This window comes from Wenyingzhuangia sp. IMCC45574 (assembly GCF_054182685.1).
Genome location: NZ_CM135169.1, coordinates 3,111,598 through 3,169,268 on the forward strand (window position 1 = coordinate 3,111,598; position 57,671 = coordinate 3,169,268).

The following is a 57,671-nucleotide window of genomic DNA, read 5'->3' on the forward strand; positions in this document are numbered from 1 at the left end:
TGAAAAATAAAGGTTTGGAAGAAAACGACTTTAGCAAACTACCTTCGCCTATAGGACAAACGGGTTTAGGAGCTTTTATTGGTGTTGTTTCTGCAATATTTGGAATTGGTGGTGGTACATTAACCGTACCTTTTCTAAGTAATTACGGTCTAAAAATTCAGAATGCAGTGGGGACATCTGCAGCCTGTGGCTTGCCTATTGCCAGTGCAGGAGCTATTGGATTTCTTGTTTTTGGACAATTTTTGGATGCCAGTGTAAAAGAAGCATTACCCAGTGGTGTATTAGGCTTTGTACACGTGTATGCTTTTGTTTGTGTAAGTTTTGCAAGCTTTTTTACTGCACGTGTTGGAGCAATACTTGCACATAAGTTACCGGCAGTAACACTAAAAAAATCATTCGCCATATTATTGCTAATTGTGGGGGTAAGGTTGGTGTTAGATGCTTGAGGTTTTTACAAACTAAGGAGATTCGTTTTAACGGGAGCTACATCAGTATAGAAGCAAAGTACAACAACGATACTCTTTACAGAGGATTTAAAAACTAAGAAAAACAGAGCGTTCTTTAAAAAGGACGCTCTGTTTTTTTAGAAGGAGTAAATACTTTGGCTTTGTTACTTGTTTATGATTTAGATTAAAACTTGGTTTTTGCTATCTGCGTGTATGCTATTAACTTTGCAAACGTCTAAAAAGGTGAATTTGCATTAAGGCACTATTAAAAATCACGAATAAAACTAGGGAGGTTTATGAAAAAAGAGATAGAGAACATTCCTTTTTCACGCTTTGCGAAACAAGATATTCCATTTGAATTAATTTCAATTGAAGAATTGTACACACGAGTTGCAGAAAGTAATTTCGATTTGTCTAAGCCTCATCGAATCGATTTTCATGCATTGATTATTGTCTTAGAGGGGAGCAGTACACATACTATAGATTTTAAAGAAGAGGCTTTGTTGCCAGGAACCATTTTACCCATAAAAAAAGGACAAGTACACTCATTCCATATAAAACAGAAGGTAGCTGGCTATGTAATAGGTTTTAAAGATAATTTTATTACGCAAAATATAAATGATAAAAACTTGTTTCATTTTCTTCAAATTTTTCACACCATAAACATTCAGATAGGCCAAGAGAATAGCAATGCAATACTACCTGTTTTAGTACAAATAGAAGGGTTAATGGAAGATGAAAATAAGAACTTAAAAGCAGAAATTATCCATTCGTCTTTTATGACTTTATTGTTTCAAATTAAGAGACTTGCTTGTAATAAGCATACCTTTTTTGAAACCGAAAGATTAAAGAATTTCTATTTGTTTAAGGAACTAATTATAGAGAATTATAGCAAGTTTCATAACGCCAAAGAGTATGCTAAAAAGTTAAACGTTTCGTACAATTACCTCAATCAAATTTGTAAAGAAATAACCAATAAGACTGCTAAAAACTTTATAGATGACTGGCTGTTATTAGAAATTAAAAGGAATATTTCTGAAAATAAATACACCTCCCAAGAGATTGCTTTTAAAATGGGTTTTAAAGAACCATCTAACTTTATTCGTTTTTTTAAAAAGCATACTAAAATAACACCACTCCAATTTCAGGAGACTTTAAAATAATAGCTCGATTAGAGATTGACTATCTTAAAAATTAGATTGATAATTCATATAGCACCACTGGATTTGATATTTGTACCCAGTATTAATTAAAATCTAAAAAAATGAGTCAATTAAACAAAAAGACAGCTGTAATAACAGGAGGGAATAGTGGTATTGGATATGCTACCGCTAAGAAATTTAAAGAAGAAGGAGCCAACGTTATCATTATAGGTCGTTCCTTAGAAAAGGTGAATTTGGCTGCGGAGGAACTTGGAGTTTTGGGGATTACAGCCGATGTGTCTGATCTTTCGGCTATTGATAAAGCAGTAACTAAAATAGAAAACGAATTTGAGAAAATTGACATTCTGTTTGTAAATGCAGGTGTGTTTTCTCCTGTTCCTGTAGGGCAAATTTCCGAGGAAATATTTGACAACCTAATGGATATAAACTTTAAAGGAGCAGTGTTTACCATAGAGAAATTCTTGCCAATTGTAAATGATGGAGGAAGTATTGTTAATCTATCGTCTATTAACGCATATACAGGAATGCCAAATACGGCTGTTTACAGTGCCTCTAAAGCGGCTTTAAATGCATATGCTAGAACTGCAGCTACAGAGTTAGCTCCAAGAAAAATTAGAATTAACACGGTAAACCCAGGGCCAATAGCCACACCTATTTTTGCTAAAACAGGAATGTCCGAGGAACAATTAAAAGGATTGGGAGATTTAATGCAAAATAGAATTCCTTTAAAACGATACGGGCAGCCAGAAGAAATTGCAGAAATGGTAGCTTTTCTTGCTTCTGAAAAAGCTTCGTTTATTACAGGTGTCGAGTATAATGTAGACGGTGGGGCGAATATCAATCCATTGTTAACGGCCTAATTGCACTATCTCTTATCAAGAATTTATATTGAAAAGCACAAAACAAAAAGTTTTGTGCTTTTTTGTTATTTTAGAATTTAATAGCAATGTACTTTAGCGAAATATCTTCATTTTTAAAATCAATTCTTTTGGAAAATTTATACCAGCATTTAAATTCATTTATTTCAATAGAACAGCAAGAGTTTGATGAAGTAGCACTTTATTTTCAACAGATAGAATTAAAGAAAAAAGAAACGTTAACGTCTTTTAAAAAAGCATCGGACCATCTTTTCTTTGTGCTTAAAGGATGCCTTAATATGTATTTTGTAAATGAAAAAGGAGAAAAGCAATCGGTACAATTTGCCATCGAAAATTGGTGGATCAATGATCCTGTAAACTTTTACCGTAACAGCGAAAGTACGTTTTGTATTCAGGCAGTAGAGAATAGTAAAATACTATGTATTACACGCAAAGACCACGAAGCATTGTTAGAGAAATTCCCAAAATTAGAGCGTTATTTTAGAAAGATATACCAAATAGCCTATGGTGCATCACTATACCGTATCAAATACTTATATCAATCTTCAAAAGCTGAGCGTTATTTTCATTTCATCAAACATCATCCTCAATTTTCGAAACGAGTTCCACAATATTTAATAGCCTCTTTTTTAGGATTAACTCCAGAGTATGTGAGTGAGATTAGAGCCAAAGGTGCTTCTTAAACCTGTTTAAGAAGATTGGTTTTTAGTACACATAACTTTGTTTCTTATAAATTATATTAAAAAATGGAACAAAGAATAGACATGTACCAATCAGAGCCTAAAGCATACCAAGGAATGTTTGCTTTAGAGGATTATTTAAACAATTCACCGCTTAGTAAAAAACAAATTTCATTAATTAAAATGAGAGCTTCGCAACTAAATGGTTGTGGTTATTGTATCAATATGCATATGAACGAAGCGTTAAAAGCAAATGAAACACAGCAACGTTTGCATTTACTGAATGCTTGGAGTGAGTCGGGGCTTTTTTCTAAAGAAGAAAAAGCAATACTAGCCATGACCGAAGAAATTACAATGATTGCTGAAAAAGGACTTAGTGAGGCTACGTATCAAGAAGCTTTAACGTTTTTTGATGAGAAAACAATCATTGCAATTATAATGGCCATAACGACCATTAATGCATGGAATAGAATTGCAATAAGTACAAGAATGGGAGTTCAATAAAAGCGGTCTCATTGCTTTTAAGGTTTCCAAAATAGCTTAAAACACTATAAACAAGAGCTCTTTAAAGAGCTCTTGTTTTTTATAAGGAGATTACTTTTAAACTTTGCAAGTAGGTATGAGTTTAGTACATTTAAACGGAATCTTTTAAAGAATGCTTTATTCGTAAAAAGAACTTTGCCAAAGAAAAGTGAGATGTTACAAAACCAAAAAAAATGAAACAGTTAGTATTAAAAAGTTCTCTTGTGTTAAATGCAGTGTTATTGGCATGTATTGTGTTTTTTGCTTTTTTTAACAAAGCCCCAGAAACTACTAAAGCTAAAAATGAGAGCCAAGTTGTTAACATAGTGCATTTTGGAGATTCTAGAGTAGCAGAAGGCGATTGGAATAAAATTTTAGGTAGAGAAGATGTTAAGAACAGTGGGTTTAGAGGTTTTACCTCCTCTCACTTACGATGGATTGTGAAAGAAAGTGTTTTAGATTATCAACCTAAAATATGTATACTAGAAGTAGGGGTAAACGATTTGGGAGCAGGGATTCCAATGCAACGTATTCAGTTAAATTATAAAAAGTTGGTTGCTACTTTAAAAGAACATAAAATAGTACCCATTATACAGTCTGTGGTGTACCAAGAAAACAATCCTAAAAGCACAAAGAGGATTCAGAGGCTAAATGCTTTTTTACATACATTCTGTAAAGAAAACACCATACATTTTTTAGATATAAACGCCACACTTTCTAACGCCAAAGGGTTAAAGAAAGAATATTCTAGAGACGGTACTCATTTTACAAGCAAAGGCTACCAGGTATGGGGAGAACAAATTTTACAAGTACTAAAAAAGGTAGAGTAAGAAGAATTTCTACCCAAATAAATAAAAACCTTCTAAATTTTAGAGGGTTTTTCTGCTTAACATTGTTTTATCTATAGTTGCGTTTAAACGCACTGTTGGAGCATATGCTTTTTTACTATCTTTCTGAAGTTAAATAATGAAAATGAGCGAATTACTTACTACAATTAAAATTTTTGACAATTCCCCAGAAATGCATGTTTATAAAAATAGACTAGAACAAGAGGGAATAGATTGTTATCCTTTTGATGAAGAAATGGTTACCATAGACCCCTTTTTAACCAATGCCATAGGAGGAATTAAACTAAAGGTAAACAAGGCAGATGTATTACAAGCAAAAAGTATTATAGCGAGCATAGACAACCAACCTATTACAGACGATAAGGATGAGGTACTTTGTTGTCCTAGTTGCGGTTCTGCAGATTTAATTTCAGATTTTAGATCGATGAAGGGGACAAAGGGAATACTTTCCTTAATTATTTCTATTGTGTTTTTTGTATACCCAATTTATTACAAGTACGTATACAAATGCAAGAGTTGTAATCACGAGTTTAAACGTAAACGTAAAAAAGATTAAAAATGGAAAAAGTAAAAGCTTGGAGTTTGATTATAGGTTGTTCTTTTTTGCTCCTTATTTTTTTGTTAGTTTGCATAGCTATTACTCCAGGAATAATAGAAGGTCGTGCTGGGGAAATGACTACAAAAGAAATAATTAGTTCAACCTTAGGAACTATTATTGTTATGGGGCTCTCTGTAGTGGGCTTACTATTTGGGATTAAAAAAATTAGACCTAAAGAAAAAGCTTTGTCACAAGCGTATACCAAAAGTTTTGAAATGCAGGTGTCTGGCAAGGTACCATTTAAGGATTACAGAAACCTAATCTTTAGGTTAAGATACAATAGACCCTTGTATTATTTTTTGTTTGGAGTATTAACACTTAATTTATTGGCTTTGTACGTAAATTCCAATGGAGCGTATAATGGATTAGGTAGCTTTAATATATATACCTATGCTATGTTGGTATTGTTTTTATCACCTGTAGCTACTTATATAAGTACTAAGAAAAATTACAGAACCAGTGCTTTTTTAAACGAAGAGATTCAATACAGCTTAAGCAATTCGTGTATACAGGTAACAGGAAAAACAGTAGAAGCAACTTTGTATTGGAACCATTTTCATAAGATAAAAGAGACCCAAAGATTTTTCTTATTGTACCAATCCAATTCGGTAGTAACTTTATTAGACAAGCAGTTGTTTTCTCAGGAAGAACTACAAGATTTGTCTTTGTTTGTGAGTTCTATTACATAAACGCTCAGTTTGATTGGTAAAAGAATCCAGTTGAGAAAACAAATGGTTTTTCTGTACAAATTGGTTTCAATCCATATGTAACACAACTAAAAACATTTGTGTAAGCTCTCTTTAATAACTATAAATACTTTTGGAGGAGAGATATAAAATATACCAATGAAAAAATACAATACGCTTTTAGTGGGGCTGTTTATGGTTTGCGCTGCATTTACACAGGCTCAAAAAAACAAACAACCCAATGTTATTATTATCCTATCAGACGATCAAGGTTGGGGAGATGTTGGCTTTAATGGAGCAAAGGATATTCCAACACCACATTTAAATGCTTTGGCAAAAGACGGAGTTGTGTTTCGTCAAGGATATTCTTCGCATCCTTATTGTAGCCCAAGTAGAGCTGGTTTGTTAACCGGTAGGTATCAACAAAAATTTGGACACGAAAACAATCCAGAAAACACAAAGCAAGGAGAAGAAACCGTAGTAGGTTTGCCATTAAACGAATTAATGATTTCTGAGTTGTTACAGCAGAATAACTACCAAACTTGTGCTATTGGTAAATGGCACTTGGGAAATGCTAAAAAGTTTTTACCAAATCAAAGAGGGTTTAACGATTGGTTTGGGTTTAGCGGTGGTGGATTTAACTACTGGGGAAAAACAACACCAAAGAATAAGGAATTAGGAGTAATGAGAGATGGAAAGTTGGTGCCCGAAAATACCTTAACCTATTTAACAGACGATTTTTCTAACGAAGCGGTGAATTATATAGATACGTATAGTAAAAACGAGCATCCTTTCTTTATGTATTTGGCTTACAATGCACCACATGCACCTATTCAGGCTACCAAAGAGTATACAGATATGGTGCAACATATTGAATATGGAGACCGAGCAGCTTATGCAGCCATGGTAGCAGGTATGGATGCTGGAATTGGAAAAGTAATTGCCAAGTTAAAAGAAACTGGAGCGTATGAAAATACCTTGATTTTCTTTTATTCGGACAACGGAGGGCACTCACACGGAGCTAGTAGCTACCCATATAGAGGGCACAAAGGAATGTTGTTTGAAGGAGGGATTCGTGAACCTTTTTGTATTTCGTGGCCCGCAAAAATTAAAGGAGGCAGAGTTTATAAAGAGCCTATTATTGCGTTAGATATATTTCCAACAATTGCAGCAGCAGCAAATGTAAAAACTCCAAAAAGTAAAAAAATAGATGGTGTTAATTTACTGCCTATTTTAACTAAAAGGAACAAAACACTAAAAGAGAGGGCTATGTATTGGCAATACTCAGGTGGAGAAGGTTATGCGGTTAGAGACAAGAATTACAAGTTAATTGTGTCGTATTACAAAAAAGAAACATTGTTGTTTGATATTGAAAAAGACGAATATGAGCAGCACAATATTGTAAAAGAACATCCAGAGGTCGTGGCTAAGTTAAAAGCTAAATATAAAGAATGGGCTAAGGACAATAAAACTCCATTATGGGAAGACAAGCATTTGTTTAATTGTGACAGAGAAGAGAAAAAGAGAGCCGCTTTTATTAAAAAAGCTACAGCAGGAGATAAAAGAAAATAATGAAAAGTTGTTGTATGTTACAAAACCTTAGTGAAAGTTAAGGTTTTTGTTTTTTAGAACCATTTGTGTTTAGCTTGTAAACATATCTGTAAAAGATAGAAACATATAAGGACCTTGTTTTTAAAAGAAACTACGTATTTAGTAGATGTCTTTTAAATATGTTATTATGAAAAAAGTTAGCTTCTTATTGTTATTGTCTGTGTTGTCTATAAAAGCTCAAAAAAAGCCAAATATTGTTTTTTTACTAAGCGATGATCAGACAAGTATTGCTACCGGTTGTTATGGCAATTCTCAGGTGGTAACTCCCAATATGGATAATTTAGCAAGAGAAGGTGTGCTGTTTAAAAACCATTACAATACCACCTCTATTTGTATGGCTAGTAGAGCTATTATTATGACGGGTATGTACGAATATAAAACAGGATGCAATTTTTTACACGGACCACTACGTCCGGAAAAGTTTCAAAAGTCGTATCCAGTACTGTTAAGAAATGCAGGGTATTATACTGGTTTTGCAGGGAAGTTTGGTTTTGGTGTAGCTAATGGTAGCGATTGGAACGATCGTTTGGAGGAGGTAATGCCTAAAGATGAGTTTGATGTTTGGGGAGGTGGTGTTGGACAAACACAATACGAAACTGCAAAAAACAAAGCCATTGCTAAATATGCTAAAAAATATCCGCACAGCTCTAGAGCCTATGCGGCATGGGCTCACGATTTTATAAAAAGTGCTAAGAAATCGGGAAAACCGTTTTGTATGTCTATTAGTTACAAAGCACCCCACTTGCCTTTTACTCCAGACAAGTATTTTGATTATGTGTATCAAAATAAAACCTATCAAAAGCCTAAAAACTACGGAGCTAAATATGCAAAGCATTTATCACCACAGTCTAAAACAGGAAGACAGTATCAAGGTTATGAGTTTTGGAGAGAATCAGAAGAAAGTTACCAAACGGCAATTAAAAAATACAATCAGCTAATACATGGAGTAGATTATTCGTTAGGGATGATTCGTAAGTCTTTAGAAGAATTGGGAGTAGCAGACAATACCATTATTATTTTTACAAGTGATAATGGGTACAGTTGTGGAGCACATGGTTTTGCAGGAAAAGTATTGCCCTATGAAGAAGCCTCTAAATCTCCGTTAATTATCTACGATCCAAGACAAAAAGAGCAAGGAAAAGTAGTGGAGGCTGTAACCGGAAATATAGATATTGCTCCTACCATTTTAGAGTATGCAGGATTGTCTCCACAAAAGCAAATGGATGGAGTAAACCTTTGTAAAATGATTGTCAATCCTAAGAAATATAGCAAGAGAGCTATTGCTTTAACCAATATGTGGGGGAATGATGAGATTCAGGAAATGGCAGTAGTAACTAAGGATTGGAAATATATTTATTGGCAGTACGAAAACGATGCAATGAAACCGACAGAAGAATTGTTCTACATAGGTAAAGATCGTTTAGAGTTAGAAAATCAGTTACAGAATAAGAGTTATAACAAGCAGTTAAAAAAAATGAGAAAGGTCTACGATGCGCAATATCGTCACTTAGTAACCAATGTAATTGATTATAACAAGTACGAAAAATACATCACCTTGTTTGATAGAGTGGCCACAAAAAAAGAAAAAACGCCGTTGTATACCGATGACTATGGAAAAAGTAGGAAGTCTAATAAAAAGAAAGGTAAAAAAAAGGGTAAATAAGACATAAGTACAAGGTATAGAAACATTTGTAGAAAATGTTCTAAGGGGTTAGTAGTAGTTTTGTGTACGAACACGTAATGTTTAAAAACCAAAAATAGAGATCATGTTAAAAAGGTTATTTGCCGTTGTTGTAATCACGGTTTTAGTTTCTTGTACTGCTAAAACACACTGGAATGTTGTAGAGTATGGTGCCGTAGCCGACGGAGAAACGGTTAATACAGAAGCAATTCAGAAAGCGATAGATGAGTGTAGTAAAGCAGGAGGAGGTACTGTTGTTTTAGAGGGAGGTGTATTTGTGTCTGGAACGCTTTTGGTAAAAAACAATGTAAACCTACAGGTAAAAGAAGGAACAACTCTTTTAGCGAGTTTAAACCCAAATGATTTTCCTCCAGTAGACCCTTTTATAGATGCTACAGGACAATATAGAGGTCAGTGTTTTATTGGGTTGGTAAATGTAGAGAATGCGGCAATTACTGGTAAAGGAACTATAGACGGGCAAGGAGAGCTTTTTACAGCTAAAAAAATAAAGCAACGCGTTAAAAAATTAGGTATAAAATTAATTGAACCAGATTTAACAGGATTGGTAGCTAAGAGCAAAGGATATGTAAATAACAATATTCGTATTACCAACAGACCATTTTTAGTTCGTGTGGTAAAATCTAAAAACATAACGCTAAAGGATATTCACTTAACAAGACCGGCTGCATGGACGTTGCACTTGTTTCAAACACACCATTTTGAGGTAGATGGAATCGATATTTACAGTCATGCAAATCGTAACAACGATGCCATTGATATTGATTCGAGTACGCACGGAGTAATTAAAAATTGTACGATAGATTCTGGAGACGATGCCATTTGTTTTAAGTCTACAAGTCCCGCTCCATCTTCTGATGTGTTGGTAAAAGATTGTAAACTTAAAAGTAATTGGGGAGCTATTAAGTTTGGAACTGAATCTATGGGAGATTTTAAAAATATAACCATTCAAGATTGTTTTATTCACGATACTACTGGAGGTGGTATAAAAATGTTAAGTGTAGATGGAGCAAACATAGACAATGTCTTAATAGAAAACATTAGAATGGAGAATGTAGAAATGCCAATTTTTATAAGGTTGGGAGAACGTAGGTTGGTGTATAGAAATGCAGCAAGAAAACCGGTTGGAAGCATAAACAATGTAACAATTCGTAATGTTAAAGCTGTAGTGAGAAGCCTAGAGAACTGTAGAATTAAACCTACAACAGGATTCTTTTTTACAGGAACTCCAAATCATAAAATAGGGCATGTTACTTTAGAAAATATAAATATTACATTGCCAGGAGGAGGAACTAAAGAAGATGCAAGCATCGTAGTTCCAGAAAACGAAACGCAATATCCTGAGTTTACCAAATTAGGAGCAACACCTGCTTATGGAATGTTTGCAAGACATATAGAAAAATTAGAAACAAAGAATATTGTATTTAATTTATCGTCTAAGGAAGAAAGAAAAGAGGTGGTTTTAGAAGATGTAAACTAAGCTTTTCGGAATCCTTTCCGATAAAATTTAAAAATAAGTTTTAGAGGCTCTTAAAAGAGGGACGAGTTATAAAGGGAGTAAGTGATTCTAGAGAAATCCCTTGTAAGATGCTGAAAGTAAAGGGTTTTTTAGAAAAATAAGTAGTTGTAGATATATAAGGAATTCAGAAAGTACAAAATAGTACTTTGTATGGATTCCTTTTGTTATTTAAACGGATTGTGAGTAAGTTGGTCTAAACTCCAAATTTTCTAGCCTTTACAAATGAAACGTACCATTCTAACTTTTTTATTGATATGTGGTCAATTGCTATCTGCACAAGACCAACCCAATGTGATTTTAATACTAACAGACGATCAAGGAATTGGAGATTTGGGATGTCATGGAAATCCGTGGATTAAAACACCTAGTATTGATAAATTTTACAAAGAGTCTGTGCGGTTAACAGATTTTCATGTAAGTCCGTTGTGTGCTCCAACACGTAGTGCTATTATAACAGGACAATACCCAATAAATAATGGGGTTTGGGCAACTTATAAGGGAAGAGATGCATTGTCTGAAAACACGACAACACTAGCAGCTGTTTTTAAGGAGAACGGATACAAAACAGGAATGTTTGGTAAATGGCATTTGGGAGATAATTATCCTGTACGTCCTACGGATGTAGGATTTGATGTTGTGGTACAACACAAGGCGGGTGGTGTAGGAGAGTTATCGGACTACTGGGGAAATAATTATTTTGATGATGTGTATTATGTAAACAATCAGCCGAAACAATTTAAAGGATATTGTACCGATGTTTGGTTTCAGGAGACCATGAAATTTATAGAGGAAACAAAAGAGCAACCGTTCTTTATTTATTTACCTACCAATGCTCCACACAGTCCGTTGTATGTAGATAAAAAATACTCAGATCCCTACAAACACTTAGTAGGTAAAGAAATATACAGTGCAGAATTCTATGGAATGATTACCAATATTGATGAGAATTTTGGAAAGCTAGAGAAGTTCTTAAAAAAGAAAAAGTTGGCAGACAATACCATCCTGATTTTTATGACAGACAATGGAACGGGGAATGGGGTAAGCAAAGATTTTAAGTTGGGCTATAATATGGGCTTTGATGGTAAAAAAGGTTCTAAAAAAGAGGGAGGACATAGAGTTCCGTTTTTTATCCGTTGGAAAGATGGAAAAATTAAAGGAGGAAAAGATATTGATGTAGCAAGTTCACACGTAGATATATTTCCAACTTTGCTACATCTTTGTGGTATAGAGGCATCGGCTAAAATAAAACAAGACGGGGTTGATTTGTCTGCACTGTTACGTAAGAAAGAAAAAGACCTAAAAGAGAGAAGTATTTTTATTCATCACAGACAAGATTGGAGACCACCGCAAGATGTAGATAAGACTTGTATTGTAAAGAATCAATGGAGGTTGGTAAATGGAAAGGAACTGTACGACGTTTCTAAAGATAGAAATCAACAAAATAATGTAGCGGCTCAATATCCTAAATTGGTGAAACAGTTGCTACAAGAAAATGATGCTTTTTTAAAGGTCACAAAACAAAATTCAGCCTATTACGAAATGCCTGTTAGTAGCATTGGTAATGCTGCTCAGAAAGAAGTAAAGTTTACCATTCAGCACGCTATTGGAGAAGGAAAAGGAATTTGGAAGAGTGAACAGGTAGCAGCCGGAATGAAAAATGTGAATAATACCCATGCAATTAAGGTGGAGAAAGCAGGGAAATACAAAATTTCTTGTAGAAGATGGCCTAAGGAATGTCCGGGAGCTATTTGGGGAGTTCCTGCAAAGAACCCTAAAAACTGGTTCAACTATAAAACAATTCGTCCAGAAAAGGTAAGGATTCAGATTTCAAATCAAATGCTTGAAAAGAAAATTACAGAGAATGCTGTTGAGGTTGCTTTTGAGGTAAACTTAGAGCAAGGGAAAACATTCTTAGTAAACGATTTTATAGAAGGTAAACAAAAATACGGTGTGTATTATACATACATCACTTACATAGGAGACTAAATTAAAAGACATGTTACAACGAACTAAAATAATCATCAGCCTAAGTGTATTCTTATTGTTGTTGGTAAAGTTACAAGCGCAAACAAAGCCAAATATTATCTGGATTTTTACGGATGATCATTCTTATCAAACCATAGGAGCCTATGGAGGGCGATTGCAGAAATTGAATCCAACTCCAAACCTAGATAAGTTGGCTGCAGAAGGAATGCGTTTTGAGAAATGTTATGTAGAGAATTCTATTTGTGCACCTAGTAGAGCTACTTTGTTAACAGGGAAAATGAGCCACATTCATGGAAAATATAACAACAAAACAAAGGTAGCATTTGATCATGACCAGCAGCAGTTTCAGAAAGTATTGCAAAAGAATGGATATCAAACAGCAATGATTGGTAAAATTCACATAGATGGAAATATGCAAGGATTCGACTATTGGGATGTCTTGGTAAGGCAAGGAGAATATAAGAATCCCGATTTCTTATCTGCTAATGGAGTTAAAAACGAAAAAGGATATGTAACAGACATTGTTACCGATAAAGCATTGGGCTGGTTAAACAAGGACAGAAATAAAGAGAAGCCATTTATGTTAATGGTGCACCAAAAAGCACCACACAGACCTTGGGTGCCTAAAAGAGAATACATGAATATGTATGAGGACGTGACTATACCAGAGCCAGACAATTTGTTTGATGATTATAGTACAAGAACTACTGCTGCAAGAGGGCAAGCGTTGTCTGTAAAAAATGACTTTAGACCCGATTCAGATTTAAAAATTAAGCCACTTACCTTTAGACCTGATCGTTTTAAAAAGATTGGTGTGGATGATCGTTTTGCGGAACGTATTGAAAAATACAAAGATTTAGAATTAAATGAAAAGGACTTAATACGATTAAATTATCAGTTGTACATGAAAGACTACTTGCGTTGTATTTGGTCTGTGGATGAAAATATTGGTCGTTTAATGGATTACTTAAAAGAGACAGGATTGGATAAGAATACCATTGTAATGTATTCATCGGATCAAGGATTCTACATGGGAGAACACGGTTGGTTTGACAAACGTTTTATGTACGAGGAATCGTTTAGAACTCCCTTAATTGTAAAATGGCCGGGTGTAACTAAGCCAGGGTCTGTTAATTACGATTTGGTGCAGAATATAGATTTTGCAGAAACGTTTTTAGATATTGCTGATGCTCCAATTCCAGCAGACATGCAAGGAAAGAGTATTGTGCCAATACTAAAAGATAAAACACCTAAAGATTGGAGAAAGTCATTGTACTATCACTATTACGAATATCCTGGACCACATTCAGTTCGCCGTCATGAAGGAGTTTCTACCAAGCGTTATAAGTTGATTCGTTTTTATGGAAAAGATGTGAAAAATGGAGAAGAATGGGAGTTGTACGATCTAAAAAAGGATCCATCAGAAATGAACAATTTGTATCAGACTAAAAAGAATAAGTCTCTTGTTAAGAAGTTAAAGCAAGAATTGCAAAATTTACGAAAGCAGTATAAAGTGACTAAAGAAATGGAATAGTAATCCTAAGAAGATTAAAATTAGAAACCTCCCAATGGGAGGTTTTTTTTATTGAGTAATTCTAAACTTAAGAATTACATATTGGTGATAGTTTAAGGTGTAAAGGAAGATATTTTTAGTGTTGGTCTTTCCCTAGTTTTCTTTAGAACAACTTATTAAAAACTGGGTGAGTAAAGGGAGGTAAAAAGGTGTCTTTTTATGGTTTTTGTTTTACAATTTCAAGCTCTATAAGTTTGCTGTTAATTTCTCTTCTTTGTATGCCGTTAACTTCAAAAAGAGCGTTAAAATAACTATTCTCATTAGGGAGTTTTCTAAAAAAAGAAGATAGCCATTCAGGGTTGGTAAAGTTGTTTACGGTTCCTGTAACACCAATATCATTATTAGAAACAAAATACAACGCTTTTTTTCCATTTTCTAATTCAAAATAAGATACAATTGCGTAATCTTTTGAAGATTTCGTGTCAAAAGTAGCACTGTATAGCTTTTGATTGTCTTTTTTAGAAACAACAAAACCATTCTCTTTGTATGAAAAAACATGACTGTTTTTTAGAAAAATAGAACTGGATACGTTCATGGTTTTAAACTGACCTATGTAGAAAATATTATTGTCTTTAAGTTCATCAGCAGTTAATTTGCTTTCTAATCTTACATTAAAATCACTATTGTTTTTTAGAAACCATGCGGTAAGTGTTTTTATAGAAAAAGGAGCCATTTTAGAAAACAGAGTGTAGTTGGTTAATTTTAGAGTGTCTTGAGGGTTTTCCTTTGTATACTTAAAAAAATCTGCTTCACTATTTATGTATTGGTTTATGGTAGGGATGAATTCGTTATCTACTTTTTTATAAACGAATGTATGATCTGCAACTACGCATATATTATTACTGCTATTAAAAAAAGTATGCCAACAATAATTGGTTTCTTTCGTTCTAAAGAGGAAGCAAATTAGAGTGATTAATAGGAGGCTAAGGGTAGTAAGGCTAATAATTTTTTTAATACCTAATTGTTTTGTAGGGGCTGTTACTTGTTTAGATTCAGTTGTTATACGTTCAAAAGTTAAATTGTATTGACCTTTGTGGATTGTAAATATTAAAGAGTCTTTTAGTCCTTCTTGTTGGTAATATTCGTCTAGTTTTTTACGTAAATTATACATGTAAACACGAACCTTACTATCGTTTTTATCAGGCTCATAATTGTTTTCAAAAAGTTCAATTCCAATTGTGTATTCGGTTACATCTTCTTTTTCAATTGCTTTTAGAGTAAGGAATTTTAGGAGACGGACATTTCTGGGAGACTTTTCAAAGTTTCTGTTCTCACATATTTTATTTAGGTACTTAAGAATTAATTCCGAATTTGGTAAATGACTCATATTCCAAAAATATAAAAAGGAAAGTTTAAACTCTAGTAAGATGGTTGTTTATCTAGTGGTTAAATAGAATTAACTTGTTTAAACAACGGTTAAATAACAATTTAAAATGTTAAGATTAAAAGTAGGTTTAAGATAAATCTTAGATTGTAATGCTAAACAGTAAGTTTAAATAGGATGAGTAGATTTGTGATTATAGTATTTTTTTTAACATGTTATAGCAGCAGGGTGTCTGCTCAAATTAATTTATTAGGAGACAATGCTCCAAAAGAGAATATTTTAGACGGAGATTTTAATAAGGTATTGGGGGGGTGGAGAGCTGCAAAACAATCTCCTTATTGGAAAACAAGAGTTGTAAAAGGAGTTGGGAAAATGGGAGTAACAGAAGGGAAGCTGTTTAGCAATGTAGAAGAGGGAATTGCTGAGTCTGTAATTTTAAATGCAAATTCAGCATATCTGGTTCCTAAGAAGGGGGATGTTTTGGATTGGAGTTTTGGAGCAGATTTGGAGTATATAAGTAAGGGGAGAATAACGGTAAGTTTGGTTTTTGGTACTTATGAAAGAGTGTTGGCTAAAAAGATTAAACTAAGAGGGTCAGATAAAATAGTTGAGCACTTTAGAGGTACATATACCATTACTAACGAAGATGTAAAACAGGGTTTGCCATTTGTAAGAGTCACTTTTTATTCTAGTAGAGATATTAAATTGTTTTTGGATTATATTAATGTGAGTGTTAGAAATACAGCCAGTTTTAAGCCTAAAATAAAAGGAGAAGTTGTGCAAAAAGGAATAAAAATTAGTTGGAAAGCAAATGGGCAATATTTAAAACATACTATTTATAGGTGCCAAAATGGGCAAAAAGGATACGTGAAAATAGGAGAAACTCAAGAGAATTATTTTTTAGATAATCAGTTGATTCATGGAGTTGATTATACTTATGTAGTAACAGGTGTGGGTAAAACAGGGAGTGAGTCTGTAGGTTCTAATAAAATAAGACTAACTAAGAAAGATACTGTAGCTCCAGCAGCACCTACCAATTTAAAAGCAGTATCATACGATGCTGAAGTAATGATTTCTTGGGATAAAAGTAAAGATAGGGATGTTGAGTATTATACCGTGTTTAGAGGAGATAATAAGGGAGGAAAAGTACAAGAAATTGCTCATAAATTAACTAGAAACAGATTCTTAGATTTTACTCCAACTAAAGAAGTGGAGAATGTTTATATGGTTTATGCATATGATTATAGTGGGAATAGGAGTCAAGTGTCTGAGTCCATAAAAACAAAAGTGAAAATGGTTAAGGGAGCTTCTTTTAGCGATTTAATTTTACCAATGCCAATTCATAAAAAAATAAGAACAAAATTATGGGGAGGGGAGAATGTTTTGCCACGAGATTCTGATAATGGAATAGAAGATAGAGCTTGGTCTTATTGGGGAGGAAGACCCGTTAAAGGTAAAGACGGAAAGTATCATATGAATGTAACTAGGTGGCCAGCGAATGATATTAAAGGTCATTGGGAGTGGCCACACTCTACTGTAGCATATACTGTGTCTGATAAACCAACAGGACCGTATAAAGTTAAAAGAGATTTAGTATATAAATTTCAAAAAGGATTAGGACACAATCCGGATGTTATTTTATTGAATAATGGAAGGTATTTGTTGTATTCTCTAGTAAATTGGAAAGCAACTTTATTTATTTCGGATACTATGAGTGGACCATGGGAAAGATTAGGAGTTATGAAAATTGATGAAAATACATCTTTAGAGAGTCCAAAGCTTTTTTATCGTTTTTATAGGAATTTATCAGGTGTGCAAATGGATGATGGTCGTTTTCTTTTTGTAACCAAAGCAGGAGGTATGATGGTGAGTAAAGGAACCAATCCTCTAGGTCCTTATAAAGTAATTACAGGTCCTTTACAAGGAAGTAAAGTCATTCCAGAACAATATAGAAACTCTAATTTTGAAGATCCAGTATTATGGAAAGATGAGGTGCAGTATCATATGATGATTAATGCCTTTTTAGATTATAGAGCAATTTACTTAAGATCATCTGATGGAATACACTGGAAATTTAATTCAGGAACGGCTTATACTCCTAACAATACAACTTATACCGATGGAACAAAAACATCTTGGTATAAATTGGAAAGGCCGCATGTATTAACAGACAAGTATGGAAGGGCTACACATTTGTCATTGGCAGCCATAGATGTGCCTAAAAAAGATGATTTAGCGAATGATAATCACAGTTCAAAGAATTTAATCATACCTCTAGTTGTTTCTAAACGGATTAAAATGCTAAACAGAAATAGGGTAGATAGAACTACCAAAGAGATTAAAGTATTGATTCAATCAGAAGAGGGGTTTAATGCTCAAAAAGATATAGCTATAAAAAGTTTAAGGTTTGGGGCTACAGAAGTAGTAGATTACGGAAGAGGTTCAAAAGTTATTAGATCTGTAAACAAGGGAAAAGATTTGTTGGTTGTTTTTGATGGTGTTGGAAACGGAATAACCAAAGATAACTTTGTTTGTAAGATGATTGGAAAAGATCGCAAAGGGAAGTTGATTATTGGTTATTCTAAGTTGTTTAAAAGTTTAAAATAGAAAGTACAGAACACTCCATCTAAGCATAGATAAATACTAGCAAAACACATTTATGGTGTAAACAAAATCATATGTATTTAGCATAACAAGAGCTCAGGAGTTAGTTTTGTGGTTATTGTAATTTAATCAGGAAAATCTAAAATGAAGAAAATCGTTTTATTCATGTGTTTCTTTTTGCTTTGTGCATTAGGAATTACATCAGCAAATGCTCAAGACATCAATTTTAATGAGTCGTGGACGTTTTTTAATGCAGAAGCTCCAGGAGCAGAACAGCCAAGTTTTGATGACTCTAAATGGAGGAAGTTAAATTTGCCACACGATTGGGCTATTGAAGGTCCTTTTAATGGAAAATACAATGCACGTTGTGGAGGTTTGCCTTTTCATGGAACAGGTTGGTATAGGAAAACGTTTAAAGTACCAGCTACTTCTAAAGGTAAAGTTGTAAGAGTTGAGTTTGAAGGAGCCATGTACGATGCTTATGTTTGGGTAAATGGGCAATTGGTTGGAAATAGGCCGTACGGATATATTGGGTTTGAATTTGATATTACAAAGTATTTAAAATATGGAGATAAAGAGAATGTAATTGCGGTTCGTTTGCGTCCTCAAGATTTATCATCTAGATGGTACCCTGGAGCAGGAATTTATCGTTCTGTTTGGTTAAAGATAGATGAGCCCGTACATGTTGGTCAGTGGGGAACTTATATAACTACACCAACAGTAACTAAAAAGTTAGCAGTGGTACAAAACGAAACGACTGTGGTGAACAAAAGCAGTAAAGATGTTACTGTGGTTGTTAAGCACGAATACTTTTCTCCAGAAGGGAAGAGTGTTGCTAAAAACGAAGATAAAATTACTGTAAAAGCAAATTCTTCTGCAGAGTCTGGGGTTTGGTGTAATATTAAAAATCCAAAGAGATGGGATATTTATCAGCCTAACTTATACAAGGCTGTTACCACTATTGAACAGAACGGAAAGGTAGTAGATACATACGAAACTAAAATAGGTTTGCGTTCTATTGCCTATACTACAGAGGGATTCTTCTTAAATGGAAAAAAGGTTCGTTTTAACGGAGTTTGTTTGCATCACGATAATGGAGCTTTAGGTTCTGCCATATACAAAAGAGCAGATGAGCGCAAGTTGCAAATAATGAAAGATATGGGGGTGAATGCCATTCGTACTAGCCATAATCCACCTTCTAGAGAGTTTTTAGAGGTTTGTGATGAGCTTGGGTTGGTGGTTTTAGACGAAGCTTTTGATACTTGGAATGTGGAAAAAGTTCCTAATGGTTACAATGTGTTCTTTAAAGATTGGGCAGAAAGAGATTTAAAAGATATGATTCAAAGAGATCGTAATCATCCATCTATTATTATGTGGAGTACAGGAAACGAAATCAAAGAACAATCTGACAAAAAGAATGGTTGGAAAGTAGCTAAAATGTTACACGAGTACTGTAAAGAAATGGATCCTACAAGACCTTCTACTTTAGGGATGAATAATTTTGAGGCTCCATATAAATTTAATTTTGCAGCACAAGCAGATATTTCTGGAATAAACTATAAACCTACAAAGTATGGGTATATTCACGAAACTTATCCGCAATTACCGTTGTATGGATCAGAAACTTCTAGTTGTACAAGTAGTAGAGGGGTGTACCATTTACCAATAGAAAAATATACAACTCATAAGTCTTTACATGTAACAAGCTACGATTTAATTGGGCCACCATGGGCATATCCACCAGATGTAGAATTCCATTACCAAGAACAAAATCCAAATGTTATGGGGGAATTTATTTGGACAGGATTTGATTATTTAGGAGAGCCAACACCGTATGGAGGAAAAGACAATTCAACCAACGGATATTGGAACGGGCACTGGCCATCTCACAGTTCGTATTTTGGTGCGGTAGATTTATGTGGTTTTCCTAAAGATAGGTTTTACTTATACCAGAGTCAATGGACTACCAAGCCAATGATTCACTTATTGCCACACTGGAATTGGAAAGGTATGGAGGGACAAAATATTCCTGTGTACTGTTATACCAATTGTGATTCTGCAGAACTGTTTGTTAATGGAAAGTCTATGGGGAAAAAGGTAAAAGGAAAAGATTTAACAGAGTTAATTGTAAAGTTCATTCGTTACGAAGGAGATACTTTTCAGTCTAAATACCGTTTGTCTTGGAATGTTCCATACCAAGCAGGAAATATAAAAGTAGTAGGGTATAAAGATGGAAAAGCGGTACAGGAAGAACAGATTTTTACAGCAGGAAAACCAGCAAAAATTAGCTTGTCTGTAGATAGAAAAGAGATTGATGCAGATGGAAGGGATTTGGCTTATGTTACGGTTAGAATAGAAGATAAAAATGGAAACTTATGTCCGAATGCTGATAATTTGGTGAATTTTACGGTAAGAGGAGCAGGAGATTTAGTTGGAGTAGATAACGGAAATCAAATTAGTTTGGAGTCTTTCCAAGCAGACCACAGGAAGGCTTTTAGCGGAATGTGTTTGGCTATTTTAAGATCCACAAAAAAAGGAGGTGAAATTAAATTAACAGCAAAGTCTAAATACTTAAAATCTGCGAAAGTAGTAGTTACAACAAAATAGTTTTTGATTGATTTACATTTTTTTAGATCAAAAGCCAACTGAACTTTTCAGTTGGCTTTTTTATTTACTTTCTCTTGTGTATTATGATTTTTCTAGGTTTTTAAAAGGATACTAGACGAAGGATTACACATATGTATTCTACTATTTTACATATGAGATGCTGGTTTGGATACTTATTGACTTATTTAGCTTTAGTCGAATTGAGAAATCAATTGGATTAAAAAATAAACCAAACCAAACCAAATTCATGAAAACGATTGTTAAATACTTACTGGCTTTTTTGCTCTCCATAGCTGGCTGGTCTCAAACCACGGTGTTTCAAAGTGGCTTTGAGAATGCTGTTACGGCTGAGTGGGATGCTGCTACTAGTGGGACAGGTCTGTCCATATTTGAACGAAATACCCTGTCTAAAAGAAGTGATACAAATGGTTTTCAAATTCAGTTCAATGCAACTGGACAAAAAGGGAATTTATGGACTCCAAAGAATATTGAATGGAAGGTAGGGAAGACCTATAAAATATCCTTCTATTACAAAGCAATTGATGCTTTAGATAACAACGAAACGAACATAAAAGTATTTGACAATTCTGGAAATAAAATAGGGCATTTTAACTTTAACCTAAGTAGTGCCGACTGGGTGGAATATGTTGTTGATTTTACTCCTGAAATAAATGGAACAGGAGGCTATGTTTTGTTTTCTGTAAGACCAAATGATCTTGGAGCAGGAGAAGTTTACTTGGATGATGTACGCATTGAAGAATCTGCTGATACCTCAGCTTTTTTTAACGATTTAAAAACAAAAGATGTGGCATCTGTAGATACTATTCCTTGGGTACAATTTGGACCCGGAATGAGTGGGAACAATAAAATATTTTACCCGCACCCTACAGATTCTAATACCCATTTTATAAGTCCAAATATGGGAAACTCGTATCGTTCTACGGATAAAGGGTTTACTTATGAAACAGTAATGAATCCAGATGCTAGATCTTACAAAACAGGTCATAGAGGTCCTGTTTCTTATTATTCGTTAGATTTTTCTAGGCAAGACGAAGATTTTGGTTTTTCAACAGGTAGTGTAAAAGGAGGTTTGTATATCACATCAAACAAAGGAAAAACATGGACTCGTATGGAGTCGGCTCAAGCTCAGGTAGGGAATAACTACTTGTCTGTTGTTTCTGTAGATCCTTCTAATGATAATATTTGGTATTTAGGGGCAGGTAGAATGAGACATTACGGTCGAGTTCTATACCCACAAGCAAATCCAAAAGGGACTTATTTAGATCCTAATGCCAAAGGAAGATTATGGAAAACAACCAATAAAGGTCAAACGTGGAGCTTGTCTAACAATGGTATAAATTCCAATGCAGAGTTTAGTGATGTTGTTGTAGATCCGCTAGATAGTTCTATAGTATATGCTGCTACAAACTATGGTTTTTATAAAAGTACAGACAGCGGTGCAACATGGACTTTAAAATCAGACGGAATAGATCATGACATGATCATATCTATGGATATGCATTTTGATAAAGATACCAAACAAGTTACGCTATTTGCGCTAAGTAATATTATCTGGAGGGCTAAAACTACTGCAGGTGGTAATTCTGTGGAACATGACAAGGGTGGAGTCGTTAAGAGTACGGATAGAGGAGAAACATGGACTAGCCTTAATGGAGATGTTCATATAGATTTAAGCAAATTTAATCACGATAGTGATGTGAAGAAAAGTTACTATCAAACGGTAGCTCATTATTTTGGATTGAATAGTTGGATAGATGCAGAGATTGCATATCCTGTGTTGCCTACTAAAATTTCAACTCGTTTTAATACAATTACTGTAGACCCTAACGATGTGAATAACTTGTATTTGGTAAATGAGTATTCCAATGCATCGGATAACAACTTTAAACCTGGGCAAATTTGGAGAACTAAAAATGGAGGAGGGCATTGGTATGTTGCTTTTAGGAATGGAAAAAACTGGAACAATGGTAGAGACGATGCTTATTGGGTAACCGAGAGAAATAACCCTATGGGGACCAACATAACTCTTAAGTACAAGGCAGATTGGAAGAATAGAGATGGATATGAACGTAAAGGATGTAATTATGTGAAATTTAGTGCCGATGGATCTGTTTTGTATACACAGTTAGCAAAAATAGGATTGGTTTCTTATGATAAAGGAGATAAATGGGAAGATATTGATGATGAAGAAGCGGATGAGTCGGGATCTAATTTAGATGGTTGGGTAGGAGCAGGAAATAGTAACGTTCCTGGGCATGGATTTTACCAGTCCCCTTTATGGCCAGGAAGGGTGTTTTGTCCATCGGGAGAGAATAGTTTGTGGATTACCAACGATGAGGGTGAAAAGGTTAGAGCAGGAGCTCAGGGTGCTGCAGTAATGCAATTGGTATACAACAGTAGCGGAATAAGGCAAGAACATTCAGTAAGTGCTATTGCAGTGCATCCAACAGATAAAAATACTTGGTTTGCTACTTTCTTTAGACAAGCAGGAAGAGGAAAACTATACAAAACTACAGATGCAGGAGCTAATTGGTTTCAACATGGAGTGGCTATTCCAGAACCATGGGCACCAGCCCCTCCAGGAAGTGGAGATCAGGCAGTGCATCAAGTGGGTTTAATGATTGATAAAAACAATCCGGATAATATGTACTTCTGTGTGCCTCAGTCATCTAAAGATATAGAGTGGGTTGGAGATAGTGCACAGAGTTGGGGAGTACATAAATCTACGGATGGAGGTGTAACCTGGGGAGAAATCAATAATGGATTGCCAGCTTCTTTAGATGTTGCTAGAATTACATTCGATCCGAATGATACCAATACTCTTTATGCTGCGGTTATGGATAACAACGGAGGCTTATACAAATCTACTGATAAAGGAGAAAATTGGTCGGAAGTACCTTCTACTACTTCAATTTCTGGTACTTCTGGAGTTAATGATATTCATTTTGATGTAAATGGAAATGCATACATCGCAGTAGGATATAAAAATGTAGATACAGATAAAGGAGGTCTTTGGGTAAGTAAAGATAACATGGTTTCTTGGACTAAAATATTTGATTATCCATGGGTAAACAGAGTGGAGGTGGCTAAGTACGATTCAGATGTAATTCTAATCTCTACCTTACCAAATGCCAAAGTTGATTTTAGAAACGGAGGTACCTACTTGTCAAAAGATGGAGGAGTTACTTGGGTAAAGTTCAATAAAGGAAACGGTCAGTCTGAAAGAGTAAATGATATTGCCATTGATTATACAGTTCCAGGAAAATACTATGCTTCTACACGCGGTAGTGGTTGGTATATGGCAAAGGAACAAAATCCAGGAGGAACAAGTATTTCTGTAGACGATATTGCTATAAAAAGTACCTCTGTAACATGTCCAAGTAACGAAGATGGTCGCATTGAGGTTACTGCGAATAAAACATTTGAGTATTCGGCAGTTTTATCAGGTAACGGAATAACAGAGGATACAAAGAGTTTTACGAATGACCTAGAGTTTTTAAACTTGGCTGGTGGTACTTATAGTTTGTGTATTACTCCTAAAGATAGAGACCAAAGATGTTTTGAGGTAGTCATCTCAGAACCAGAAACAATAGCTGTTGCAGCTACAGTAGACAAAGCAAATCATACACTCTCATTGGAGTTGCAGGGTAGCGATACGTACTCTGTTCAATTGAATAATCAGCATGTAACAGTTTCTCAGAAGCATGTGGAGTTCCCATTACAGTCTGGGCTGAATGCTGTTAGAGTAAAAGGGGCAAAAGACTGTCAAGGAGAATTTTCTGATGAAATTATGCTTGGAGGATTGAATGTAAATCCAAACCCAACAAGTGGAATATTAAACGTATACGGCTTAAAATTAGGAGACACTGTAAGGGTGTTTAATGTACAAGGAGTACAAGTTTTAAGTGGAAATAATTATAGCAACCAAATCGATCTTTCTGAGTTAACCAACGGAATGTACATCTTATCTGTTCAGAATGAACTTAATAGTAACACACAGAAAATAATTAAGAAGTAAGATGAAGAAAAGAATCGTAGCATTTTTAGCATTGGCTGTTGGAGTTTCTACTCTAATAAATGCCCAAACCAAAAAGCCAAACGTAATTGTGGTTTTAGCAGATGATGTTGGTGTAGGCGATATATCGCATTATAGAAGGTTGCACAAAGGAAAAGTAATTGTAGAAACTCCTAATATAGATAAGTTAACAGATCGTGGAGTGTTTTTTACACAAGCGCATGCCCCTGCAGCGTTGTGTGCAACTTCTCGTTATTCTATTATGACGGGGAATAACAATTATCGTAGTCCTTTACCTTGGGGTGTTTGGTCTGGGTATGCACAGTCGGTGATTTCTAAAGAACAGCCTACTTTGGGTAGAGTAATGCAGAATGCAGGTTATGCTACAGGTTTCTTTGGTAAGTGGCACTTAGGGACAAGTTTTGCTAAAAAGAGCGATCCTAATAAGATGTTTGCTGCAACTAGAGGTAAGTTGAGTTTGAATATTGATATTACCAAAATAAAAGATTTTGGCCCTATGCAAAGTGGATTTGACTATTCGGTGACGTTGCCTTCTGGTATTCAGAACGAACCGTATGCTATCTATGAAAATGATAACTGGTTGCCATTAAAAAAGAACTCAGAAATTGCTTTGATTGATAAGGTGTATATGGAGTCTATAGGAGCAACTTTGGAAAAAAAATCGGGCTTAGGAGATTCTAATTGGATGCCAAGTGCTATTGGACCCATTTTAGCAAATAGAGCAGTAAAATATATTGCTAAGAATGCAAAAAAAGACAAGCCTTTCTTTATGTATTACTGTTCACAAGCGGTACATACTCCACACATGGCGGCCGAAGAGTTAGATGGAGTAAAAGTAGCTGGAACTACACCTTCTAAGCATTTAGATATGATTAAAGAGTTAGATCTTCAGGTGGGAATGATGGTGAAGGAGTTAAGAAAACAAGGAGTATACAATAATACGGTGATCATTTTTACATCGGATAATGGAGGCTTGCATGTAGATGGAGATACTTGGAATGCTCGTCATGAACCAAGTGATATTTACAGAGGTTGTAAGAACGATCCTTACGAAGGTGGGCATAGAGTTCCCTTTGTTGTTTCTTGGCCAGATAAAATTAAACAGTCAAAAGAGCAGAAAGAGTTGGTAATAGGGATGGATATTATGGCAACGATTGCTGCTGCTGGAGAGTATAAGATTCCTAATAATCAAGCATTAGATTCGTACAACTTGTTGCCTTTGATTTTAGGTAAAGAAAAGAAGTCTTCTAGAAAACATATCATGATTCAGGGAGGTTCGCATAGAGAAGTAATGATTGTTGAAGGAGATTGGAAATTAATTATTCAGGTGAATAAAAAAGACAAAAGTAATAAAGACAGAAAGCCAATTGCGTTGTTTAATTTAAAAACCAATGATACTGAAGATGAGCGATACAATTTCGTGAATCAAAAAAAGTATCAAAAAAAGTTACAGTCGTTAATGGCAAAGTATCACCAAACCAGAGATGGATTGGTGATGACAGGAAAGCACTTTTAATTAAAGAATAAAAAGATATAAAGAATGAAAAATAAAATTATAACATTCGCTTTATTATTGGGGACAGTTTTCTCAATAAATGCTCAAAAAAAGCCAAATGTAATTGTAGTCTTAGCTGATGATATAGGTACAGGAGATATTTCTGCTTATAGGAGATTGCATTCGGATAATATTATTCTAGAAACACCCAATATAGATAAAATAGCAAAAAAAGGGGTGGTGTTTACCAATGCACATGCCCCTGCTGCTTTGTGTGCTACTTCTCGTTACGGAATTATGACGGGGAATGGATGTCATCAAAGTCCATTGCCTTGGGGAGTTTGGAGTTCTTATGCTCCTTCTGCTTTTAAGCCAGATCAACTTACTTTGGGAAGATTGATGAAAAATGCTGCGTATACTACCGGATTCTTTGGGAAGTGGCATTTAGGAATGAGTTTTAGAGACAAGAAAAACCCTACTAAAATATACAAAGAGGTTAGGGGTAAGAAAATAGAATTAGGAGTAGATATTTCTGAAATAGTAGCAGGAGGTCCTAATTACAATGGTTTTGATTACAGTTTTACATTGCCAGCTGGGGTTCAGGATGTTCCTTATGCTGTATATGAAAACAGTAAGTGGATGCCTTTAGAAAAGAATTCAAAAATTGATGTGATTACCAACGCTAAAATGGCCAAACTACATGTAAAGCTAGATAAAGACGAAGGTTATGGAGATTCTAATTGGGATCCTCACCATATAGGGCCGTTGTTAGTGAGTAAGGGGGTGAATTTTATTAAGAAGAATGCGAATAAAGACAAGCCATTTTTTATGTATTACTGTTCTCAGGCAGTGCACAAACCACATACACCTTGTAAGGAATTAAATGGTGTTAAGATTGCAGGAACCACACCTTCTAAGCATATGGATATGATTAAAGAATTGGATGTGCAAATGGGAATGCTGGTGGATCAATTGAAAAAAGAAGGGGTTTACGAGAATACGGTTTTCATTTTTACTTCTGACAATGGAGGCTTGTTAGTTGATAAAAACACAAGAAATTCAGGTCATAAAGTAAGTGATATTTACAGAGGTGCTAAAAATCAACCTTATGAAGGAGGGCATAGAGTTCCGTTTATTGTGTCTTGGCCAAAAGAGTTAAAGAAAGCAAAAATTAATAAGCCAGTTCTAGGTTTAGATATTATGGCAACACTAGCTGCAATTACAGATTATAAAATCAAAAAAGGTCAGGCAGTAGATTCGTACAACTTATTACCAGTGCTTAAGAATCCAAAAAGTAACGATATCCATTCGTTCTTAATTGTACAAGGAGGTTCTGGTAAACAGGGGATTATTATAGATGGAGATTGGAAACTAATTGTAGATTTTGATAAAAAAGACAAAACATGGAAAACGAGAACTCCAAGAGCATTATTCAATTTAAAAGAAAATATTCAAGAGAAAGAGTCAGGTAATTATGTTAACAAGCCTAAATATCAAAATAAAGTAAAGGAGTTGTTTGATAAATACAATCATTACAGAGATAGTAAGGAACCAACCGGAAAACACATTTAAAAAGAAAACTATATAATAATAAGTGAATATGTTAAGTACAAGTATTAAAAAAGGGTTATTGGCTGTTGCTGCTTTAGGTGCGGTAGCTTTTAACAATGCAGAGGCTCAAAAAAAGAAGTTCAAAGCGAACTGGGAGTCTTTAGACAAAGCAGATGAAGAACCAAAGTGGTTTCAGGATGCAAAGTTTGGGATTTACACCCACTGGGGTCCAGTATCTGAAGCGTTTAATGGAGCAAATCCTAAAAGACGTTATAGAGGTTGGCACGGAATGAAGATGTATGAAGATGGTAAAAAAATACCAACTAAAAACGGAAAGCCAGGGAATAACTTTTTACATCATACAGAAAAGTATGGAGATCCTGCAGAGTTTGGTTACAAAACTGTAATCGAAAACTTTAAACCAACAGGGTTTGATGCAAAAGAATGGGCTGAGTTGTTTGAGGCTTCGGGAGCTAAATTTGCTGGACCTGTAGCAATGCACCACGATAACTTTGCAATGTGGAATGCAAAATCTACAAGATGGAATTCTATGAATTACGGAGGAATTGATCCGTCTGCTGCTTTAAAGAAAGAAATAGAAGCTAGAGGAATGAAGTTTATGGGGTCTTTTCACCATGCTTTTACATGGATGTACTATGCACCAGCTCATAAATATGGAGGTGTAGATCCAAAAGACTACGATTTATACACAAGTCCGCATGCATTAGATAGCACAACTCCAGACAAGCGTTTTTACAAAGAATGGTGGGCTAAATTAAAAGAGTTTATCGATGTTTATCAGCCAGACTTAATTTGGTTTGACTGGTGGTTGGAAGAAATGGATGAGGAGACAAGACAGAAGTTCTTAGCGTATTACTACAACCAAGGAGAAAAGTGGGGTAAAAAAGTAGCGGTGTGTTATAAAGAGACTACTTTTCCAGAAAACGTAGCTATTAGAGATTATGAAAGAGGTCGTCCTAATCAGCCAAAGAAAGAAGCTTGGTTAACAGATACTTCTCCAGGAGCATGGTTTTATAGACCAGGGGCTAAATTTAAAACAGCAAATGAATTGATTGATATTTTAGCTGACATCGTTTCTAAAAATGGGGCAATGTTATTAAACGTTCCGCCAAACCCAGATGGTAAAATTCCACAAGAAATGAAGGATTTATTATTAAACATGGGGTCTTGGTTAAAAATTAACGGAGATGCTATTTATGGAACAAGACCATGGACTGTTTTTGGTGAAGGACCTACACGTTTACCTCAAGGAGGGCATAAGGTAGAAGAGAAAATGAAGATTGAGTATGGAAGTACAGATATTCGTTTTACTAAAAAGTCTGACAAAGAGGTGTATGCAATTGTATTAGATAAGCCAGAAGTATCTACTGTGATTAAAACGATGAGTACTCAGTTAGGAGTATTAAACTCTGAGATTGAAAAAATTGAGTTATTAGGAAGTGATGAGAAGGTAGTATGGAAGAGAGACGAGAGTGGTTTGGTAATTCAGGCTCCTAAAGTTTGTCCATCGGATTATGCGGTTGCTTATAAGATTACTTTAGAGGGATATAAAGAGAATGATATAGGTGGAAACGTACAAGCTCATGTTGACTAATATGAGTTACTAGTTTTTTAGATTTTTTTTAAAATGCTGCTGACGGCTTAATTGCTTTCAGCAGCATTTTTTGTTTTCCAAAGGTTTAATGTGAAAAACGAATTAGTAAAATGATATTTATAATAGTGTTTATTGGTGAATTGTTAGTAAACCTTTGTTTTTATTGGGTTTATGAGGATTGTGTTTTTGGTTTGTTGAGTATTTATTAATCATAATTGTCTTGGTTTAACACATATGATTCATGAAATTGAACGTTTAAAGCCCAATTTTGAACCTATTAACTAACTAAAAACTTAAACATAAATGTATCGTGGATTAAGATCAATGCTTTTAGAAAGCAAAATAAAATCTATAAGCAGGCATTTGTTTGTAGCAGTTCTCTTCTTATTGATAGGGGCTTTTTCAGCAAATGCTCAGAAAAAAATTTCAGGTTTGGTTACAGATAATCAGGACCAACCTCTCTTGGGGGTGAATGTTATGGTGAAGGGGACCAGTAAAATAACAATTACTGATTTTGATGGTAATTATATCATCATGGCAAAAAAAGGACAAGAGATTGAGTTTAGCTCAATGGGGTATGAAACAAAAACTATTAAAGTTCAGGAGAGTGGTACAATTAACGTTGTAATGGAATCTAATGTTTCTGAATTAGATGAGGTTGTCGTTGTTGGATATGGTACTCAGAAAAAGAAAGAAGTAACTGGAGCTGTAGTTCAAGTAAAAGCTGAGGTTTTAGAACAAACTACTACTTCTGATGTTGGACAAGCCATACAGGGACAAATAGCGGGGGTTAACGTAGCATCTTCTTCTGGTGCACCCGGTGAAGAAGCAAATATTGTAATTCGTGGATTTAGTTCTTTAATAGATGGAAACAATAGTCCTTTATATGTGGTTGATGGAATTCCTTTTGATTCGGATCCTCAATTAAGTATTAGTGAAATAGAAACTATTGATGTTTTAAAAGATGCCGCTTCTTCATCTATTTACGGAGTTCGTGGTTCTAATGGGGTTATTTTAATTACTACCAAGCAAGGTAAGGTTGGTGAAATGAACATTAGAGTGAATTCTGAATATGGTGTTCAAAAGATTCAGTCTGATTTCTATGTAATGGACAAAGAGCAATACAATTATTTACACTTATTAAGAGGAGCTTTAAATACAGATAAGCCTCAAGGAGGTGTTGATGGGGATATTCATAGAAATTCTAGTTATTTTACAAACAATACAGATTTAAGCGATGTGTTGTTAAATGATTTAGCATCTATTGAAAACCATTCTATAAATGTTTCTGGTGGTAAAAAAGATTTGACATATAGTTTAAATGTAAACTACTTTGGGCAAGAGGGGATTTTCTTTAATTCTGACTACAACCGTTTGAATGTACGTTCTAATACAAAATTTACAAAAGGTAAATGGAAAATTACTGCAGGTTTAACTTTTAGAAGAGACGAAAGACAAGTAGCTCCTAATGGTATGATGAATAGAATTTTGCAATACAGAACTTTTCAGCCTTCTATTAACTTAAACGAAGCAGAGATTAGAGGACTTTCGGAAATATCTACCGATGATCCAAACGATGACTGGAAGTTAAATGAAGCAAGGAGATTGGCAAATGTTGCAAGAAATCTAAAGATTGATGACAATAGAAGGCAAAATAGTCATACCGGAAATATTCAGTTAGATTATGATGTTACAAAGGGATTAAAGTTGACAGGGAGATTTGGTGTAACGTACACCGATCGTAAGGATATTAGATTGACTCCAAACTTTTCTATTTATAATACAGAAGGGGAGTTAATTACAAATCCATCAGCGGTTTCTGTTAATAGAACTACGTCTTCAACATATTCTAAGGCTACTGCAGAGGTGTTTGCAACCTTTACTAAGGAAATAGGTAGGCATAATATCAACTTAATGGCTGCAACTACTTTCGAAAAATCAACAAATGAGAGATATTTAGTAGAGGTAAGAAATAACTTTAATCCGGCAATTACAGTTTTAGATAACTACGAGTTAATTTGGAATGTAGAGTCTGGAGGGCAGGATTATGTTAGGGTTGTACAAGGAAACTTGGCTAGGTTACAATACAATTATGACGGTAAATACTTATTAAGTGCAAGTGCTCGTTACGATGGTTCTTCTCAGTTTAGCGAAGGGAATAGATGGGAGTTGTTTCCTTCTATTTCTTTAGGGTGGAACATTTCTGACGAACCTTTTTGGGATTCTCTAAAGAGTGTAGCAAATTCTTTTAAAATGAGATATAGTTTTGGTAGTAATGGTAATGATAGATTTGCTCCTTATAGCAATCAATCGGTAATTACTCCGTCTATTGATTATGTATTTGGATCTAATAATCCTTCTGGAGATTTAAATAGCCCATCATCAGAGTCAGTAGCCTTAGGAGCAACTCAATTAAGATATGCAAATGAGAACTTAAAGTGGGAAACCAACATAGAGCAAAATTTAGGGTTTGACTTAGCACTCTTTAAGAACAAATTAACCATTACTACAGATATTTATAAAAACGAAAAAAGAGATTTATTATACCAAGTGGTAAATCCTCCTTCGGCTGGAGTTTCTGGAGCTAACAGAAATACGGTATTTAATGTTGGTAACATGGAGAATAAAGGTTTTGAGGTTGCTGCTAAATACAGGCACAATAGTAAGAAGGGTGTAAGTTGGAATGTTTCTGGAACGTTTACTAAGAATAAGAATAAGGTTACAAAAACGAGTCCAAACAATCCATTTATTTATTTAGACAGAAGTTTTATTTCTGATGCAGGAACTAGAGAGTTGGTAAGTGTAATTACAGAAGGACGTGAGGCTGCAGCTTTTTATTTACGTCAAACCAATGGATTGGTTACAGATGCAGATTTAAATGTAAGAGATGAAAGTGGGAATATAATTGGGGATGGAGATTACAAGATATTAGATCCATCAGCTAGGTTAGGAGAGTTAAAATATATAGATCAGAATGGGGATGGAGTCTTAAATGATGATGACAGAGTGTACAGTGGAAGTGGAAACCCAGACTTTGAAGCAGGTTTGAATTTTTCTGCTAGATACAAAGGATTTGATTTGTCAATGCAATTATATGGTGCTTTTGGAGGTAAGGTAATGAATGGTAATAAAGCATATGCATATCAAGCAGGTGTTCATAGAGATCTATTCTATTCATGGACAGAGCATAATCAAGAGTCTGTAATTCCTTGGTACAATGGTAATAACACAAGATCTTATAGAGGTGGGTCTACTTACTTTTTAGAAGATGGAGATTTTATAAGATTAAGAAACGTTGCCTTAGGATATACGATTCCTAAAAAGACGGTTGAGAAAATGGGATTGAGTAAGTTAAGACTATATGTGCAAGCTCAGAACATATTAACATTAACAGATTACACCGGTTTTGATCCAGAAGTTGGAGGGAATGGATTAAGTACAAGAGGTATTGATTCTGGTAAATATCCGCTTTCTTCTCAGATGAAAATGGGGCTTCAATTACAATTTTAATCGTGTAAGACAAATTTAAAGTTTTACTAAAAATAAAAACAGAGTTTACGATGAAAACAAAATATATAAAAAGACTACTCCCTCTGTTACTGCTTGCATTAAGTTTTCAAGCATGTACAGATGAGCTGGAACAAATAAATCCAAATGCACTTACTTTGGGGAGTTTTTGGACAAATACTGCAGATTTAAATACGGGTTTAAATTCAACATATGCATCTTTAAGAGAAGAGAATATTTTAGGGATATTCTTTGAGCCTACAAGAACCGATATTGGGGTGCCTAATACTTTTAGACAGAATACTCAAGGGAACCCTGTTTACGATCAAACATTTGATTTAACAACAAGGAATGTTCAAGATAAGTGGGCGGCTTGTTATAGAGGAATTTTTAGAGCAAATCAGGTAATTGATGCATATAAAAGGTTAGAGTCAACGTTTCTTACAGAAGATGCAAAAGCAACTGGGGTGTTAATTTATGCTCAGGCAAGAGCTATAAGAGGGTATTTGTATTATGTGTTGCATAGTTCATTTAACAATGGTTCTGTGCCGTTACATGCTTCTGTTCCGGTAACTTTTGATGAGTTACAAAAAACGTTTTCTGCTTCTGATGATGTGAAAGCATTTTATAGAGAAGATTTACAGTATGGGATGGATTATTTACCAGCTACGTATAACGCATGGCAGCAAGATGTAGGTGGTGCACATTTAGGACGTATTACAGGTGGAGCTTGCGAGGCGTTAATTGCGAAGAGCTATATGAATGATAATGATTTTGCAGGGGCTAAACCTTATTTACAAAATATCATTAATAACTATGGCTATGTTTTGGCAGATGATTTATCTAAATGTTTTACAGGGATTGACGAGTTTAATAACGAATCTATTTTTGAAATTAATTATACTACTGATGTAAATCCGTTAGGTGTTGGAGAGCAATTATTGTCTCAAAGAATTTCATATTTTTTAAATAATGGAAATAGAATACAGCCATCATCATGGTTAACATTAAAGTATAGAGAAGATAAAGTAGATACTTTAGATGTGACAAATACTGTTGAGAGGTTTTTATACGATCTAGGAGACGGTAAAGTTTCGGATACAATTACAACTTTTAGACAATACAGTTTAAGGATGTCGAATTCTATTTCTTCTGTAGATGATTTAGATTCTGGAATGTATGGAGTTACGTCTGCGGAGTACGGAACAGAGAGAGATGCATCTCCACATGCTAGACAAACTCCAAATTTTTGGAAAAAATTCACAAGTTGGAATACATCGAATGGTGGTTTAGGAGAGGATGAAAGTCCAGATTTTGCACAAAAATCAGGAATTAACATACCCGTTATTCGTTTGGCAGAAATCTATTTATTATATGCAGAAGTAATGCTTGAAGAAGGAAATTTAGGGGAAGCTTTAAAATATATTAATAGAGTTAGAAAGCGTTCTCATTTAGTCTTGTTAGGAAAATCTACAGAGGTAGGGGCAGAATATGCTGGTAGTGAAACTACTTACGTGGATGATATTGATATGGATCCAGACAATGGATTAGAGGCTGTGAATTTAATCAACTTAATGGAGCATTTACGTTTTACAGAGAAACCTTTAGAGTTGGCTTTAGAGAGCGAAAGAACTATCGATCTAAGACGTTGGGGAGTTTGGAAGCAGCAGTTAGAAACAATTGCTCAACAGGAATACGATTCTTATCATTATAGATCTCATTTAAACGGAGATAATCCACATAGATGGAGATGTTTTATAATGAGAACTGGAGAGGAGCCTACTCATTTCCTATTAAAGAATACAGCACAACCGGCACAACATAATTCAAATAGAAGGGCTAAAGAGCCACATTTAAGAGATGCTTTATTGGGGTCTACAAACTTTAATATGGAGTTGCATTCTTATTTTCCAGTGCCACAAACAGAAATTAATGCAAACTTAAATTGGGATAAATAGTCTAAGTTTTAAAAACATTTGAACATGAAAAGTATAAAAACAATAATAAAAACGCTTGTCGTGCTACTTTTGGTTGTAGGTTGTGCAGGCAATGAGTACGATACTCCAGAGTCATTTACAGACTTGTCTTTTACAACTACTTTTGGAGCTTCTACTTTAAGAGAAGGTGAGGTAAATAGATATATAAGTTTTATGGATTTGTCTGCAGGTGCTACACATCATGAGTGGAGAATTCCTAAAGGAGCTTTTTTCTTAAAGGGGCCTATTCCTAACAATTTGCCAAGTCACGATCAATTTATCATGAATCCGGGAGATACGGTTTCTACAGATAAAACTGTACATGTGTTGTTTAAAAAGGGAGACTCTAATACAGTGATAGAGCTGTATAATGAGTTTGCAGATTCAACATCTTTTATAGTACCTTCTTATTGGGATACTGTAGGTAATCAAACAATAAACGATACGATTAGAACTTCTAAGGTAGGAGATAAGTGGGTGGCTACTTATCAAGTTACATTAGATGTCTATGATACGATTGTTCCAACAATGGAAATTTATGATATTAATGAGAATAAAATTGATTATGATGCAGTTGATACTATTTACTTAGATTTTGGAGATCAATTAATTTTTAAAGATTTATCAGGGTTGTTGCCAGATAATAATGCAAGACCTAATGCAACAGCTTTTAGAGTTGCTACTATAGAAGAGAATGAAGAAGATGAGATTAGAGTTCACAATGATATAACAAGATATAATGCAGAAGATTTTGGGTTAGGTACTACGAATGTGGATACAATTAACTTTAATAAAACAATAGGTAACTTCTATGGTTTTTTAGAATCGCAAAGAGAGAGAACGGAAACGTTACGTGCACACGAGGCGAGATTTGATATTCCTGTTGTTTTTAAAGTATCTCCTTTAGCAGAAGATTTAGTTCCAAAAGCGAGTGCTACAGAGGCAGATGATAATTCAATTGTTATTACTTTATCTTCTAGAGTTCGTACTATTGAATCTTCTGTGCATCCTAATTTTACAGTAACAATAGATGGGACACCTACGGATATCTTATCAGTATTGAGTGCTAGAAATGGAAATGACTTGGTGGTTAATTTAGTAACACCATTAGAGCCATCTGATGCTTCTAAAACTGTAGAGCTGTCTTACGATGGATTAAATGAGGATATTGTTTCTTTAGATGAGAGACCATTGCTGGCTTTTACAGAGAGTGTGGCTGTTTATGTACCAACACCTGTAGATCAAACGGGAGATGTAGTGAGTGATTCTGAAAATAGTAAAGTCTTAGTTAAGTTTGATCAAGATATTGATGCTGCAACGCTAACTGGAGCTACAGATGCAACAGATGGCTTTACAGTGACATTAAACAGTACTCCTGCTACTATTAGTGCTATAACTGTAAATGCAACGGATGCTTCTGTTTTAGAATTAACAATTGCAGAAGGAGTTTATCATGATGATACTATTACTGTTGAGTTTTCAGGAGCGGCAACCAGCGAAATAAGATCGGTTGGTGAAGGTGCTTTAAATGCTTTTGGTGCTAAAACTGTCGTTCATAATTTAACGAACCTATTAATAGATGGAAGTTTTGAAGGTACCTTTGGAGAAAACTGGAAAGGTGGAGCAAGTGGTGCAGGTGCTGTAGTAGAGTTTTCTGCAGATCAAGCTAGGACAGGTAGTCAGAGTGTTAAGTTAAAAAATGACAAACCAAGATTAGAGACAACTGCTGCAAATGTATTTGATTATGAAGATGGAGCTACTTATAAAATCTCTTATTGGAGGTATATTCCTGCTGCTGTAGATTTTGACTCTGGAAACTTTAGAGGAGGAGATGCAGGAGAAAAAATTTGGTACAGACTTGGGCCTGGGAATGAATCAATCACTCCAAGATGGTTTGCCACTGGGGATCCAGTAAAAGATACTTGGGAACTTGTAGAGGTAGAATATAATCCTTTGGCTACAACGGGTGGAGGAATTAGATTCCAACCAGTGCCAACATCTGGAACAGAGTATACTTATTATATTGATGATATGAGTATTGTTAAAGTAAACAAGAGACCATAAGTTTTATTTTGGTGTAATATTAGAAAGCCCGCATTATGCGGGCTTTTTTTGTTTTAAAATGACGTATACGCATATATATGACCATTTGTGATGTCTAAAAAAACATATCTAATCAAGCTAAGAGTAGTCTTCGTGTTTCTTTGCAATGCGATTATAAGAATTGCCCTCTAAAAAAATAAACCGTTTGGTTACTAACAAAAACAGATGAAAAACTATTTAAACCAAAAAACAGTAAAAACTATTTTGTTGAATATGCTAGCGTTATTTTTAATAACAGCATGTTCAAAAACCAAACATGTCCAAACTCAGGACATAGACTTTAACAAAGGCTGGAAGTTTACTAAAGGAGAAATTAGTGAAGCTATCCAGCCTAGTTTTAACGATACGAGTTGGGAAACGGTTAATGTGCCTCACGATTGGAGTATTAAAGGTCCTTTTTCTAAGGAAAATCCTTCTTTTTCTAGAGGAGGATGGTTGCCAACGGGTAAATGTACTTATAGAAAAACATTTACAGTAGATGGAGCCAAAGAAGATAACAAAGTGTTTGTCTATTTTGATGGAGCTTATAGAAATTCAGTGGTTTACATTAATGGAAATAAAGTAGGATATAGATCTTTGGGGTATATAGGTTTCCAGTACGATTTAACAGAACACATCAACTTTAAAGGAGAAAATGTATTAACGGTTACATTGGATAACTCTGCTCAGCCAGGGCATAGATGGTATTCTGGTACGGGAATTTATAGAGATGTTACTTTAAAAATTAGAAACAAAACATATGTTCCTAATTGGAGTTTGTACGTAACAACTCCAGAAATTAGCAAAGAAAAAGCAATCGTAAAAGCCGCATTTAAACTGAAGACTGAATTCAAAGAAACAAAAACGATTACTGCTAAAACAGAAGTGCTTTATAAAGGAAGTATAGTTTCATCAAAAGAAGAAAATTGTACGGTTACACCAAGTAAAGTTTCTAAGGTAGATGTTTCTTTAGAAGTGTTAAATCCTAAGTTGTGGGCACCAAAAACTCCAGAATTATATACAGTTAGAGTGCAGTTGTTTGATGATGGAGAGTTGATAGGTGAAGAGTCTACTAGGACAGGAATCAGAACTTTAGGATATGATAAGGATACTGGTTTTTCCATTAATGGAGTGCAAACAAAATTAAAAGGAGTTTGTTTACATCATGCTGGAGGGCCTATAGGATCTGCTATTTACAAGAGAACCATCCAAAGACAATTAGAGATTTTAAGAGAAATGGGATGTAATGCAGTTAGAACATCGCATAATCCGTTTTCTACAGAATTTTTAGAAACCTGTGATGAAATGGGATTCTTAGTAATGAACGAGATGTTTGATGAATGGGAGGTGGTGAAAGAACCTGCAACTATTCAGAATGGAAAGAAAGTTCGTATTCCTGTAAAATATTATGCAGAAATCTTTAAAGAATGGGCAGACAAAGATTTGACAGATTTTGTGTTAAGAGATCGTAACCATCCATCAGTTGTAATGTGGAGTATTGGTAATGAAATCGATCAAATGAAAACAGATGAAGGAGTGCCTATTGCTAATAGGTTGATTGATATTATTCACAAATTGGATGATAGACCTGTTACCAACGGATTAATTGGGTACGGATGGGATGCTTGGCCAAGTGAAGCTGCTGCAGCTACAAGTGATATTAGAGGGTATAATTATATTAAAGAAAACGGATTAGATAGAGAAGATAAAATAGCTCCTGATGCTATGGGGGTTGTTACAGAGTGTGCATCTGCACAATCCTATTATCCAAGAAGTACTTATGTGTATGGGGATCAGAAAAAAGCATGGTGGGATAAGCTAGGTTATAAGTATAATGATGCGTTTGAATGGGTAGAAAAAAGAGAGTTAATCGGTTACAGAGGAGTACAAGCTTGGAAAGATATTAAAAACAGACCCAATATTATGGGGCAATTTATTTGGACAGGTTGGGATTATTTAGGAGAAGTTATTCCTTATGGATGGCCTGCGCGTTCTTCTTCTTTTGCTCCTATAGATTTATGTGGTTTTCCTAAAGATGGATATTATTTCTATCAATCACAATGGTCGGATAAGCCGATGGTACATATTTTTCCTCATTGGAATTTAGATGGAATGGAAGGAAAAAAAGTAACAGTGTATGCGTATACCAACGGAGATGAAGTTGAGTTGTTCCAAGATGGAAAGTCCCTAGGAAAACAGAAGAATAATTTAAACGATGTTGAATATCAACAATGGGATGTAGTTTATCAACCTGGAGAATTATCTGCGGTATCTTATAAGGAAGGAAAAGTCATTGCTACTAAAGTTGTAAAAACAGCTGGCAAGGCTGCAAAAATTAAATTGTTTGCTAGGAGAGCAAATTTAAAAGCGAATGGAGAAGATTTGGTATATGTAGAGTGTACTGTTTTAGATGCCGATGGAAATGTAGTGCCAAAGGCTGACAATCTAATCAAGTTTGATATAAAGGGTGCTGGTGAATTAATTGGAGTTGGTAATGGAGATAATATGAATCATGATTCATTCCAAGCAAAAGAGAGAAACGCATTTAATGGAAAGTGTTTGGCAATTGTAAGAACAACAGAGAGTGCAGGTGAAATTTCGTTTACTGCTTCTGCAGAAGGATTAAAGTCTGAAACGTTAGAGTTTGTAACAGAATAGTTAGCAAATCTAAATTTTGTTGACTTAAGTTATAAATAGAAGGCATGTATACTGTTTAAAAGGGTTCTTAGATGTTTGTTCTGGTTAATTAGCAGATATTCAAGAGTTATTGTTGCTAATTTAAATCATATGTTTCGTACTAAGAACGTTTTGTTGTACAAAGAACACCTTTAAAAACTGACCTTTGTCTCAGTTAAAAAACAATTCGGTAAAAATTTTCTGTTACTTAATTAAAAAAGAAAGATGTTTAAAAAAATCGTATTAGCTCTTACAGTTGGAGCGTTTTTATTTGTAGCCTGTAAAGGAACTTCTGAGAAGAAAGAGGCAGCAACAGAGACTAAAGCAAAAAAGGTTTATGAACCAAACTGGGAGTCTATCAAGAAAAATTACAAAGATCCAGCCTGGTTTAATAATCAAAAATTTGGAATTTTCATCCACTGGGGAGCATACGCAGTACCTGCTTATGGTTCTGAATGGTACCCAAGAAATATGTATATGGATACAGCTGTGTTTACGGCACAATTAAAGCATCAAAAAGATGGGCCACACAGTGTACACAAGCATCATTTAAAAACATATGGAGATCCTAAGAAATTTGGATACAAAGATTTTATTCCAATGTTTAAAGCAGAAAAATTTAATGCTGCTGAATGGATTGATATTTTTAAGAAAGCTGGAGCAAGATACGTAGTTCCTGTAGCAGATCACCATGATGGATTTGCTATGTACAAATCGAACACAACTCGTTGGAACTCTGTAGATATGGGGCCTAAAAGAGATGTTTTAGGAGAGTTGATGAAAGAAGGTAGAGCTAAAGGTTTAATTATGGGGGCTTCTTCTCACTTTGCTTTTAACTGGTCTTTCTTTAATAAAAAAGATCACTTTGATACAACAGATCCTGAATACGCAGACTTATATTCTTCTAAAGGAAAAGACTTAAGAGAACCAGTTTCGGAAGAGTTTAAGAAAAGATGGTGGTTAAGAACTAAAGATTTAATTGATAACTACCAGCCAGATATTTTATGGTTTGACTTTATGTTAGATACTCCAGATTTTAGAGAGTATCGTCCTAAGTTAGCTGCTTACTACTACAACAAAGGAATTGAGTGGGGTAAAGAAGTAGTATTACAAGACAAAAACTTTTACGAAGAGGCTTTTCCGATAGGAACTGTGGTATACGATTTAGAAAGAGGAAAGCTACCAGGAATTAGACCATTACCATGGCAAACGGATACTTCTATTGGTAAGAACTCTTGGTGTCATGTTTCTAACTGGAAATCTAAAACTACCAACCAGTTAATTGACGATTTAATTGATATTGTTTCTAAAAACGGAAACTTATTATTAAACGTAGGACCTAAAGCAGACGGTACTATTCCAGAAGATCAAAAAGAGATTTTATTCCAAATGGGAGAGTGGTTAGCTGCTAACGGAGATGCAATTTACGATACTAAATACTGGAAAACTTTTGGAGAAGGACCTACTGAAGTAAAAGCAGGACACCACTCAGAAGGAAAAAATAAGGCTTTAACAGGTCAAGACATTCGTTTTACTACAAAAGGAGACAAGTTATACGCTATTTTGATGGAGTGGCCAGAGAATGGAAATGTTAATATTCACTCTTTAGGAACTGATAGCGAATACGCAAAAGATATTACTGTGAAATCTGTTAAAATGTTAAGTACTGGAGCTACTTTACAATGGAAGCAAAATGCTGACGGAGTTAAAGTGGAATTGCCTGCTGAAAAGCCAGGTGACTATGCTTATGCATTAGAGATTACATTGTAGTTAAGTTAATTTTTGGTTTTGTTTAAAAGGTTTTGTCGTAAGGCAAAACCTTTTATTTTTTTCTAGAAGAATCTCTAATAATTAATTCGGCATCTAAAATTATTTTGTGCAATTCTGGTTTCCAGTCTTTGTCTTTTACTCTTAATAAAAACTGTTGAGCAACTAGTTTTCCTATTTTATGATTGTGCTGATAAATGGTAGAGATGGAGGGGGTGATAAGTTTTGTAAATGGCTCGTCACTAAAACCTACCAAAGCAATGTCTTCTGGAACCCTAATTCCTTTTTCTTGCAGTACTTGTAAAGCACCTAAAGCGGCATAATCACCAGAGGCAAAAATAGCATCGGGCAATTTAGGAAGTTTTAGTAGTTCTTCGGTTTTCTCTCGTCCGTCTTTAATGGTTAGATCACTTTCTATTAGTAAACTTTCTACAATAGGTAAGTTATGTTTTAATAAAGCATCTATATAGCCTCTAATACGGTTTTTGTATATTCTAGTGTGGCTAAAACCTGCAATATGAGCAATTCTCTCACAGCCTTGTTCTACCAAGTGGTCTACTACTATATGGCTACTTTGGTAATCATCAATTCCTATATAATCTACTCCAATATCGTTTTCTCCTCTATCGTATAAGATTAGAGGGATTCCTTTTTCTTTAATTTTTTCATAATGCTCAAAAGTTATGGTTTCATTTGCTAAAGATGCAATAATACCATCTACTTGTGTTTGTAGCAAGGCTTCTATATTTCTACACTCTTTATCGTAAGATTCATTAGATTGAGTAATGATTACGTTGTAGCCTACTTTGTTTAATTCTTCTTCAATACTTTCTACCACAGAAGAAAAGAAATAACTGTTTGTTCTTGGAACTACAATTCCTACTAAATTACTTCTTCCGCTTCTAAGAGCAGAGGCAAGATGATTTGGCTGATATCCTAACTCTTCGGCTTTTCTTCTAACAGCACGTTTTGTTTTATCGCTAATACGTGGATGATTGTGCAGGGCTCTAGAAACTGCTGAAGGTGTAATTTGCAGGGCATTAGCAATATCTTTTATGGTAGTTTTTCTTTTCATTATTTAATAATATTACTATATTTGCTCAATCGTTTGAACAAAAGTAAAAAATATTTCATCCTTTATTTAGGATTTGTGATATTTAGTTTGTCAAAAATACAGGATTAATAATTGAGTTTTTTTCGGTTATTAATTTTTTTGCACCAAGTGTTCAAACGTTTGCGCAAGTAAAAAATAACATATACATATCAAGATGAAATACATTGTTTGTGAAGAGCCAGGGACGTTTTTGTTAAAAGAAAAAGAAATGCCTGTGCGTAAAGAAAACGAAGCTTTATTAAGAATTAAGAAAGTTGGAATCTGTGGAACAGATTTACATGCTTATTCTGGAAATCAAGCATTCTTTACATATCCAAGAATTTTAGGACACGAATTGGCTTCGGAAGTTGTTGAAATTGGAGAGAATGAAAGAGGATTAAAAGCAGGAGACAATGTGGTAGTAATGCCTTACGTTAGTTGTGGTGAGTGTATTGCATGTAGAAATGGAAAAACAAACTGTTGTACTAATATTAGTGTATTAGGTGTGCATTCAGATGGTGGTATGCAAGAGTACATCACTGTTCGTCAAGATTTATTGTTACCAGCAAACCATTTGTCAGATGATCAGATGGCAATTGTTGAGCCTTTGGCTATTGGTGCACATGCAATTCGTAGAGCAGATGTAAAGTCTGGAGAAACTGTTGTAGTGGTAGGATGTGGACCTATTGGAATTGGAATGGTAAAGTTGGCACAGATTGCAGGTGCTAAAGTAATTGTATTAGATGTAAACGACGATCGTTTAAAGTATACAAAAGAAGAGATAGGTGCTGATTATATCATTAACGTGAATGATAATCCAGTAGAAAAAATAGCAGAAATTACCAATGGAGATATGGCAACAGCTGTATTTGATGCCACAGGATTTAAAGGAGCGTTAGAAGTAGGACCAGATTATATGGCACACGGAGGACGTTATGTGTTAGTTGGTTTATCTAAAGGAGATTTAACTTTTACACATCCTAAAATTCATGCAAAAGAAACTACTATTATGTGTAGTAGAAATGCAACTACAGAAGATTTTGAACATGTAATTAGTGTATTAGACCAGTTCCCAACAAGTTCTTTTATTACACACAACGTTCATTTTACAGAAATGATAGCAAACTTTGATAGTTGGACAAAACCTGCTACTGGAGTGATTAAAGCAACAGTAGATTTTATCTAAGAGCTAAAAAATTAAAAACCAAAAACCAAACCAAAATCATATTAACTTAATTTATTAATCAATGTTTTCAAAAGATCACAAGGTTGTTACTTTTGGTGAGATATTAGGAAGGTTATCTCCTCCTAATAATCTCAGGTTTAGTCAGGCAGCCGCCCTTGAAATTATTTATGGAGGGGGAGAATTTAACGTAGCTGCTTCTTTGGCAAATTACGGGGTTAGAGCACAGTTTATTTCTGCTGTGCCAGACAATCCAATAGGAGATTGTGTATTACAAACTATTCGTTCTAGAAATGTAGGAGCTAAGAATATTCTTAGACAGGGAAATAGGCTAGGGCTTTATTTCTTAGAGCATGGTTCGTCTGGTAGGAATAGTGCAGTAGTATACGATAGAGCGAATTCAGCAATGTCAGAAATTAAACCTGGTCAGTTTGATTGGGATACTATTTTTGAAGATGCTACGGTGTTTCACTGGAGTGGTATTACACCTGCTTTATCGCAATCTGCAGCGGATACTTGTTTAGAGGCTGTACAAGAGGCATCTAAAAGAGGGATTACTATTTCTACAGACTTAAACTACAGAAGTAAGTTGTGGAAGTATGGTAAAGAACCTAAGGAGGTAATGCCAGAGTTGTTAAAGTACAGTAATATCATCTTAGCAGATGTAGATACAGCTATGTTTATGTTAGGAAAAGGGAAGTTAAACCCTGACTACGCTAAAGAGGAGGAAGTAAAATTACGTTTTGATGGAATTATAGAGATGTTACCAAACATCCATACCATTGGAATGACATTTAGAAACTCTGTAAACGCTTCTCACCAGAAAATTGGAGGATTGTTGTACAAAGATGGTCAGTTATACCGTGAAAGAATTAAAGAGGTTTCTCCTGTTGTAGATAGAGTTGGAACTGGAGATGCTTTTATGGGAGGGTTATTGTATGGACTAATAGAGTACAAAGACGATTTACAAAAGGCAGTGTCTTTTGCAACAGCAGCTTGTGTTATTAAGCATACCATTTTTGGTGATGTAAACAGAGCTTCTAAGCAAGAGGTAATTGACTTTATGGAGAGTGATGGATCTGCTTTAGTAGATAGGTAACAGATACCCATTTGGTTTAGACAAAAAACAAAAATTAACGAAACAACAAAAGACAAAAAAATGGCACAATTTTCAAGAATTGAAGTTGCTCAGGTGATGAAAGAAACAGGTATGGTACCTTTATTTTATCACCCAGATATAGAGTTAGGAAAAAAAGTATTAAAAGCATGTTACGATGGTGGAGCTCGTTTGTTAGAGTTTACTGCCCGTGGAGACTTTGCTCACGAAGTTTTTGCTGAGTTAACAAAGTATGCTGTTAAAGAATTACCAGGAATGATTATGGGAGTTGGATCTGTTACAGATGCAGCAGCTGCTTCTTTGTATATGTCTTTAGGAGCAAACTTTATTGTAACACCTGTTTTTAGAGAAGATATTGCTATTGCTTGTAATAGACGTAAAGTAGCTTGGAACCCAGGATGTGGAACGTTAACTGAAATTGCAAGAGCTGAGGAGCTAGGATGTGAGATTGTAAAATTATTCCCAGGAAATTTATACGGACCTAATTTTGTGAAAGGAATTGTAGGGCCACAACCTTGGACATCTATTATGCCAACAGGAGGTGTAACTACAGAAGAAGAGAACTTAAGAGGATGGTTCGATGCTGGAGTTGTATGTGTTGGTATGGGATCTCAGTTAATCAGTAAGCAAATCTTAGCAGATAAAGATTTTGATGGATTACAAGAGAAGGTAGCAGGAGCTATCGCAACAATTAAAAAAATAAGAGGATAAATATTATGTCAGTTCAGTACGCACAAATCGATCCAAAAGATAACATTATTGTGGCTATTCAGCCTCTAGCTAAAGGGCTAGAGGTTGATGTTGCCAATCAAAACTTAGTGTTAAAAGAGGATATCAAACAAAAGCACAAATTTGCATTAAATGACTTTGCTGTAGGTGATGAAATTTTCATGTACGGGGTTTTAATTGGTAAAGCTGTGCAACCGATTGCACAAGGTTGCGCTATTACCATAGATAATGTAAAACATGCTTCTGCAGAATATCAAGAGAGCAAAGAAAAGTTCACATGGACTGCTCCAGATATTTCTAATTTCGAAGGAAGAACCTTTAACGGATACCACAGAAAAGATGGTAAAGTGGGAACAGGAAACTATTGGTTGGTAATTCCACTAACTTTCTGTGAAAACAGAAACGTAGATGTTTTAGAAGGAGCTCTTTCTGAAAAGTTAGGATACGAAACAAAGAAAGATTTTGCGGTTGATACTGATGCATTGATTGCTCAATACAAAGCAGGAGCAAGTTCTGATGATATTTTTAACACACCTATCATTACTACTAAAGAAGAAATGTCTAAAAACAGAATCTTCCCAAATGTAGATGGAATTAAATTCTTAAAGCACGATGGTGGTTGTGGAGGTATCCGTCAGGACTCTGAAGTATTGTGTAAATTATTAGCAGGTTATATTACGAACCCTAACGTAGCAGGTGCAACTGTATTTAGTTTAGGGTGTCAGAATGCACAAATAGAAATGTTGCAAGATGCTATTAAAGCCATTGCTCCAGACAACGATAAGCCAGTACATTACTTAGAACAACAACAAAGCTCTAGCGAACGTTCTTTAATAGAAGAAGCTGTTAAGCATACGTTTATTGGGTTAACAGAGGCTAACAAATTAACTCGTCAGCCAGCACCATTAAGCAAATTGGTTTTAGGTTTAGAGTGTGGAGGATCTGATGGTTTCTCTGGAATTTCTGCAAACCCAGCTTTAGGGTATGCTTCAGATTTATTGGTTGCTTTAGGAGGATGTCCAGTATTATCTGAATTCCCAGAATTAAACGGTGTAGAGCAGGAAATTATCAACAGATGTAATACTGAGCAAGACGCTAAGAAGTTCTACGATTTAATGAGAGCTTACTCGGCTGCTGCTGTAGCGGTAGGATCTGGATTTGAGAACAACCCATCGCCTGGGAATATTAAGGATGGTTTAATTACAGATGCAATGAAATCTGCAGGAGCTGCTAAAAAAGGAGGAACTTCTCCAGTGGTTCAAGTATTAGATTATACAGAGCAGGTAACAAAACCAGGATTAAACTTATTGTGTACACCAGGAAACGATGTGGAATCTACAACCGGATTGGTTGGTTCTGGATGTAATATTGTTGTGTTTACAACAGGGCTAGGAACTCCTACAGGAAATCCAGTAGCACCGGTTTTAAAAATATCAAGTAATACAAACCTGTACGAAAGAATGAACGATATCATTGATATCAATACAGGGACAGTAATTACAGGAGAAGATACCATTCAAACAATGGGAGAAAAAATATTAGACCATGTAATTAGAGTAGCAAGTGGAGAAACTCCATCTAAAGCTGTTGTACATGGTAATAATGACTTTATTCCTTGGAAAAGAGGAGTTTCTCTTTAAGAGCATAGCATACTGAGTAGTTAGTTCCTAAGCAATACAGACTAACTACTCGGTATTTCTGAATTAAAAAAAACAAAAATGTTTAACGAGTAGTTTCTGTCTTTGTACTCACTACTCACTACTAACTACCTAATAATATGAATTCTTTAAATAGAAGTACAGCTACTGTAAAAACGTATACTGAAAGAATTATTCAATTTGGAGAAGGAAACTTCTTAAGAGCTTTTGCTAACTGGATGATTCACGAAATGAACAAAAATGCAAACTTCGATGCTGGAGTAGTTGCAGTTCAACCAATTGATCAAGGTTTAATTAAAATGTTAAACGATCAGGATGGATTGTATACATTGTATTTAAACGGAATTAAAAATGGAGAGGCAATTAGCGAACACGAAATCGTAGATTGTATTCAAAGAGGAATAGATCCTTACGCAAGTCATGCAGATTATTTAGCAGTTGCTGAAAACCCAGACTTACGTTTTATGATTTCTAACACTACAGAGGCAGGTATTGCATACAATGCTGATGACAAGTTAGACGATGCTCCACAAACTAGTTTTCCAGGGAAATTAACGGCTTTATTATACAAGAGATTCCAAACTTTTAACGGAGCTTCTGATAAAGGGTTGATTTTAATTCCTTGTGAGTTAATAGACAAAAACGGAGACAACTTAAAGAGAATCATTTTACAATACGCTGCAGACTGGAATTTAGGAGAAGCGTTTGTAAACTGGATTGAAAATGATAATATTTTCTGTAATTCATTAGTAGATAGAATTGTTCCAGGATATCCAAGAGATAAGATGGATGCTATTACTAAGGAGTTAGGATACAAAGATAATTTAGTAGTAGAGGGAGAGCAATTCCACTTATGGGTAATTGAAGGACCTGCTTCTGTAAAAGAAGAAATTCCTGCTGAGGCTTGTGGATTAAATATTGTGTTTACAGACAATATGGAGCCTTACAGAACTCGTAAAGTAAGAATCTTAAACGGAGCACATACTACTTTAGTTCCTGTTGGTTACTTGTACGGAATTGATAAAGTTCGTGAGTCTTTAGAAGATGAAGTTGTAGGAACTTACTTAAAGAATACCATCTTTAACGAAATCTGTCCAACATTAGATTTACCAGAGGCTGAGTTGAATCAGTTTGCTAATGATGTATTAGATCGTTTTAGAAACCCATATTTAGAACATGCGTTAATGAGTATTTCATTAAACTCTACCTCTAAATATAAAACAAGAGTATTACCATCTGTTTTAGAGTTTATTAAGAGAAAGAACGAATTGCCTCAAGGGTTATTATTCTCTTTGGCTTCTTTAATTGCTTTCTACAAAGGAGATAGAAATGGAGAAGAGATTGCTCTAAAAGACGATCAGTCTGCTTTAGATTTCTTTAAAACACAATGGGCAACAGGAGATGTTGCTGTTGTAGTAAAAGCTACATTGGCAAATACAGATTTCTGGGGAACAGATTTAACTGCTTTAGAAGGAGTAGAAGCAGCCGTAGTTTCTCACTTAGAAGGAATTGTTGCAAATGGAATGAAAGCTAGCTTAGATGCTTTTGTAAAATAAAAATAGTTAAAAATCCTCTACAGTTTTCTGTAGAGGATTTTTTATTGCTAACCAAACCAAAGAATTAGAAATGGTTATAGATTCACATCAACATTTTTGGAATTACGAGCCTGTTAAGCACGAGTGGATAGACGATGAAATGGCTGTAATCCGTAGAGATTTTACTCCAGAAGATTTACAAAAAGTATATCAAGAAAATGGAGTAGATGGTTGTGTTGCTGTACAAGCAGATCAAACAACGGTTGAAACAGATTTTTTAATTGATTTAGCATCTAAAAATGACTTTATAAAAGGAGTTGTAGGATGGGTAGATTTTAGAGGGGATGATATTGATGCCGTTTTAGAAAACTATAGTAAGTACGATGTAGTAAAAGGTTTTCGTCATGTGGTTCAAGGGGAGCCAGACCATAACTTTTTAGTACGTCCTAACTTTTTAGAAGGGATTTCTAAATTAGAACAATATGGGTTTACATACGATATCTTAGTGTTTCCACATCAATTAGGATCGGTATTAGAATTCGTTAAAAAATTCCCGAACATCAATTTTGTAATAGATCATATTGCTAAGCCATATATTAAAGATGGTTTTTACGATGGTTGGGCAACAATGATGACTGAAATTGGAAAGCAACCAAATGTATATTGTAAAATTTCTGGAATGGTAACAGAGGCAGATTACAAAACTTGGACTCCAGAGCAGTTAGAACCTTATATGAAATTGGTTTTAGATGCTTTTGGTGTAGCTAAAGTAATGTTTGGCTCTGACTGGCCAGTTTGTTTGGTAGCCGGAAATTATACAGCAGTAAAAGAAACAATCACAAATTTTATAGCAAAATTAAATCCAGAAGCACAAGCTGCGATAATGGGAGGAAATGCTATCAAATTCTATAATTTATAAAAAACTAGAAATGGACTTAAACTTAAAAGGTAAAGTAGTTGTTGTAACAGGAGCTGCTGGAATTAAAGGAAGTATTGGAGAAACTATTGTACAACATTTAGCAGCAGAGGGAGCAGTTCCTGTAATTGTTGATAGAAATGATAGAGGAGGGGAATATGCAGAAGAATTACAAGCAAAAGGAATAGATTCAATCTTTGTAAAAACAGATTTATCTGATGCTAGTCAAGTAGAAGCTGCAGCAAAAGTAATAGAAGCAAAGTATGGAGAAATTCACGCTTTAATTAACAATGTTGGGGTTAATGATGGAGCAGGATTGGATAGCTCTATAGAAGATTTTATGTATTCTTTAAAATTGAATATGGTAAGTTTCTTCGCCATGACGAAGTATTGTTTGCCAATGCTAAAGAAAGGGAAAGGAAATATCTTAAATATTGGTTCTAAAGTAGGTTTAACAGGTCAGGGAGGAACTTCTGGATACGCAGCTGCAAAAGGTGGTGTGTTAGGACTAACTCGTGAGTGGGCTGTAGATTTAATTAAAGATGGAATTCGTTCTAACGCAATTATTATTGCTGAGAGCTGGACACCTGCATACGATGCTTGGATTAAAACGTTGGAGAACGGAGAAGAAAAATTAAAATCTATTGTTAAGAAAATTCCATTAGAAAATAGAATGACAACACCAGCAGAAATTGCAGATCAATGTTTGTTTACTATTTCTGACAAATCATCGCATACTACAGGACAATTTATCGCTGTAGATGGTGGATATGTGAATTTAGACAGGTCTTTATTGACTGAATAAGACATATGTGATAGACTAACGAATCTTTTGTGTTGTTGGTTTTGGTAAGATTTACCTTAATTAGCAACACTTAAATTTTATAACTAATACAAAAATTATGAGCCAAACAACTAAAAAGTCAGTAGTAAGTAAAGAGTTACTATTTCCTTTTATCATTATTACCTCTTTGTTCGCATTGTGGGGTATCGCTAATGATTTAACTAACCCAATGGTATCTGCTTTTAAGAAAGTAATGCCAGAGTTGTCAAATATGCAAGCTTCATTGGTACAGTTTGCTTTTTATTTTGGATATTTCTTTATGGCTTTGCCAGCTGCTTTATTTATTAGAAAGTATAGTTACAAGTCAGGAATTATTTTAGGATTGTGTTTGTATGCTATTGGAGCTTTCTTGTTTTATCCTGCTGCTGCATTTCAGGAATTTAATTATTTCTTAGTGTCTTTATGGGTAATTACATGTGGATTGGCATTTTTAGAAACCACTTCGAATCCTTTAATTTTAGCATTAGGAGATAAAGAAACAGCAACGCAGCGTTTAAATTTAGCGCAAGCTTTTAACCCTATTGGATCTTTAATGGGGATGATTGTAGCTCAGCAATTTGTGATTTCTGCATTGCAATCAGATGATAAAAATGAAGCTGGAGAGTTGGTATACGATACCTTGTCTGAAACTGCAAAAGCAGCAGTAAAAGAAAATGATTTAGGAGTTATTAGTGTTCCTTATATTGTTTTAGGATTGGTTGTTTTGGCTATTATGGCAATTATCATTTTTACAAAAATTCCTAAGACATCTGAAGAAGATAAAATGGGATTAGGTGAATCTTTTAAAAAGCTATTTGCAAACAATAATTACATTCAAGGAGTAATTGCTCAGGCTTTTTATGTGGGAGCACAAATTATGTGTTGGACATATATTTTTCAATATGTAGATAACATTAACGAAGGATTGCCAGCAGATGAAGCTCTAACAGCTACTTGGTATAATGTGGCAGCTATGATTATTTTCTTATCAGGAAGATGGATAGGTACTGGTTTAATGAAAACAATGAATCCTTCTAGAGTTTTAATGATGTTTGGTTTTGGAGGGGTTATTTTTGCTGCTGGAGCTATTTTATTACCTGGTAGTATAGGACTTTACTCTTTAGTTTTAGTTTCTTTATTTATGTCTATTATGTTCCCTACAATTTACGGAATTGCTTTAAAAGACATGGGAGACGAAGCAAAGATAGGTTCTGCAGGATTGGTAATGGCGATTGTTGGAGGAGCTTTAATGCCAATTATACAAGGAAGTATTTTAGATTGGGGAGGACCTGGTTTTTCTGATGTGAAAATTTTAGGTTTTATACCAGAAGTTAACTTTTCATTTATTTTACCATTAATCTGTTTAGCAGTTGTTGCTAGATACGGAATGGTGACCTATAAAAAATCAAAAAACTAATACGTTTATGAGTACAAAAAGATTTTGTTTAACGTGTGATTTAAAAGACGATCCAACGTTAATTGCTGAATATAAAGAATACCATGCAGCTGGAAATGCATGGCCAGAAATTACAGCTAGTATTAAAGATGCTGGAATTGTAGATATGCAAATCTATTTATCAGGGAACAGAATGTTTATGATAATGGAGTGCGATGAAACATTTGACCCTAACAAAAAAGCAGAAATGGATGCTAACAATCCTAAGGTGCAAGAATGGGAGGAGTTAATGTGGAAATATCAACAAGGATTGCCTTGGGCTAAAAACGGAGAAAAGTGGATTGAAATGGAAAAAGTATTCCAATTGGGAGCTTAATTTCTATTCAGTTTTAGATATAAAAAATCCGATGCTTTTGCATCGGATTTTTTGTTTTATTGCTAATAATAAAATTTTACATTTTATATGACTTTTAGCACCTGTTTGAATTTGTATAGGTAAAAACTCTTGTATTGCTGTGTTTTAGAAATATAAAGAAGGGAGTATTCAGAGGATGTCTAGTCAAAAAAAGAGCTTTATAGATAGTTTTGAGGCTAAGTTTATGTCATATTAATTTAAAATATAAACGTATGAAAATTATGAGATTAGCTTACATTTTAATCTTTTGTTTATTTATTAGCTGTGAAGATGAAACTAAAGAGAGTATGTTAACGTCCGAAGAATCGGTTGATGGTTCTTTTAATGGACTAGACAATGTACCTGTGAGAGAAGGTACACCAATAGCAACTTTTTCTAGTTGTAGTCCTACAGACGATATTTTGTTCGATGCTCCTGTAGACAATACGATACAAGAAGTAAACCGAAGTTCTTTTGGTATGGGGAACTGGCAATTGGTAGATCTCTTGTCTGATGAATTTGATTATCCAGGAGGGAAATCTGCCCCTGTTTTTACAAGTAAGTGGAAGTATGGTTTTGTAAATAGTTATACAGGACCCTTACCAACCCAATGGACAGGAGATCAAATTACTTTTGAAACCTTAAGTGGTAGCAATCGTGCTTTGGTTTTAACTGCTGCAGATTCTGGTTCTGGTGCTGCAAGAAGGTTAAAGTGTGGTATGATTACTTCTAATGCAAAAAGTAGCTTTCCTATTTTTCAAGAAGCTAGAGTTAAAATTAGTAACTCTCAATTGGCAAATGCAGTATGGATGTTAAGTGATGATGCGGGTACTACAGAGGAGATTGACAATTTAGAGGCTTATGGACCAAGATTACGTCCTGATAATACACAGTGTGAATATCCTTACTATGCAGATCGTATTCACTTAAGTCACCATACATTTGAAACGCAAAATGGGGTAAGATTAGATTACCAACCTCACAAACAAACTTGGATGTCTAGAAAAAAGACTACAGGAAACTGTAATAGAACAAACGATGTGGTATGGAGTGAAGACTACCATTATTTTGGTGTGAAATGGGTAAACAAACATCGTTTGGAGTACTTTATAGATGGACAAAGAGTTAAGATTGTAAAAGGATTGAGAGTGGAAGATGGTATAGATCCTGAATATTATACAGATTGTAATGGGTTGTCAAGAGAAATGCATATGATTATTAGCCAGGCTGCACAAGCATGGAGATATGGTGGAACTGCTAACTTCTGGAACAGTACAGATATTAAATCGGGTGCTGATACTAAGATGTATGTAGATTGGATTCGTGTATATTCTCCAAGTGGTCAGGTAAACACAAGAACTTGTAATTAATTTGCTTGCATAGCAATTCTAAGCTAAAGCCTTCTTTGTATAAGAAGGCTTTTTTTATGTATGCTTTTTCTTTTGATATACAGAAATTATACAGTTAAAATACGCATATCATATTTTAAGAAAAAAAGGTGTTGGTGGCCTTGTTTGAATTTGTTGTGTCTTTAAGCCTTGTTTTACTGATGCTTAGCTTTGGTTCTATAGACTTGTCTAGAGGAAGTCTAGCTGTTTTTTTGTGAACTATTTACTTTAACAATTATGTTTACTTTCTAATAATTTAATAATAAAAAATATGAGTATAATTAGATTGGCTTACCGTATAAGCTTTTTCTTATTTCTTAGTTGCACAGGTGGTACAACAGAAAGCATTGTGGTACCAGACGATACAACTACACCCCCACAAGAAGAACCCGTAGATCCTGTTGAAGAGGAAGAACCTGAAGAAGAGGAAGAAGAAACAGGATTGCCAAGAGCAACCTTATCTGACTGTAGTCCTACAAATAATATTTTGTTTGATGTTCCTGTAAACAACAATATACAGGCTGTAAACCGTAATGATTTTGATATGGGGTCTTGGCAGTTAGTAGATGCCCTGTCTGACGAGTTTGATTATACAGGTGGTAAATCTGCTCCTGTATTTACTAATAAATGGAAGTATGGTTTTGTAAATAACTATACAGGACCATTGCCAACGGAATGGACAGGAGAACAAATTTCTTTTGAAACGGTTGAGGGAGCAAACAGAGCCTTGGTGTTAATGGCAGCAGATACAGGAACTGGAGCGAACAGAAGGTTAAAATGTGGTATGATTACATCTAAGGCTAAGAGTAGTTACCCTATTTTTCAGGAAGCAAAGGTAAAGATTAGCAATTCTCAGTTGGCAAATGCTATTTGGATGCTAAGTGGAAACTCTGGAACTACAGAAGAAATAGATAATTTAGAAACTTATGGACCAAGAATAAGACCTGACAATACCGTTTGTGAATATCCTTATTATGCAGATCGTATCCATTTAAGTCATCATACCTTTAAAAACGAAGGAGGAACTAGATTGGATTACCAACCTCATCAGCAAACATGGATGTCTAGAAAAAAAACAGAAGGGAATTGTAGTAGAGACAACGAGGTTGTTTGGAGTCAGAATTACCATTACTTTGGTGTAAAATGGGTAGATGAGCAACGCTTAGAGTATTTTGTAGACGGGCAGAGAGTGAAGATTGTTGAAGGTTTAAGAGCAGCAGACGGAATTGACCCTAAATCTTATACCAATTGTAACGGACTTACTAGAGAAATGCACATGATTATTAGTCAAGCTGCTCAGGCTTGGAGGTATGGAGGTGCTACTAATTTCTGGAATAGTACTGATATTAAATCAGGAGTTAATACCAAAATGTATGTAGATTGGATTCGAGTATATTCTCCAAATGGTCAGATAAATACTAGGGCTTGTAATTAATAGTTAGAAGTTAATTAGTTAGTAAAAAGCCTTCTGTAATAAGAAGGCTTTTGTGTTTTTAGTACTTTACTCCAGCCAAAATCTCTATAGCTAAATGATTGTTTTTGGGAGGTATTGGGCAGGTGTACTTTTTGTTATAAGCACAGTATGGGTTGTAAGCTTTGTTAAAATCTAAAATAATATATCCAGTAGCTTCGGCAGGTATGGTAGTATCTATATAACGACCACCTCCGTAGGTGCTTTTTCCATTACTAGCATCGGTAAAAGGAATAAATAAATAGTTTTCATAGCCTTTTGTACCTTTTAAACTTAAACTCTGGTAAATGCTTAACTGTAATTCTTTTCCATCAATGGTAAAGGTAGCCAGTGCATATTGTTGGTAGGCTTCTGTTTGTCCTCCTGTGCTTTTTATATATTTTACAGGGGCATTAAACGTATACTTCAATTTTGCTTTTACTTGGTACTTTTCTAGAACGGGGAAGAAAGGTAAGCCTTTAAAACTTTTTAGTTTTTTTTTAGGTAATGGGCTTTTGTCCTTGTTCTTAAAATATTCGTTTAACTCTTTTCTGTGTTTTTTTATGGAAGCCGTGTAATTTTCTTGTGCATGGCTGGTACCAAAGACAAAGCAACAAAAAACAAGTAACAGAATTAATTTTTTCATGATTTTAGTTTAGAGATTTTTGCTAAATAATCGTAATGTTCCCCTTCTTGAATCAATTCACAATTTAAACCATTGTATATAGCACAACGTTGTAGCGTATTGTAATCAACATAGAGCCAATCAAAGGTTTCGGATTGTTGTTCTTTGTAATTCATCCAGAACTGTACTTCTCCATAGTATTCCTGAGAGGCATCTACCCAGTGATCTCCATTTTCGTCTTCAAACATATAAATAATGTCAGAAGAGTCAATTAAAATTTGCCCATTATCGGTTAATAGTTCAGAAAGATGTAACAAGAACTTTGCCAAGTTGCTAAGTTTTCCACAAATACCAGTCCCATTCATTAACACTAAAATAGTGTCGAATTTTTCTGTAGTATTTAGTTCGTAAATATTTTCTACCCTTGCGTTTTTAACCCCTCTATCTTTGGCCACTTCTATGGCACCAGTAGAAACATCAATAGCGGTAACTTTTAAGGCCTGACTTTGTAAATGCAAGGCATGGCTACCAGCACCACAGCCAACATCTAACACTTTACCTTTGGCTAATTGCAACGCTTTTTGTTCCAATGCAGGCATGTCTGCAAAAGATCGTAATAAATAAGGAAGTGGCATCTCATCTTCTTCTGCAATAGAAGAATTGGTTCGTAACGTATCGGTAGTGTTATTGTTAAAATAAAATGCTTTTAAAGCATCTCCTAAAACATCTTTAGGCATTGGAAAAACTTTTTTACAAAGCTAGTCACTAAGGCTGAGGTCTACAAACTTTACACTCGTCAATGTTTTTATGTTCTCCTTTTAAGTGTCCATTTTCGTCTAATGTATAATTACAACAGTCCATAAAACCTTGTTTTAGCAATTCTTTTCCTCTAAGTATTCTAGATTTTGTAGCAGGTAGGCTAATTTTTAACTGATTGGCTACTTGTGTGTGTTTTAGGCCCTTAACTGTAGTAAGTAGAAGTACTTCTTTGTATTTTTTAGGAAGTCTTAATATTAGTGGGAGAATGCAGTCTACAGCATGGTGGTTTTCGCTATCATTAAAAGTGTTAGTTGCGGTGTTATCGGTATCTGTTATTTTTTTTGCTTCGGATCTAAAATAATCTAAAACAGTTCTATTGGCAATGCTAAATAACCAAGATTTTATACTTTCTTCTTTTTCTAAGAACTCTTTTTTAGTGTGTACTTTTATAAAAACATCTTGCAATAAATCTTCTGCAATAGTGGTATCATGCGTTTTACTTAAAATAAATGTTTTAAGGTCATTTGCGTATAAGTTCCAAATATCTTGTGTGCTCATGGGTTAAAGTTAAAAGTTTTAAAGTCTAAGGTTTATAAAGTAGCGGCATAGCCTTTTAAACTTTATAAACCTTAAAAACTTTCTAGACTCTTTTTAAAGTTAACAATTACATTGACTACATGTACAGTTTTCGCACGTACATTGGCTACAATCTCCACTTTTGCAACCGCTACAGTTACAAGTACAGTTTTTATTTTTCATTGGATTATTTATTTTAAGATTATCTATTTATAAGACGGAGCTTTTTTAAAAAAGATTCTTTTTTAACATAGTTTTTTTAATTAGGTGGATTCTAGTTTCTATTTTTGACGACCAATGAATAGATTGAATATACCTCCTGAGGAAGGAGATTATTACACCAATGAGCAAGGCTTTAGGGTGTTTACAGAGCAATATCATTTAAAAAGAGGGTATTGTTGTAAGAGTGGTTGTAAGCACTGCCCTTACGGATATGATAAAAAAACAGATTCTTTTAAAAAGTAAAACAAACAATCATGAAAAAAATAATTGTATTAGCCTTGGCTTTAATAGTATCAAGTTGTGCAGAATTACAACATGTAGTAAATAATTTACCAGG

General features: G+C 34.7%; 42 protein-coding genes (2 of these 42 only partly in view). 37 read left to right on the forward strand and 5 right to left on the reverse strand.

What is annotated here, in order from left to right; all coding sequences use genetic code 11:
- The 13 genes from ACXHHC_RS13180 to ACXHHC_RS13240 form a co-directional block, all read left to right on the forward strand.
- Positions 1 to 446, forward strand: the 3' portion of a protein-coding gene (locus ACXHHC_RS13180) for a sulfite exporter TauE/SafE family protein (protein WP_458226839.1). The gene continues 376 nt to the left of window position 1, outside the view; only the last 446 of its 822 coding nucleotides appear in the window; its start codon lies off the left edge, out of view; it ends in the stop codon at positions 444 to 446.
- Positions 447 to 742: 296 nt separating this feature from the next.
- Complete coding sequence (locus ACXHHC_RS13185) at positions 743 to 1,609, forward strand: helix-turn-helix domain-containing protein (protein ID WP_458226840.1); 867 nt, start codon at positions 743 to 745, stop codon at positions 1,607 to 1,609.
- Between the two features lie 101 nt (positions 1,610 to 1,710).
- Positions 1,711 to 2,469, forward strand: a complete 759-nt coding sequence (locus ACXHHC_RS13190) for an SDR family NAD(P)-dependent oxidoreductase (protein WP_458226841.1) — start codon at positions 1,711 to 1,713, stop codon at positions 2,467 to 2,469.
- A gap of 128 nt (positions 2,470 to 2,597) precedes the next feature.
- Entirely contained in the window at positions 2,598 to 3,170 is a 573-nt protein-coding gene (locus ACXHHC_RS13195) for a Crp/Fnr family transcriptional regulator (RefSeq protein WP_458226842.1), read from the forward strand.
- Between the two features lie 63 nt (positions 3,171 to 3,233).
- Positions 3,234 to 3,671: a carboxymuconolactone decarboxylase family protein gene (locus tag ACXHHC_RS13200; RefSeq protein WP_458226843.1), complete on the forward strand. Its 438-nt coding sequence runs from the start codon at positions 3,234 to 3,236 to the stop codon at positions 3,669 to 3,671.
- A 212-nt stretch (positions 3,672 to 3,883) separates the two neighbouring features.
- Complete coding sequence (locus ACXHHC_RS13205; protein WP_458226844.1) at positions 3,884 to 4,519, forward strand: SGNH/GDSL hydrolase family protein; 636 nt, start codon at positions 3,884 to 3,886, stop codon at positions 4,517 to 4,519.
- A 142-nt stretch (positions 4,520 to 4,661) separates the two neighbouring features.
- Complete coding sequence (locus ACXHHC_RS13210; RefSeq protein WP_458226845.1) at positions 4,662 to 5,093, forward strand: putative signal transducing protein; 432 nt, start codon at positions 4,662 to 4,664, stop codon at positions 5,091 to 5,093.
- A 2-nt stretch (positions 5,094 to 5,095) separates the two neighbouring features.
- Positions 5,096 to 5,824, forward strand: coding sequence for a YcxB family protein (locus ACXHHC_RS13215; protein ID WP_458226846.1), 729 nt, complete (start codon positions 5,096 to 5,098; stop codon positions 5,822 to 5,824).
- A gap of 156 nt (positions 5,825 to 5,980) precedes the next feature.
- The gene (locus ACXHHC_RS13220) at positions 5,981 to 7,393 is read left to right on the forward strand and encodes a sulfatase family protein (RefSeq protein WP_458226847.1); all 1,413 of its coding nucleotides are present in this window, start codon (positions 5,981 to 5,983) and stop codon (positions 7,391 to 7,393) included.
- Positions 7,394 to 7,559: 166 nt separating this feature from the next.
- Positions 7,560 to 9,095, forward strand: coding sequence for a sulfatase family protein (locus tag ACXHHC_RS13225; protein ID WP_458226848.1), 1,536 nt, complete (start codon positions 7,560 to 7,562; stop codon positions 9,093 to 9,095).
- Positions 9,096 to 9,198: 103 nt separating this feature from the next.
- Entirely contained in the window at positions 9,199 to 10,611 is a 1,413-nt protein-coding gene (locus ACXHHC_RS13230) for a glycoside hydrolase family 28 protein (RefSeq protein WP_458226849.1), read from the forward strand.
- 261 nt (positions 10,612 to 10,872) lie between these two features.
- A complete protein-coding gene (locus ACXHHC_RS13235; protein WP_458226850.1) occupies positions 10,873 to 12,636 on the forward strand; it encodes an arylsulfatase in 1,764 nt (587 codons plus the stop codon).
- Positions 12,637 to 12,646: 10 nt separating this feature from the next.
- Positions 12,647 to 14,170 carry a sulfatase family protein gene (locus tag ACXHHC_RS13240; protein ID WP_458226851.1) on the forward strand — a complete coding sequence of 508 codons (1,524 nt, stop codon included), beginning with the start codon at positions 12,647 to 12,649 and terminating at the stop codon, positions 14,168 to 14,170.
- 196 nt (positions 14,171 to 14,366) lie between these two features.
- Here ACXHHC_RS13240 and ACXHHC_RS13245 read toward each other — a convergent pair whose 3' ends face one another.
- On the reverse strand, positions 14,367 to 15,536 hold the full coding sequence (locus tag ACXHHC_RS13245; RefSeq protein ID WP_458226852.1) for a hypothetical protein: 1,170 nt from the start codon (positions 15,534 to 15,536) through the stop codon (positions 14,367 to 14,369).
- 174 nt (positions 15,537 to 15,710) lie between these two features.
- Between ACXHHC_RS13245 and ACXHHC_RS13250 the strand changes: the two genes are divergently transcribed.
- The 11 genes from ACXHHC_RS13250 (at position 15,711) to ACXHHC_RS13300 (ending at position 41,473) form a co-directional block, all read left to right on the forward strand.
- The gene (locus ACXHHC_RS13250) at positions 15,711 to 18,140 is read left to right on the forward strand and encodes a hypothetical protein (protein ID WP_458226853.1); all 2,430 of its coding nucleotides are present in this window, start codon (positions 15,711 to 15,713) and stop codon (positions 18,138 to 18,140) included.
- A 141-nt stretch (positions 18,141 to 18,281) separates the two neighbouring features.
- Positions 18,282 to 20,744, forward strand: a complete 2,463-nt coding sequence (gene galB, locus ACXHHC_RS13255; RefSeq protein WP_458226854.1) for a beta-galactosidase GalB — start codon at positions 18,282 to 18,284, stop codon at positions 20,742 to 20,744.
- A gap of 247 nt (positions 20,745 to 20,991) precedes the next feature.
- Complete coding sequence (locus ACXHHC_RS13260; RefSeq protein WP_458226855.1) at positions 20,992 to 24,783, forward strand: VPS10 domain-containing protein; 3,792 nt, start codon at positions 20,992 to 20,994, stop codon at positions 24,781 to 24,783.
- A gap of 1 nt (position 24,784) precedes the next feature.
- Complete coding sequence (locus ACXHHC_RS13265; protein WP_458226856.1) at positions 24,785 to 26,317, forward strand: sulfatase family protein; 1,533 nt, start codon at positions 24,785 to 24,787, stop codon at positions 26,315 to 26,317.
- Between the two features lie 24 nt (positions 26,318 to 26,341).
- Complete coding sequence (locus ACXHHC_RS13270; RefSeq protein WP_458226857.1) at positions 26,342 to 27,868, forward strand: sulfatase family protein; 1,527 nt, start codon at positions 26,342 to 26,344, stop codon at positions 27,866 to 27,868.
- Between the two features lie 28 nt (positions 27,869 to 27,896).
- Positions 27,897 to 29,462 carry an alpha-L-fucosidase gene (locus ACXHHC_RS13275; protein ID WP_458226858.1) on the forward strand — a complete coding sequence of 522 codons (1,566 nt, stop codon included), beginning with the start codon at positions 27,897 to 27,899 and terminating at the stop codon, positions 29,460 to 29,462.
- A gap of 303 nt (positions 29,463 to 29,765) precedes the next feature.
- Positions 29,766 to 32,972 (forward strand): SusC/RagA family TonB-linked outer membrane protein, encoded by a 3,207-nt coding sequence (locus ACXHHC_RS13280; protein WP_458226859.1) that lies wholly within the window; start codon positions 29,766 to 29,768, stop codon positions 32,970 to 32,972.
- 50 nt (positions 32,973 to 33,022) lie between these two features.
- The gene (locus ACXHHC_RS13285; protein WP_458226860.1) at positions 33,023 to 34,927 is read left to right on the forward strand and encodes a RagB/SusD family nutrient uptake outer membrane protein; all 1,905 of its coding nucleotides are present in this window, start codon (positions 33,023 to 33,025) and stop codon (positions 34,925 to 34,927) included.
- A gap of 24 nt (positions 34,928 to 34,951) precedes the next feature.
- On the forward strand, positions 34,952 to 37,009 hold the full coding sequence (locus ACXHHC_RS13290) for a SwmB domain-containing protein (protein WP_458226861.1): 2,058 nt from the start codon (positions 34,952 to 34,954) through the stop codon (positions 37,007 to 37,009).
- Positions 37,010 to 37,213: 204 nt separating this feature from the next.
- Complete coding sequence (locus ACXHHC_RS13295; protein WP_458226862.1) at positions 37,214 to 39,685, forward strand: glycoside hydrolase family 2 TIM barrel-domain containing protein; 2,472 nt, start codon at positions 37,214 to 37,216, stop codon at positions 39,683 to 39,685.
- 243 nt (positions 39,686 to 39,928) lie between these two features.
- Entirely contained in the window at positions 39,929 to 41,473 is a 1,545-nt protein-coding gene (locus tag ACXHHC_RS13300) for an alpha-L-fucosidase (RefSeq protein WP_458226863.1), read from the forward strand.
- 52 nt (positions 41,474 to 41,525) lie between these two features.
- Here the strand turns inward: ACXHHC_RS13300 and ACXHHC_RS13305 are convergent, their stop codons facing one another.
- On the reverse strand, positions 41,526 to 42,545 hold the full coding sequence (locus ACXHHC_RS13305) for a LacI family DNA-binding transcriptional regulator (RefSeq protein WP_458226864.1): 1,020 nt from the start codon (positions 42,543 to 42,545) through the stop codon (positions 41,526 to 41,528).
- 193 nt (positions 42,546 to 42,738) lie between these two features.
- On the opposite strand from ACXHHC_RS13305, the gene ACXHHC_RS13310 reads away from it, so the two are divergent.
- From ACXHHC_RS13310 to ACXHHC_RS13360, 11 genes are all read left to right on the forward strand, one after another.
- Complete coding sequence (locus ACXHHC_RS13310) at positions 42,739 to 43,749, forward strand: zinc-binding alcohol dehydrogenase family protein (RefSeq protein WP_458226865.1); 1,011 nt, start codon at positions 42,739 to 42,741, stop codon at positions 43,747 to 43,749.
- Between the two features lie 61 nt (positions 43,750 to 43,810).
- Entirely contained in the window at positions 43,811 to 44,845 is a 1,035-nt protein-coding gene (locus tag ACXHHC_RS13315) for a PfkB family carbohydrate kinase (RefSeq protein WP_458226866.1), read from the forward strand.
- Between the two features lie 60 nt (positions 44,846 to 44,905).
- The gene (locus tag ACXHHC_RS13320) at positions 44,906 to 45,574 is read left to right on the forward strand and encodes a bifunctional 4-hydroxy-2-oxoglutarate aldolase/2-dehydro-3-deoxy-phosphogluconate aldolase (protein WP_458226867.1); all 669 of its coding nucleotides are present in this window, start codon (positions 44,906 to 44,908) and stop codon (positions 45,572 to 45,574) included.
- Positions 45,575 to 45,579: 5 nt separating this feature from the next.
- Positions 45,580 to 47,232, forward strand: a complete 1,653-nt coding sequence (locus ACXHHC_RS13325; RefSeq protein WP_458226868.1) for a UxaA family hydrolase — start codon at positions 45,580 to 45,582, stop codon at positions 47,230 to 47,232.
- A gap of 137 nt (positions 47,233 to 47,369) precedes the next feature.
- The gene (locus tag ACXHHC_RS13330; RefSeq protein WP_458226869.1) at positions 47,370 to 48,806 is read left to right on the forward strand and encodes a tagaturonate reductase; all 1,437 of its coding nucleotides are present in this window, start codon (positions 47,370 to 47,372) and stop codon (positions 48,804 to 48,806) included.
- A 70-nt stretch (positions 48,807 to 48,876) separates the two neighbouring features.
- The gene (locus tag ACXHHC_RS13335; RefSeq protein ID WP_458226870.1) at positions 48,877 to 49,704 is read left to right on the forward strand and encodes an amidohydrolase family protein; all 828 of its coding nucleotides are present in this window, start codon (positions 48,877 to 48,879) and stop codon (positions 49,702 to 49,704) included.
- A 10-nt stretch (positions 49,705 to 49,714) separates the two neighbouring features.
- Entirely contained in the window at positions 49,715 to 50,506 is a 792-nt protein-coding gene (locus tag ACXHHC_RS13340) for an SDR family oxidoreductase (protein WP_458226871.1), read from the forward strand.
- 97 nt (positions 50,507 to 50,603) lie between these two features.
- Positions 50,604 to 51,941 (forward strand): L-fucose:H+ symporter permease, encoded by a 1,338-nt coding sequence (fucP, locus tag ACXHHC_RS13345; protein ID WP_458226872.1) that lies wholly within the window; start codon positions 50,604 to 50,606, stop codon positions 51,939 to 51,941.
- Positions 51,942 to 51,948: 7 nt separating this feature from the next.
- Positions 51,949 to 52,296, forward strand: a complete 348-nt coding sequence (locus ACXHHC_RS13350) for an L-rhamnose mutarotase (RefSeq protein WP_458226873.1) — start codon at positions 51,949 to 51,951, stop codon at positions 52,294 to 52,296.
- Positions 52,297 to 52,547: 251 nt separating this feature from the next.
- A complete protein-coding gene (locus ACXHHC_RS13355; RefSeq protein WP_458226874.1) occupies positions 52,548 to 53,684 on the forward strand; it encodes a hypothetical protein in 1,137 nt (378 codons plus the stop codon).
- A gap of 289 nt (positions 53,685 to 53,973) precedes the next feature.
- Positions 53,974 to 55,137, forward strand: a complete 1,164-nt coding sequence (locus ACXHHC_RS13360; protein WP_458226875.1) for a hypothetical protein — start codon at positions 53,974 to 53,976, stop codon at positions 55,135 to 55,137.
- Positions 55,138 to 55,195: 58 nt separating this feature from the next.
- Here the strand turns inward: ACXHHC_RS13360 and ACXHHC_RS13365 are convergent, their stop codons facing one another.
- From ACXHHC_RS13365 to ACXHHC_RS13375, 3 genes are read right to left on the reverse strand one after another with little or no spacing between them, the layout of a single operon-like run.
- The gene (locus ACXHHC_RS13365; protein ID WP_458226876.1) at positions 55,196 to 55,798 is read right to left on the reverse strand and encodes a DUF1684 domain-containing protein; all 603 of its coding nucleotides are present in this window, start codon (positions 55,796 to 55,798) and stop codon (positions 55,196 to 55,198) included.
- Entirely contained in the window at positions 55,795 to 56,514 is a 720-nt protein-coding gene (locus ACXHHC_RS13370; protein WP_458226877.1) for a class I SAM-dependent methyltransferase, read from the reverse strand. The genes ACXHHC_RS13365 and ACXHHC_RS13370 overlap by 4 nt, the downstream gene beginning before the upstream one ends.
- Positions 56,515 to 56,542: 28 nt before the next feature.
- Positions 56,543 to 57,094, reverse strand: coding sequence for a sigma-70 family RNA polymerase sigma factor (locus tag ACXHHC_RS13375; RefSeq protein WP_458226878.1), 552 nt, complete (start codon positions 57,092 to 57,094; stop codon positions 56,543 to 56,545).
- Between the two features lie 315 nt (positions 57,095 to 57,409).
- Here ACXHHC_RS13375 and ACXHHC_RS13380 point away from each other — a divergent pair, with 315 nt between their 5' ends.
- Complete coding sequence (locus tag ACXHHC_RS13380) at positions 57,410 to 57,577, forward strand: DUF5522 domain-containing protein (protein ID WP_458226879.1); 168 nt, start codon at positions 57,410 to 57,412, stop codon at positions 57,575 to 57,577.
- Positions 57,578 to 57,588: 11 nt separating this feature from the next.
- Positions 57,589 to 57,671 carry the start of a DUF4197 domain-containing protein gene (locus tag ACXHHC_RS13385; RefSeq protein WP_458226880.1) on the forward strand. 637 nt of this gene lie beyond the right edge of the window, so 83 of the gene's 720 nt are visible here — the first part of the coding sequence; it begins with the start codon at positions 57,589 to 57,591; the stop codon falls past the right edge of the window.

Coding starts and splice junctions, on each gene's coding strand:
- ACXHHC_RS13330 (WP_458226869.1), top strand. CDS start 47,370: ATGAATTCTTTAAATAGAAGTACAGCTACTGTAAAAACGTATACTGAA.
- ACXHHC_RS13210 (WP_458226845.1), top strand. CDS start 4,662: ATGAGCGAATTACTTACTACAATTAAAATTTTTGACAATTCCCCAGAA.
- ACXHHC_RS13245 (WP_458226852.1), bottom strand. CDS start 15,536: ATGAGTCATTTACCAAATTCGGAATTAATTCTTAAGTACCTAAATAAA.
- ACXHHC_RS13225 (WP_458226848.1), top strand. CDS start 7,560: ATGAAAAAAGTTAGCTTCTTATTGTTATTGTCTGTGTTGTCTATAAAA.
- ACXHHC_RS13370 (WP_458226877.1), bottom strand. CDS start 56,514: ATGCCTAAAGATGTTTTAGGAGATGCTTTAAAAGCATTTTATTTTAAC.
- ACXHHC_RS13320 (WP_458226867.1), top strand. CDS start 44,906: ATGGCACAATTTTCAAGAATTGAAGTTGCTCAGGTGATGAAAGAAACA.
- ACXHHC_RS13325 (WP_458226868.1), top strand. CDS start 45,580: ATGTCAGTTCAGTACGCACAAATCGATCCAAAAGATAACATTATTGTG.
- ACXHHC_RS13270 (WP_458226857.1), top strand. CDS start 26,342: ATGAAAAATAAAATTATAACATTCGCTTTATTATTGGGGACAGTTTTC.
- ACXHHC_RS13340 (WP_458226871.1), top strand. CDS start 49,715: ATGGACTTAAACTTAAAAGGTAAAGTAGTTGTTGTAACAGGAGCTGCT.
- ACXHHC_RS13305 (WP_458226864.1), bottom strand. CDS start 42,545: ATGAAAAGAAAAACTACCATAAAAGATATTGCTAATGCCCTGCAAATT.
- ACXHHC_RS13335 (WP_458226870.1), top strand. CDS start 48,877: ATGGTTATAGATTCACATCAACATTTTTGGAATTACGAGCCTGTTAAG.
- ACXHHC_RS13380 (WP_458226879.1), top strand. CDS start 57,410: ATGAATAGATTGAATATACCTCCTGAGGAAGGAGATTATTACACCAAT.
- galB (WP_458226854.1), top strand. CDS start 18,282: ATGAAGAAAATCGTTTTATTCATGTGTTTCTTTTTGCTTTGTGCATTA.
- ACXHHC_RS13220 (WP_458226847.1), top strand. CDS start 5,981: ATGAAAAAATACAATACGCTTTTAGTGGGGCTGTTTATGGTTTGCGCT.
- ACXHHC_RS13360 (WP_458226875.1), top strand. CDS start 53,974: ATGAGTATAATTAGATTGGCTTACCGTATAAGCTTTTTCTTATTTCTT.
- ACXHHC_RS13315 (WP_458226866.1), top strand. CDS start 43,811: ATGTTTTCAAAAGATCACAAGGTTGTTACTTTTGGTGAGATATTAGGA.
- ACXHHC_RS13240 (WP_458226851.1), top strand. CDS start 12,647: ATGTTACAACGAACTAAAATAATCATCAGCCTAAGTGTATTCTTATTG.
- ACXHHC_RS13200 (WP_458226843.1), top strand. CDS start 3,234: ATGGAACAAAGAATAGACATGTACCAATCAGAGCCTAAAGCATACCAA.
- ACXHHC_RS13375 (WP_458226878.1), bottom strand. CDS start 57,094: ATGAGCACACAAGATATTTGGAACTTATACGCAAATGACCTTAAAACA.
- ACXHHC_RS13275 (WP_458226858.1), top strand. CDS start 27,897: ATGTTAAGTACAAGTATTAAAAAAGGGTTATTGGCTGTTGCTGCTTTA.
- ACXHHC_RS13300 (WP_458226863.1), top strand. CDS start 39,929: ATGTTTAAAAAAATCGTATTAGCTCTTACAGTTGGAGCGTTTTTATTT.
- ACXHHC_RS13295 (WP_458226862.1), top strand. CDS start 37,214: ATGAAAAACTATTTAAACCAAAAAACAGTAAAAACTATTTTGTTGAAT.
- ACXHHC_RS13365 (WP_458226876.1), bottom strand. CDS start 55,798: ATGAAAAAATTAATTCTGTTACTTGTTTTTTGTTGCTTTGTCTTTGGT.
- ACXHHC_RS13350 (WP_458226873.1), top strand. CDS start 51,949: ATGAGTACAAAAAGATTTTGTTTAACGTGTGATTTAAAAGACGATCCA.
- ACXHHC_RS13250 (WP_458226853.1), top strand. CDS start 15,711: ATGAGTAGATTTGTGATTATAGTATTTTTTTTAACATGTTATAGCAGC.
- ACXHHC_RS13215 (WP_458226846.1), top strand. CDS start 5,096: ATGGAAAAAGTAAAAGCTTGGAGTTTGATTATAGGTTGTTCTTTTTTG.
- ACXHHC_RS13290 (WP_458226861.1), top strand. CDS start 34,952: ATGAAAAGTATAAAAACAATAATAAAAACGCTTGTCGTGCTACTTTTG.
- ACXHHC_RS13280 (WP_458226859.1), top strand. CDS start 29,766: ATGTATCGTGGATTAAGATCAATGCTTTTAGAAAGCAAAATAAAATCT.
- ACXHHC_RS13235 (WP_458226850.1), top strand. CDS start 10,873: ATGAAACGTACCATTCTAACTTTTTTATTGATATGTGGTCAATTGCTA.
- ACXHHC_RS13265 (WP_458226856.1), top strand. CDS start 24,785: ATGAAGAAAAGAATCGTAGCATTTTTAGCATTGGCTGTTGGAGTTTCT.
- ACXHHC_RS13185 (WP_458226840.1), top strand. CDS start 743: ATGAAAAAAGAGATAGAGAACATTCCTTTTTCACGCTTTGCGAAACAA.
- ACXHHC_RS13190 (WP_458226841.1), top strand. CDS start 1,711: ATGAGTCAATTAAACAAAAAGACAGCTGTAATAACAGGAGGGAATAGT.
- ACXHHC_RS13230 (WP_458226849.1), top strand. CDS start 9,199: ATGTTAAAAAGGTTATTTGCCGTTGTTGTAATCACGGTTTTAGTTTCT.
- ACXHHC_RS13310 (WP_458226865.1), top strand. CDS start 42,739: ATGAAATACATTGTTTGTGAAGAGCCAGGGACGTTTTTGTTAAAAGAA.
- fucP (WP_458226872.1), top strand. CDS start 50,604: ATGAGCCAAACAACTAAAAAGTCAGTAGTAAGTAAAGAGTTACTATTT.
- ACXHHC_RS13205 (WP_458226844.1), top strand. CDS start 3,884: ATGAAACAGTTAGTATTAAAAAGTTCTCTTGTGTTAAATGCAGTGTTA.
- ACXHHC_RS13260 (WP_458226855.1), top strand. CDS start 20,992: ATGAAAACGATTGTTAAATACTTACTGGCTTTTTTGCTCTCCATAGCT.
- ACXHHC_RS13285 (WP_458226860.1), top strand. CDS start 33,023: ATGAAAACAAAATATATAAAAAGACTACTCCCTCTGTTACTGCTTGCA.
- ACXHHC_RS13355 (WP_458226874.1), top strand. CDS start 52,548: ATGAAAATTATGAGATTAGCTTACATTTTAATCTTTTGTTTATTTATT.